Source organism: Pseudoxanthomonas sp. LjRoot125, assembly GCF_964252705.1.
Lineage (GTDB): Bacteria > Pseudomonadota > Gammaproteobacteria > Xanthomonadales > Xanthomonadaceae > Pseudoxanthomonas_A.
The window spans coordinates 57,672-114,672 of the sequence record NZ_CAXUOY020000003.1 but is presented as its reverse complement, the minus strand read 5'-3'; the positions used below and the strand labels follow the sequence as shown (position 1 = coordinate 114,672).

Genomic DNA, 57,001 nt, shown 5'->3' with positions numbered 1-57,001 from the left:
GCGCGTCATCGACGCCTCGGTGAAGGCGCGCATGAAGGACGTGCTGACCGACATCCAGAACGGCACCTTCACCCGCAACTGGCAGGCCGAGTACGACGCCGGGCTGCCGAACTACAAGAAGTTCCAGCAGGCCGACAAGGACCACCCGATCGAGAAGGTCGGCAAGGAACTGCGCGCGAAGATGGTGTGGCTGCAGGCCAACGCCGCGCAACCCGATACAGACGAGCAGGCCGCCGCATGAACGCCGCCGCGGCCACTGCCCCACGCAATGGCGCCCGCTGGCTGGCCCACGCCCTGGAAGCCGAGGGCGTGGACACGCTGTTCGGCTATCCCGGCGGCACCATCATGCCGTTCTACGACGCGCTGGTGGACTCCAACCTCAAGCACATCCTGGTGCGCCACGAGCAGGGCGCGGCGCTGGCCGCGAACGGGTACGCCCGCGCCAGCGGCAAGGTGGGCGTGTGCGTGGCCACCTCCGGCCCCGGCGCGTCCAACCTGGTGACCGGCATCGCCGATGCGATGCTGGACTCGGTGCCGATGGTCTGCCTGACCGGCCAGGTCGCCACCACGCTGATGGGCACCGACGCGTTCCAGGAGTTGGACGTGTTCGGCCTGACCCTGCCGATCGTGAAGCACAGCTTCGTCGCCCGGCGCGTGGACGACCTGCCGGAGATGGTGCGCGAAGCCTTCCGCATTGCGCGCGAGGGCCGCCCCGGCCCGGTGCTGATCGACCTGCCGAAAGACGTGCAGATGTCCGACGCCTCGCACCTGCCCGACCACGTCCCGGCCAGTGTCGATCCGATCCCGGCACCGGAAGACGCGAAGCTGGCCGATGCACTGGCCGCCATCGCCGGCGCCGAGAAGCCGGTGATCTACGGTGGCGGCGGCATCGGCATCGCCGACGCGGTGGACGCGTTCCGCCAGTTCGTCGATGCGACGAAGATCCCCACCGTGCTGACCCTGCGCGGCCTGGGCGCCCTGCCCGCCGGCCACCCGCACTACTTGGGCATGCTGGGCATGCACGGCACTCGCGCGGCCAACATGGCGGTGCAGGAATCGGACCTGCTGATCGTGGTCGGCGCACGCTTCGACGACCGCGCCACCGGCAAGCTGGCCGAGTTCGCGCCGTTCGCCCGCGTGCTGCACGTGGACGCTGACGCTTACGAGATCGGCAAGCTGCGCACGGCCGACATCGCCGTTCCCGGCGATGTGGGCGCCAGCCTGAAAGCGCTGACGGCGGCACGCAGCACCTGTGATGAATGGCGCAAGCGCTGCGCGGGCAATCGCGAGCGTTTCGGCTTCCGCTACGACGCGCCCGGTAGCGACATCTATGCACCCGGCCTGCTGAAGCGGCTGAGCGAAGTCGCGCCGGCCGATGCGATCATCGCGTGCGACGTGGGCCAGCACCAGATGTGGGTGGCCCAGCACTGCAAGTTCACCCACCCCCGCAACCACCTGACCAGCGGCGCGCTGGGCACGATGGGCTTCGGCCTGCCGGCGGCGATGGGCGCGCAGTTCGCCTGCCCGGACCGCACCGTGATCCTGGTCAACGGCGACGGCGGCTTCATGATGAACGTGCAGGAGCTGGCGACCATCGCCCGCTGCAAACTGCCGGTGAAGATCGTGCTGATCGACAACAGCGCGCTGGGCATGGTGCGGCAGTGGCAGGAACTGTTCTTCGCCGAGCGTTACAGCGAGATCGACCTGTCCGACAACCCGGATTTCGCCGCGCTGGCGCGCGTGTTCGGCATCCCGGCACGCCACATCGACCTGCGCGACGAGGTCGAGGACGCGTTGGCCGATCTGCTGGCCCAACCCGGACCCGCCCTGTTGCACGTCACCATCGACATCAAGGCGAACGTCTGGCCGCTGGTGCCGCCGAACCACGCCAACAGTTCGATGCTGGATGCCAATCCCGCGAAACCATCCGCCGAGCCTGCCGTCGCGGCCGACGGCACGGAGAAAAAGAATGCGTTACCGGCTTGAACTCAAGCTCAAACCCGCGGAGGGCGCCCTGCTGCGCGTGCTGGGCATGATCGAGCGCCGTGGTTTTCCGCCGCACGCGGTGCATGCCACCCACGACAGCGAAGGCTATTGGGCACTGGCGCTGGTGATCGACAGTACCCGCGCGCCGGAGACGCTGCGCCAGCAATTGCTGAAGATCTACGATGTCGAGGAACTGTCCTTCAGCGCCGTGCAGGAACTGAGCCGGGATCGTCGCCACCAGGACCGCGCCGCATGAAAGCCGCACCCGCCAACGCGGTCGTCGCGGTCCGGAGGCGTCTTCTTCGACATCAGCCGTTCGCGTGCCGCGATGCCTGATGCCGGCCGCGCCCCCGCCAGCAACGAACCGGACGTAGGCGACGTCGTCGTCACCGTGGCCGACGTACTGGCGGCGCAGGCGCGGCTGCGTCGTTACCTGCCGCCCACCCCGCTGCACCATGCGGAACGCTTCGGCGTGATGCTGAAGCTGGAGAACCTGCAGCGCACGGGTTCGTACAAAGTCCGCGGCGCGTTGAACGCGTTGCTGGCCGCCCGCGAGCGCGGCGACCGTCGCCCCGTGATCGCCGCGTCGGCCGGCAATCATGCGCAGGGCCTGGCCTGGGCCGCGTATCGGCTGGGCGTGCAGGCCATCACGGTGATGCCGCATGGCGCGCCGGAAACCAAGATCGCCGGTGTCGCGCACTGGGGCGCCACCGTGCGCCAGCACGGCGACAGCTACGACGAAGCCTTCGCCTTCGCGAAGGAACTGGCCGAGCAGAATGGCTACCGCTTCCTGTCCGCCTTCGACGATCCGGACGTGATCGCTGGCCAGGGCACGGTCGGCATCGAGATCGCACCGTACACCCCGGATGTCGTCATCGTGCCGATCGGCGGTGGCGGGCTGGCCTCGGGCGTGGCGCTGGCGCTGAAATCGCAAGGCGTGCGAGTGGTCGGCGCGCAGGTCGAAGGCGTGGATTCCATGATCCGCGCGATGAAGGGCGACACCGCACCGAAGGATCCCGTCGCCTCGCTGGCCGATGGCGTCCGGGTGAAGGTGCCCGGCTTCATCACCCGTCGCCTGTGCACGCAGTTGCTGGACGACGTGGTGACCGTGCGCGAAGCCGAACTGCGCGAAACGCTGGTGCGGTTGGCGCTGGAAGAAAACCTGATCGCCGAAGGCGCCGGCGCGCTGGCGCTGGCCGCGGGCCGGCGCGTGGCCGGCAAGCGCAAATGCGCCGTGGTGTCGGGCGGCAACATCGACGCCACCGTGCTGGCGCAGCTGCTGTCCGACGTGCGGCCGCGTCCGCCGCGCAAGCCGCGCCGCCGCAATGCCGAGGGCGAGCCCTCGCCTGCCAAGGGCCGCGCACCACGCGCGGCCACGACCCTTTCCCCTGCAAAGACCGGCGCGCGCCGATTCGAAGCGCCCATCACGGAAACAGAAGTACACGAGGAACCCATCTGGTGAACACGCCAACCCATCCTTCCCCGACGCAGATCCGCATCTTCGACACGACGTTGCGCGATGGCGAGCAATCCCCCGGCTGCAGCATGACGCCGCAACAGAAGCTGGTCATGGCGCGCGGCCTGGCCGACCTGGGTGTGGACGCGATCGAGACCGGCTTCCCGGCGAGCTCGCAGTCCGACCGCGAAGCGCATGCGCTGATCGCCCGCGAGCTGCGCGACACCACGCTGGTCGTGCTGTCGCGCTGCCTGGCCACCGACATCGAGACCTCGCTGCGCACGGTGACCGCCGCCGCGAGGCCGCGGCTGCACCTGTTCCTGTCCACCAGCCCGCTGCACCGCGAGCACAAGCTGCGGATGAGCCGCGAACAGGTGCTGGAATCCATCGACAAGCACGTGCGGATGGCACGCGGCCATATCGATAACATCGAGTTCTCCGCCGAAGACGCGACCCGCACCGAGGAGGACTTCCTGCACGAAGCGATCGCCGCCGCGATTTCCGCCGGCGCGACTACCATCAACCTGCCGGATACGGTGGGCTTCACCACGCCGGAAGAGATCCGCGGCATGTTCGAGCGCGCGATCGCCCGCGTGCCCGGTGCCGACAAGGTGGTGTTCAGCGCCCACTGCCACAACGACCTGGGGCTGGCGGTCGCAAACTCGCTGGCGGCCATCGAGGGCGGCGCGCGCCAGGTGGAAGGATCGATCAACGGCATCGGCGAACGCGCGGGCAACTGCGCCATCGAGGAGCTGGTGATGGCGCTGAAGGTCCGCAATGCCTTCTACAACCTGGATACGCGCATCGACACGCGCCGCATCGTGCCCACGTCGCAACTGCTGTCGCGCCTGGTCGGCATGCCGGTCCAGCGCAACAAGGCCATCGTCGGCGCCAATGCGTTCGCACACGAGTCCGGCATCCACCAGCACGGCATGCTGCGTCACCGCGGCACCTACGAGATCATGCAGCCACAGGACGTGGGCTGGCCGTCGTCGCAGATGGTGCTGGGCCGCCACAGCGGCCGCGCCGCGGTGGAACAGCGCTTGCGTGCGCTGGGCTACTGGCTGGAAGAGGACGAACTGAAGCTGGTGTTCGAGCAGTTCAAGACGCTGTGCGAAAAACAGCGCGTGGTCGGCGATGCCGACCTGCAGGCACTGATGCAGGATGCCGCCGTCAGCGACGGTTATCGCCTGGCCTCGATGACCATCAGTGACGTGGGAAGTCGCGCCAATGCGCTGGTCGAACTGTCAGACCCGGACGGCAACCGCGTTTCCGAGACTGCGCAGGGCAACGGACCGGTCGATGCGCTGTTCAGTGCATTGGCGGCCGCCACCGGCGTGCAGCTGCAGCTGGAGAGCTACCAGGTGCACAGCGTCGGCATCGGCGCGGATGCGCGTGGCGAAGCCAGCCTGTCGGTACGTTGCGACGGCGAGGAGTACGAAGGCACGGGCACCAGCAAGGACATCATCGAGGCCAGCGCGCTGGCCTGGCTGGATGTCGCCAACCGGCTGCTGCGCCAGCGCCGCGTCGAGAAGCAGGAAGCAGCGGCCGCCTGAGGCGCCACCCCGTTTTCCACCCCGTCCAACGCACCACCGGAATCCGCATGACCGCGCCACGCACCTTGTTCGACAAACTGTGGGAAGCCCACGTCGTCGTCCCCGAGACCGACGCCGCCCCCGCCGTGCTCTACATCGACCTGCACCTGATCCACGAGGTCACGTCGCCACAAGCCTTCACCGAGCTCAAGGCGCGTGGCCTGTCGCCGCGCCGCCCGGATCGCACGAAAGCGACGATGGACCATTCCACGCCCACCCTGCCGGCCGGCGCCGACGGCAAGCTGCCGTACTACACGAAGGCAGCGGAGACGCAAGTGGAAACGTTGGCGCGCAACTGCGCCGACTACGGCATCGAACTGTTCGACATGGCCTCGCCGAACCGCGGCATCGTCCATGTCATCGCGCCCGAACAGGGCTTCACCCTGCCGGGCATGACCATCGTCTGCGGCGACAGCCACACCAGCACGCATGGCGCGTTCGGCTCGCTGGCCTTCGGCATCGGCACCAGCGAAGTCGGCCACGTGCTGGCCACGCAATGCCTGCTGCAGCGCCGGCCGAGGACGATGAGCATCACCGTCGACGGCGCGCTCGCGCCCGGCGTCGGCGCGAAGGACATCGTGTTGCACGTGATCGGCATGATCGGCGTCAACGGCGGTACCGGCCACGTGCTTGAGTTCCGCGGCAGCGCGATCGAGGCGCTGGACATGGAGCAGCGCATGACCCTGTGCAACATGTCGATCGAAGCCGGCGCGCGTGCCGGCATGGTCGCGCCCGACCAGACCACGTTCGACTGGGTGGCGAAGACGCCACGCGGCCCGAAGGGCGACGCGCTCGATGCCGCCGTCGCCTACTGGAAAACGCTGCGCACCGACGACGGCGCGGTGTTCGACGCGGAAGTCCGCGTGGATGCCGCCGAGATCCGGCCCACCCTGACCTGGGGCACGCATCCCGGCACCGCGATCGCGGTGGACGCGCCGATTCCGGCACCCGCCGATGCAGCGGACCAGAAGGGCCTGGATTACATGCGCCTGACCGCCGGCCATGCGGTGGCGGGTACGCCGGTGGATGTCGTGTTCGTCGGCTCATGCACCAACGGCCGCCTGCGCGACATGCGCGAAGTCGCCCAGGTGTTGCGGGGCCGCAAGGTCGCGGCGGGCGTGCGGATGCTGGTCGTGCCGGGCTCGGAGATCGTCAAGCGCGAGGCCGAGGCCGAGGGCATCGACCGCGTCGTGCGCGAGGCTGGCGCCGAGTGGCGCGAGCCGGGCTGCTCGATGTGCATCGCGATGAACGGCGACCTGGTCGCGCCCGGCCAGCTGGCCGTGAGTACCAGCAACCGCAATTTCGAGGGCCGGCAAGGGCCTGGTGCGCGCACGCTGCTCGCATCGCCGTTGACGGCTGCGTGGGCCGCGGTGAACGGACACGTCAGCGATCCGCGCGAGCTGTTCGACGCACGCAAGGAGGTGGCGTGATGGCCGGCTTCCGCGAGTTGCGCTCGAAGAGCGTGGTGTTGGCGCAGTCCAACATCGACACCGACCAGATCATTCCCGCGCGTTTCCTCTCCACGACCGAGCGCGCCGGCCTGGGCAAGAACGCCTTCAACGATTGGCGCTGGCAGGCCGATGGGTCGCCGAACCCGGCGTTCCCGTTCAACCAACCGGAGAACAGCGGCCGCAGCATCCTGCTCGCCGGCCGCAACTTCGGCTGCGGTTCCTCGCGCGAGCACGCGCCGTGGGCGCTGACCGATCTCGGCCTGCGCGCCATCGTCAGCAGCGAGATCGCCGACATCTTCCGCAACAACAGCCTGAAGAACGGCCTGCTGCCCATCGTGCTGCCCGAGGAGATCGTGCAGTCGCTGATGGAACGACCGGACGACGAGCTGACCATTGATGTCGCGGCGCGCGAACTGCGCGCACCCGACGGTTCGGTCTTCAGCTTCCCGCTGGATGCCTTCGCGCAGACCTGCCTGCTGGAAGGCGTGGACGAACTGGGCTACCTGCTGGCCCGCCATACCGATATCGAAACCTACGAGGCCACCCGCCATGCACGCTGACATCGCCGTACTGCCCGGGGACGGCATCGGTCCCGAAGTGACCGCCGCCGCCGCCAACGTGCTGCGCACGCTGGCGCGCCGCCACGGACACAGCTTCGACTTCCACGAATACGACATCGGTGGCATCGCCATCGACCGCCACGGCGAACCGCTGCCGCAGGCGACGCTGCAGGGCTGCCAGCAGGCGAACGCCGTGCTGCTGGGCGCGGTCGGCGGACCGAAGTGGTCGGATCCGAACGCGAAGGTGCGCCCCGAGCAGGGCCTGCTGGCACTGCGCAAGGGCCTGGGCCTGTTCGCCAACCTGCGCCCGGTGCGTCCGCATCCGGCGGCACTGAACGCATCGCCGATCAAGCCGCACCTGCTCACCGGCGTGGACATCGTGGTCGTGCGCGAACTCACCGGCGGCATCTACTTCGGCGAGAAGACCCGCGATGCGCGTGGCGCCAGCGACCTGTGCAGCTATTCGGTCACCGAGATCGAGCGCGTCGTGCGCAGTGCGTTCAAGCTCGCGCGCCAGCGCCGCAGCTATCTGGTGTCGGTGGACAAGGCCAACGTGCTGGAAACGTCACGCCTGTGGCGCGATGTTGCTTCGCGGATCGGCCGCGAGGAATTCCCCGACGTGAAGTTGGAGCACCAGCTGGTCGACTCGATGGCGATGCACCTGCTGGCCAAGCCGCGCGAGTACGACGTGATCGTCACCGAGAACATGTTCGGCGACATCCTGACCGACGAAGCCTCGATGCTGGCTGGCTCGCTGGGCCTGCTGCCGTCCGCCTCGCTGGGCGACGGCAAGGTCGGGCTGTACGAACCCATCCACGGCTCCGCGCCAGACATCGCCGGCAAGGGGATCGCCAATCCCTACGCCACCATCCTGAGCTGCGCGCTGTTGCTGCGCCACTCGCTCGGCCTGCACGAAGAAGCCGACTGCATCGAACGCGCGGTGGACGCGGCATTGAATGCGCAGGTCTTCACCAACGACCTCGCCACCGGCGGCCGCGGCGTCTCCACGCAGGTCGCCGCCCAGGCCGTCATCGAGCAGATGCAGGCGCATTGCTACGTGGCGGACTTGCGCGACTGAGCGCATCTCCCTCTCCATGGGAGAGGGACCGGGTGCGCGTCCGTTCGAGCGCACCCCATCTGGCGCCTGCGGCCGCCCAAGCCGCATGACGCACGGTCGTTTTCCTACTCCGCTCGCTGCGGCTCGTTCGACATTGCCCGCGCCGACACGTCTTCGTGGTTCGGCTTCACCTTGAACCACGCCGCGTACAGGGCCGGCAGGAAGAACAGCGTCAGCACGGTCGCCACGGTCAGGCCGCCCATGATCGCCACCGCCATCGGGCCGAAGAACGCACTGCGCGAAAGCGGGATCATCGCCAGCACGGCCGCCAATGCCGTCAGCACGATGGGTCGGAAGCGGCGCACGGTCGCGTCGATGATCGCGTGCCAGCGGTCATGCCCCGCCTGGATGTCCTGGTCGATCTGGTCAACCAGGATCACCGAGTTGCGCATGATCATGCCGGCCAGCGCGATCGTGCCCAGCATCGCCACGAAGCCGAACGGCACGCGGAACACCAGCAACGCGAGGGTCACGCCGATCAGGCCGAGCGGCGCCGTCAGCAACACCAGCGACACCCGCGAGAAACTGCGCAGCTGCAGCATCAGCAGCGTGGTGACCACGAGCAGGAACAACGGCATGCCGGCGGCGATGGACTTCTGCCCGCGTCCGGAATCCTCGACGGTGCCGCCGGTTTCCAGCAGGTAGCCCTGCGGCAGTTGCGTGCGCACCTCGTCCAGGGTCGGCAGGATCTGCTGGACCACGGTGGGCGGGGTCACGTCGTCGCTGTTGAGGTCGGCGCGCACGGTGACGGTGGGCAGGCGGTCGCGGTGCCAGATGATGCCGTCCTCGAACGCGTACTCCAGGTTCGCGACCTGCGACAGCGGCACGCTGCCGCCGTTGCTGGTCGGCACCGCCAGGCTGCCGAGCAGGTCGAGCCGTGCGCGCTCGTCGTCGGGGCCACGCAGCAGGATCTCGACGAGTTCGTTGCCTTCGCGGTAGGTACTGACGCTCAGGCCGGACAGCGAACCCGACAGGAAGTGCGACACCTGCGACGTGCTGACGCCCAGCGCACGTGCGCGGTCCTGGTCGATTTCCAGGCGGACGATCTTGCTGGGCTCGCTCCAGTCCAGATTGACGTTGGTGACGTGCGGATTCGCACGCACCTTCTCGGCCACCTGGCGCGCCAGCGCCTGCACCCGGTCGATGTGCTCGCCGGACACGCGGAACTGCACCGGATAGCCGACCGGCGGACCGTTCTCCAACCGCGTCACGCGGAACTGCAGCTCGGGGAACTGCGGTGCGACCTCGTCGATCAGCCAGTGGCGCGTGGCTTCACGGGATTCGATGTCTTCGGTCAACACCACGAACTGGGAGAAGTTCGCCTGCGGCAGCTGCTGATCGAGCGGCAGGTAGAAGCGCGGCGAACCGGTGCCGATGTACGACACGTAGTTTTGCACGCCTTCGCGCGCGGCCAGCAGCTTCTCCAGCTTGCGCGCCTGCGCGTCCGTCGATTTCAGCGAGCTGCCTTCGGCCAGCTCCAGGTCCACCATCAGCTCGGGACGTACGGAATCCGGGAAGAACTGCTGCGGCACGAAACGGAACAGCGCGAGCGATGCCACGAATGCCGCCACGGTCACGCCAATCACCAGCCAGCGATGGCGCAGGCAGAACTCCAGCCATCCGCGGAAGCGCTGGTAGAACGGCGTGTGGTACGGGTTGTGGTCGTGCGCATCGTGCGCCTTCGGCGCGAGCACCATCGCGTACTGCGGCCAGCGATCGGCCAGGCGCGCGCGGAAGCCGTGCCAGCGCGCGGCGAGCGAACGGGGTTTCGGCGGCTGCGGATTGCCCAGGTCGGGCAGCATCTTGTCGCCCAGGTACGGGATGAACAGCACCGCGGCGATCCACGAGACGACCAGGGCGATCGTCACCACCTGGAACAGGGAGCGCGTGTACTCGCCGGTGCTCGATGCCGCGGTGGCGATCGGCAGGAAGCCGGCCGCCGTCACCAGCGTGCCGGTGAGCATCGGGAATGCGGTCGATTCATAGGCGAAGCTCGCTGCCTTCAAGCGGTCGAAGCCCTGCTCCATCTTGATGGCCATCATCTCGACCGCGATGATCGCGTCATCGACCAGCAGGCCCAGCGCCAGCACCAGCGCACCCAGCGAGATCTTGTGCAGGCCGATGCCGAAGTAGTGCATCACCGCGAACGTCATCGCCAGCACCAGCGGGATCGACACCGCCACCACCAGGCCGGTACGCAGGCCCAGCGAGAAGAAGCTGACCAGCAGCACGATGATGACGGCTTCGGCGAGCACGCGGACGAACTCGCCCACGGAGTCTTCGACGGCCGCCGGCTGGTCCGACACCTTGCGCAGTTCCATGCCCAGCGGCAGCGTCTTCTGCAGGCGCTGGAACTCGGCCTCGAGGGTCGCGCCGAGCTTGAGGATGTCGCCGCCGTCCTTCATCGCCACCGCGATGCCGATGCCGGGCTGGCCCATGAAACGCATGCGCGGCGCGGCGGGATCGGCGAAGCCGCGCTTGATCTCGGCGATGTCGCCAAGCTTGACCGTGCGGCCGCCGGCGCGGATCGGGAATTCGCGGATCTCGTCGACCGAGTCGAACTCGCCGCTGACGCGCAGCTGCACGCGGTCGCTGGCGGTTTCGAAGAAGCCGGCGGGCGTCATCGCGTTCTGCTCTTCCAGCGCCTGCTGCACCGCGCTCAGCGGGATGCCCAACGTGGCCAGCTTGGTGTTGGACAACTCGATCCAGATCTTCTCGTCCTGAAGGCCGACCAACTCGACCTTGCCGACATCGTCCACGCGCTGCAGTTCGAGCTGGATGCGGTCGGCGTAATCCTTCATCACCGCGTAGTCGAAGCCCTCGCCGGTCAACGCATAGATGTTGCCGAAGGTGTCGCCGAACTCATCGTTGAAGAACGGGCCGACCACCCCACTGGGTAGCGTGGCGCGGATGTCGCCGACCTTCTTGCGCACCTGGTACCAGAGGTCCGGGATCTCCTTGGACTTCATGGAGTCGCGTGCCATGAAGATCACCTGCGACTCGCCCGGCCGCGAGTACGAGCGGATGAACTCGTAGTTGCCGGTGGTCATCAACGCCTTCTCGACGCGTTCGGTGACCTGCTGCGAGACTTCTTCGGCGGTCGCGCCCGGCCATACCGTGCGCACGACCATCGCCTTGAAAGTGAAGGGCGGGTCTTCGGACTGGCCCAGATGCTTGTACGACCACGCACCGATGATGCCCAGCAGGATCATGCCGAACAGCACGAGGCTGCGGTTGGTCAGCGCCCACTCGGAGAGATTGAAGCGGCGCATGCCGTTACTCCGAGCGCGAGGCGATGTTGGCGGTGCCGCCACCGGCCGCGAGCTTCAGCGGCCGATTGTTGCGGTCCACCGGCGCGACGACCTGGCCCTCGCGCAGCAGGTGGCCACCTGCGGCCACGACCCAGTCGGTGGACTTGAGGCCACCGAGCACCGGCACTGAAGACTCACCGTAACGACCGAGCTGAACGACCTGCGCGCGGACCTTGCCGCTCGCCGGTTCGACGATCCAGACCGACGTCTTGCCGTCTTCGCCACGCTGCACGGCCGAGAGCGGGAGTTTCAATGCCGCCTTGGTGCCGTTCTCCTGCACATAGACACGCGCGCTCTGGCCCAACTCGACCTGCTGGACGGCGTCGCCGACCAGGCTCACGCGGGCGCCATACGTGCGCGTCTGCGCGTCCGCCGCCGGCGCGATCTCGCGGATGGCGCCGGGCAGGCGCTGGCCGGGGGCATTCCACAGTTCGATGACGACCGGCTGGCCCACACTGAATTCGCGAATGCGGTTTTCCGGAAGGCCGATCGCGACTTCGCGACCGCCATCGGCGGCCAGCGTGAACACCGTCTGGCCTGCGGCGACCACCTGGCCCGCTTCGGCCTGCCGGCTGGCGATCACGCCGTCGCGCGGTGCGCGCAGCTGCGAATAGCCTTCCTGGTTGCGCATCACATCCATCTGCGCGCGCGCTGCGCGCGCTTGGCCCTCGGCCGCCTTGTATGCCGCGACCTGCGCGTCGTACGCGGACTGACTGATCAGCTTGTCGCCCACCAGCTTCGCGTAGCGATCGCGATCGCCGCGCGCGCGGACCAGGTCGGCCTCGGCGGCGGCCAACTGCGCCTGCGCGGCCTGAGCCTGCAGTGCGAAATCGCCCGGGTCGAGCAGGGCCAGCACTTCACCCTTCTGCACGCGTGCGCCGGCATCGACATTGCGTCGGACAAGATTGCCGCCGACGCGGAACGACAGCGGGCTCTCCTCGCGCGCGCGCACCTCGCCGGCGTACGCCGACAAGGCGGCGTCCGCGCCGCCGCCTGGCTGCACGACCAACGCAGGGCGTGCCGTTTCCGCCGGCTTTTCCGCGCTGCAGGCCGCAAGGCCCAGCAGCAGCATCCCGAACACTCCGTTCCAGCGCATCTGGCGCATAAACCGCTCCGTGGGCATTTCAATTAGTGGACTTGCCGGTATAGTATAAATATCGAACCGAGTAGTCTAGTATTACATCATGGTCAGCCCGCCCCCCTCCGCCAGCCGTCGCAAGCCCACCGCCAAGCCCGCCGCCAGCGGGCCCGGCCGTCCGAAGGACCTGGGCAAGCGCGCCGCCATCCTGGAAGCCGCCAAGCAGCTGTTTGCGCGGGAAGGCTTCAATGGCGTGAGCATGGACCAGATCGCCGCCGAGGCCGGGGTGTCCAAGCTGACGGTCTACAGCCACTTCGGCGACAAGGACGCGCTGTTCGCGGCGGCCGTGCAGGCCAAGTGCGAGGAGATGCTGCCGGACGCCTTGTTCGAGATCGAACTCAAGGGCTCCCTGCGCGACCAGCTCAAGGCCATCGCGCAGGCGTTCTTCGCGCTGATCACCAGCGAGGAGGCCATCAGCACGCACCGCATGATGATGGTCCCCGGCAACATCGACGACAAGCTGAAGCAGACCTTCTGGGAAGCCGGCCCGCAGCGCACCCACGATGCCTTCGCGGCCCTGCTGCAGGCCCAGGTGGCCAAGGGCGAGCTGGATATTCCGGACGTGGCCACGGCCTCCGTGCAGTTCTTCACCCTGATCAAGGGCGAAGTCCATGCGCGCATGACCTGCGGCTTGTGCAGCCAGCCCCGCCCGGCCGATGTGGGTCGCCACATCGACGCCACCGTGGACATGTTCCTGAGGGCCTATGGCCGCCGCTGAAGCTGAAGCCCAGCCCCGCACGCAGGAGGTCGCGGTGACTTCCGGCACTGCGCCGGCCGCGATGGCTGCCCCGATCCTTGCCCAGCGCGGAGGCAGCCGGCCCGGTAAAATGCCCGACCCAGCCTCCCGCGTCGGATGACCACCCCCATGACGATCAACTACACCCAGGCCCGCGAAAACATGGTCGAGCAGCAGGTACGTCCCTGGGACGTGCTGGATGCGCGCGTGCTGGAGACGCTGGCGACGCTGCCGCGCGAGGCCTTCGTGGCCGAATCGCACCGCGCGCTCGCCTACGCGGACCTTGAACTGCCGCTGGGCCACGGCCAGTCGATGATGAAGCCCGTCGTCGAAGGCCGCACTCTGCAGGCGCTCAAGCCGCAGGCCGCCGAAGACGTGCTCGAGATCGGTACCGGCAGCGGCTATCTCACCGCCTGCCTGGGCAACCTAGCGCGCGAAGTGGTCAGCCTGGAAATCCAGCCGGAGCTGGCCGCCGCCGCGCGCGCTCGCCTGGATGCGACCGGCCTGGGCACCAACGTCCGTATCGAGAACGTGGATGCGCTCACCTGGGACACGGACCGTCGCTTCGACGTGGTCTGCGTGACCGCCGCCGTCGCCTCCGTGCCAGCGCACTTCCTGCAGTGGCTGCGTCCCGGTGGCCGTCTGTTCGTCGTGCGCGGTGCGTCGCCGGTGATGGAAGCCGTGCTGCACGTCAACGATGTCAACGGTCCGCGCATCGAATCGTTGTTCGAGACCGACCTCCCCTATCTTGTCGGCGCCGCGCCGGCGCCCCAGTTCGTCTTCTGAAGCATTACAAAAAGGAACCCGCATGAGCCGTCGCCCCCTCGCACTAGCGCTCGCCCTGGCCCTGCCGTCCGCGGCCAATGCCACCGACCTGATGCAGACCTATGAGCTGGCGCGCGCCGGCGACACCACGCTGTCCATCGCCGAATCCACCCGGCTGATCGACAAGGAAGGCGCCGTGCAGGCCCGCGCCGCGCTGCTGCCGCAGATCACCGGTAGCGCCGGCTATGACCTCACGCACAGCAGCCGCCCGGGCAGCCCGACCGGCGACGGCAAGAGCCGCAGCTACGGCGCCTCGCTGAACCAGACGATCTTCGACTGGAGCCGTATCGCCGACCTGCGTGGCCAGAAGGCCATCAGCCAGGCCGCCGACTACGACCTGGCCTCGGCGAACAACGACCTGATCACCCGCACCTCGGCCGCCTACTTCAACGTGCTGATCGGCATCGAGTCGCTGGCCGCCGCGGAAACCAACGAAGCGGCCTCCAAGAAGCAGTTCGACTACGCGCAGAAGCGCCTGGACGTGGGCCTGGCGCCGATCACCGACGTGCACGAAGCCCGTGCGCAGTACGACAGCGCCCGTGCCAACACGATCCTGGCCCGCAACGCGCTGGACGACAGCTACCGCGCGCTCGCCGAGATCACCGGTCAGCCGATCAGCGGCCTGAAGGGCCTGCCCGACGACTTCCGTCCGGAGCTGCCGGCCGAACAGAACGCGCAGGCATGGGTCGACCGCGCCGTCGAACAGAACCCGGACCTGAAGTCGGCGCAGTATCAGTTGGAGTCGGCGCAGCACGGCGTATCCAGCGCGCGTGCCGGCCACTACCCCACGCTGAACTTCCGCGGCAATTACTCCAACGGTACCGACTGGGACAGCGTGCCGGGCACCCTGTCGCAGGATGGCGAAGGCTACTCCTGGGGCGTGACCCTGACCGTGCCGATCTTCTCCGGCGGCGCCACCCAGTCCGGCGTGCGCCAGGCGCTCGCCCAGCGTGATCGTGCCTCCGATGGCCTGGAGCAGACCCGCCGCGCGCTGATCCGCAACACCAGCAATGCCTACCAGGCGTTGGTCGCCGGCGTCAGCGAAGTAGAGGCTCGCCGTCTGGCGGTGGTCTCCGCGCAGAGCGCGCTGGATGCCTCGCAGGTCGGCCTGGAAGTCGGTACCCGCACCGTGCTGGACGTACTGCAGAACCAGCGCACGCTGTTCCAGGCGCAGGTCGAGTACGCGCAGGCCCGCTACAACTTCCTGCAGAACCGTCTGCTGTTGGAACAAGCCGCCGGCACCCTCGACGGCGCCGACGTGCAGGACGTCAACCGCCTGCTGACCGCCGACGCCGAGGCGCGCCTGTCGTCGCAGCCGGTTTCGCAGTAACCCCCGCGCACGTCGCGCCAACGCAACGGCGGGCTTCGGCCCGCCGTTGTCGTTTTCGCATGAGAAGATCCTGTAGGAGCGACGTAAGTCGCGACCGGACGCTCACTGCTCGACGGCTAGCGGGCCTACGCTGAAGATTCCAGGTCGCGACTTACGTCGCTCCTGCAGAGGTCTTTCAGATCGCACCGCTTGCCCGCAGCGCCGCGATCTCGCTGTCGCTGAAGCCGGCTTCGCGCAACACGCCGTCGGTGTGCTGCCCCAGCAACGGTGGCGCGCGCGGCGGTTCGACCGGTGTCGCCGACAGCTTCAACGGACTGCCCACCAGCGGCACCGCGCTGGCTAGCGGATGAGGCGTCTCGACGACCATGCCGCGGGCCAGCACCTGCGGATCGGCGAAGACATCGTCGAGATCGTTCACCGGCCCGCAGGGGATGCCGGCTGCTTCCAGCGATGCCAGCCACGCGTTGCGCCCGCGCGCGCGGAACGCGTCCTGCAATACCGGAATCAACGCATCGCGATGGCGCACGCGCGCGGCATTGTTCGTAAAGCGCGCATCCTGTGCGAGCGATCCGAGGTCCAGCAGTTCGCACAAGCGGACGAACTGCCTGTCATTGCCGACCGCGACGATGACATGCCCATCGGCTACGGCGAACACCTGGTACGGCACGATGTTGGCGTGTGCATTGCCCTGCCGCGGCGGAGGTTCACCGCCGACCAGCGTGTGGCTGCCCAGGTTGGCGAGCATCGCGACCTGTGCGTCCAGCAGGGCCATGTCGATGACCTGCCCTTCGCCCGTGGCGTCGCGATGGCGGAGCGCAGCGAGGATGGCGACGGTGGCATACATGCCCGTGAAGAGATCCGACACCGCCACGCCCACCTTCTGCGGCTCGCCATCGGCTTCGCCCGTAAGACTCATCAGGCCGCCCAGCCCCTGCACTGCGAAGTCATAGCCTGCGCGCTGCGCATACGGCCCGTCCTGGCCGAAGCCGGTGATCGAGCAATAGACCAAGCGCGGGTTCAGCGCGCGCAACGCAGCGGCGTCCAGGCCATGGCGCGCCATGTCACCGACCTTGAAGTTCTCCACCAGCACATCGCTTTGCTGGGCGAGGCGACGGATGATGTCCTGCCCCTCCGGGGTCGACATGTCCACCGTCAGCGAACGTTTGTTGCGGTTGGCACACAGGAAATACGCCGACTCGCCTGTTTCGTCGCCGGACGCATCGCGCAGGAAGGGCGGGCCCCAACCGCGTGTGTCGTCGCCGGTGCCCGGACGCTCGACCTTGATGACGTCAGCGCCCAGGTCGGCGAGCACCTGCGTGCACCACGGGCCCGCGAGCACGCGCGTGAGATCGAGCACGCGCACGCCAGCCAGGGCACGCGGTGCGGGGGCGCTCACGCGACGGGCGCCGGCAGGTGGGGCGCGATCATCACCAGCGTGCGTGCAAGGGCGCCGCGGCCGTGTTCGACCAGCGCCCGCCCGTGTGCAGCCATCTCGTCGCGTCGCGTGTCGTCGGCGAGCAACGCTTCCACGGCGCGCGCTACGCCGGTCGTATCGGGCGCGATGACGAGCGCATCGGCTTCCTTGAGGCGACGGGATATCTCGCTGAAGTTGTGCAGGTGCGGACCGGTGACAGCGGGTGTGCCGACCGCCGCGGGCTCCAGGAGGTTGTGGCCGCCGATCGCCTGCAGGCTGCCACCGACGAAGGCGACGTCTGCGCAGGCATAGAACGCCATCAGTTCGCCGAGCGTGTCGAGCACGAAGACGTCATCGTCGCTGGCGGGCCACTGATCCGCACGACGCGTACCCACCTTCCAGCCCGCTTCGCGCGCAGCTTCCGCCACCCGCGGGAAACGTTCCGGATGCCGTGGCGCCCACAACAACAGCAGGTTCGGCCAGCGCTCGCGCAGGCGGGCGTGGATCTCGCGCACCGGCGATTCCTCGTCCTCGTGCGTGCTCGCCGCGATCCACACGGGGCGGCCCTGGTGGAGGTGCCCACGGAAACCCGCGACCACCTCCTGTACGTTGGCCGGCACCGGGATGTCGAACTTGAGGTTGCCGACATCGCGCACCTGTTCCGGCGCCGCGCCGAGCTGGACGAAGCGCGCGGCATCGCCCTCGGACTGCGCCGCCACGCGGCGCACCGTGCGCAGCGTGCGCGCGATCAGGGGGCGCAGCACGCTGTAGCCGCGCAACGAACGCGCAGACAACCGCGCATTGAGGATGTAGACCGGCACCTTGCGGTCGTGGCAGCCGAACAGCAGGCTCGGCCACAACTCGGTTTCCATGATCAGCGCGAGCCGCGGCGGAAAGTGGTCGAGGAAGCGTGCGACCGCGCCGGGCAGGTCGTAGGGCGAATAGACATGCAGCACGCGGTCGCCCCATAGCGCGCGCACGCGCTCCGAACCGGTCGGCGTGATCGTGGTGACCAGCAGCCTGAGCCCGCGGTGTCGTTTCAGCAGTGCGTCCACGACGGGCGCGGCGGCGTTGACCTCGCCCACCGACACGGCGTGCAGCCACACATCGACCGGACGCGGCGGGGCGTCGTAGCTGCCATAGCGCTCGTTCCAGCGCTGGAAGTATTCCGGATAGCGGAAGCCGCGCCAGATCAGGTGGTAGACGGTGACCGGCGTCAGCACGTACAGCACCGCCGAATACAGGGCACGCAGCAGGCGTTCGGCGGTTCGGTTCGGCATCGTCGACAAGGATACCCGGGGCCGCCGCTACAATGGGTCATGGCCGAATCCGAGAAGCGATCCCCCGGCGCGAACGAGCGCCCTCCCATGGGGCCGCGCCAATGGCTCTCCTGGGCCGGCGTCGGCCTGGCCTGGCTGGCCGCGCGCGTGCCGTGGGCCCTGCAGCGTCCGTTGGGGCGCGGCATCGGCGCCCTGCTGTTCGCGCTGATGCGCGATCGCCGGCACGTGGCCCGGCGCAACATCGCGCTCTGCTTTCCCGAGTTGGACGCCGCTCGCCAGGAAGCCCTCGCACGCGCGAGTTTCGGCGAGCTCGGCATCGGCCTGTTCGAGTTCGCGCGCGCCTGGTGGGGCAGCGTGGCGCCGATGCGTGGCAGCGTGCGCGTGGAGGGCCTGGAGCACCTGGCGGCCGCGCAGGCCGGCGGGCGCGGCGTCATCGTCGTCTCGGGGCACTTCACCACGCTGGAGATTTCCGCCCGCCTGATGTGCGACTACGCGCCGCTGGCCGGCATGTACCGCCCGCACGACCAAGGCGCGATGGAGTGGGCGGTGAAGCGCGGACGCCTGCGCTATGCCACCGCGATGTTCACCCGTGACGAGTTGCGGCCTGCGCTCAAGCACCTCAAGCAAGGCGGGCTGCTGTGGTTCGCGCCGGACCAGGACACACGGCGCGGCGAAAGCGTGTTCGTGCCGTTCTTCGGTCATCCGGCCTACAGCCTGACATCGACCCACCAGCTGGCGCGATTGTCGGGCGCCGCGGTCATGGCGTTCTCGCACGTACGGCGCGAAGACGGCGGCTACACGTTGCGACTGTCGCCCGCGTTCGAAGATTTCCCATCTTCCGACGCCACCGCCGACACCGCACGCGTGATCGCCGCCATCGAGGGGATGGTGCGCGAGGCACCCACCCAATACCTGTGGATCCATCGGCGCTTCAAGCGCCAGCCCGACGGCCGCGGGGCGCTTTACCGGTAGAGGCCGGGCTCGCCCGGTGGGCGTGTCTTGAAGCGCCGGTGCACCCAGAGATACTGCTCGGGATGCTGGCGCACGACGGCTTCGAGTTCCGCCATGTAGCGCGCCGCATCCTGCGCCGGATCGCCGCTGGGCCAGCCGTCCCACGTGGGCTCCACGCGCAGTTTGTAGCGCCCATCGGCATCGCGGTGGAACCAGAAGGGCAGCACCGCGGCGTTGCCGCGCCGGGCGAGATCCGGCGTCGCCACCAGGGTGGCCGCCTGGATGCCGAAGAAGGGCACGAAGGCGTTCTGGTAGTTGAAATCCTGGTCGGCCGAGTACGCCACGATGCCGCCGCGAGACAGCGCGCGCAGCAGGCCGCGCACATCCTTCTTGCCGATGACGTCGGCGAAGGCGCGGCGACGCGCGCCGTCGAGCCAGCGTTCGATGCAGGCATCATTGTTGTGGCGCGCGACGATCGTCACGCGTTCGCCGAGCGCTTCACCGAGCAGGCGCGCGCACAGTTCCGAATGCGGGAAGTGGCCGCCGAACAGCAAAACGCCCTGCCCACGCTCGCGCGCCGCGCGCACATGCTCGAGACCGTCCACGTCGGCGAGGCCGTGGAGCCTGCCAGGCGAAGCGAACCAACCACGTACCAGCTCGAGCACGCCTGTCACGGTCGCGCGCAAGTTGTCGCGCAGCAGGCGGGCCCGTGCCGCCTCATCCAGCTCCGGAAAACACAGAGCGATGTTGGTGGCCGCATAGCGACGCCGCTTCCCCAGTGCAGGCCAGAGCACCCACGTCGCTACCGAGCCGAACGTGAGCAGCACGCGCTGCGGCAGCGCCGCGATCGCGGTGGCGATCAGGTTTGCGGGTGCGATGAAGGCGCAGCGCCGCGCACGTGCGGCCTCATTCGTCATCGCGCGCCAGCAGGCTGCCGGCGTACAGCGCGGCCAGCATCAGCGTCAGCCCGCCCCAGAACGTCGAATAGAACGCGAGGTGCGTATTGAACGGGAAGACCGTCACGGCCAGTGCAAGCATTGCCGGGCGCGCGCGTTCCTTCGCCACTTGCGAGGCATATCGCCATGCTCGCCACGCGAGCGCAGCCCCCGCCAGCCACAACAGCAAACCGATGACGCCGGTCTCGCTGAGCACTTCCAGCACCAGTTGGTGCGCGTGGAACGCGGGTCCCTGGCCCCAGGCCGGCCGCGACGCGGGGCTGGCGTCGCAGTCCGGGTAGGCCTGGCGGAATCCGCGCGCGCCGACACCGTTGATCGGGTGCTTCGCGATCATGCAGGTGGCCGCGGACCAGATCTGCGCGCGGCCCGACAATGCGGTGTCCACGCCGGCTTCGTCGGCGGTCAGCGCATGCGTGGTCAGCAGGATCCGCTCGCGCACCTGCGTCGAGGCGACGGTGAGCACGCCCAACAGCAGGAAACCGAACCCGAACACGCCGAGCAGTCGCTTCCAGCCCAGCAGTTTCCAGCCCGAGAACACCAGCACCAGCGCGTAGGTGATCCACGCGGCGCGGGCGCCCGCGAGAAGCACCACCACGCCGATCGCCGCGGATGCGAGCAGCCAGCCCGCCACGCGCAGGCGCGCGGCGGCGGCGAACAGCAGAAACGGCGACAGACTGGCCATCACCACCCCGAGCTTGCGATTGCACGGACCGAGGAAGCCGCTCAACCGGTCGATACCGGCCATCTGCTCGACCGTGCACATCGGCCGCCCGCTGATCCACTGCTTCAGCTGGTCCAGGCCCCAGAACAAGGGACTCGTGCCGAACGCCACCTGCGCCAACGCATCCAGCGTCCAGATCCCCACGATCACTGCCAGACCGCTGAACGTGGTTCGGCGCGCGCGCGTATTCGCCACCGACGCCGCCACCAGCCACAGGAACGGCAGGTAACGCAGGTCCACCGCGGCTTCCCGCAATGCGCGCCCGACATCGACGGCGTCGATCGCCGAGATGGCCTGCGGCAACCAGTACGCGGCGAACAGCGCGCTTGTCAGTGCCCAGGCCGCACCGCTCAGCAGGCGCGTACCGCCGCGGAAGCGCCCCAGCAGCAAGCGCACGATCGCCGCCAGCGCGCCGAGCACCATCACCGCCTCGGCATAACCTGGCGCCGGCCACAGGGCGACGAACGTCAGCACCCACGCGGGCGCCCATCGCCAACCGTGTGCGCGGCGTGCAGGCGTGTCAGGAGTCGGGGGCAGGTCGGCGGTCATCGGCAAGATCGTGGTAGAGGGCCAGCGTCGCTTCCTGCATTGCGCGCAGGGTGTAGGCGTCCATCGTAGCCAATGGCGACGGCGGATGGGCGAGCATCGCCTTTACGACATCAAACAGGCGGTCTTCGTCGAACGCGGGCACCGCGCCTTGCGGCTGCAGCCCCGCCAGCAATTCACCCACGCCGCCGTGCGCCCAACCCACCACCGGGCGGCCGATAGACAGGCTTTCGATGACGGTACGACCGAAGGCTTCCGGCTTGCGCGACAGCTGCAACACCACGTCGCTGGCGGCGTAGGCGCGTGCGATCTCCGCCGTCGGCGCGGTGATGGCCAGCGCATCGGCGACGCCATCACGCCGCGCTTCTCCTTCCAGTTCGGCGACGTACGGCGCCCGGCCCGGCTCGCGCGCGCCCGGCATCCACAGGCGCGCGTCCACACCGGTCCCTCGCAATCGCCTGAGCAGCGACAGCGCGTCGCCATGCCCCTTCAATCGCGTGCCACGTCCGGGCAACAGGAGCAGCGGGCCATCGCCTGCCAACGCGGGATGCTGCGCGGCCGCCCACCCGCGCGCGTCGGGATCGGGGAAAGCGGCACGCGGGAACTGCGCGGGATCGATGCCGCGCGGGATGACGACGAGCTTCGCGGGATCGGTCCGCGGATAGTGCTGCAGCAGATAGCGACGCACGGTTTCCGACACGCAGATCACGCGTTCGCCCTGCGTCATCACCGCGCTGTAGCGGCTTGGCGAATTGAGGCCGTGCATGGTGGTGACGAAGCGGGATCGCGATGCGGCGGGCATGCCGCGCACCGCCCACAGGCCAAGCCATGCCGGCAAGCGCGAACGGGCGTGCACGATGTCGGCGCCGGCCTCGGCGAACAGCCGTCGCAACGCGCCGGCATGGCGCAATGTCAGCAGCGACTTGCGGCCGATGTCGAGGGTGATGTGTTCCGCGCCGGACGCCAGCAGCGTCGGCACGAGGCGGCCGCCGGCCGACACCACGATGGCGCGATGGCCGGCGCGCACCAGCGCATCGGCGATCTCAAGGGTGGAGCGTTCGACACCGCCGGATTCCAGCGCCGGCAGCAGCTGGACGACGGTCAGTCGGCGCATGGTCGGCGGGCCATGCGAGGGGCCGGCATCGTCCGGTCAGTCGGCCAGGACGAAATGCGAACCGCAATACGGGCACTGCACGTCGCCACCTGCGGCGTCCTCGATGGGCAGATACACACGCGGATGCGAGTTCCACAGCGCCATCGACGGCAACGGGCAGCTCAGCGGCAGGTCGGCGCGGCTCACGGTGTAGCGCTTCTCGGCGTTGGCGGGCACGGTGGCGGTCTGGCTCATGGCGGTGGACGATGGCGAAACAGGGGCGGCCAGTCTACCAGCCGCTCCCGGACGCCCCAAGGCACAGGGCCCGGAACGAAGAACGCCGCCCGGGACGGGGCGGCGTTCTGGAGCGCATCGGCCGGAAAACGGCCGAGGGACGCGGCTTACTTCTTGGCGTCGGCGGTCGCTTCGGTGGTGATCTTCAGCGTCACGTCGTCGCTGACCATCGGGGCGTACGCACCCACGCCGAAATCGCTGCGCTTGACGGTGGCGGTGGCGTCGAAGCCGATCGCCGGCACCTTCTTCATCGGGTGCTCACCGACCTTGTTCAGGGTCACGTCCAGCACGACCGGCTTGGTGATGCCCTTGATGGTCAGGTCGCCGGTGACCTTCAGCTTGCCCTCGCCCGCGGCTTCGACCTTGGTGCTCTTGAAGGTGGCGGTGGGGTATTTGGCGGCGTCGAACCACTTGTCGCTGGTCAGGTGGTCGTAGAACTGGTCGGCCAGCGCGCTCAGGCCGGTCAGCGGCAGGGTGACCTGCACGCTCGAGGCGGACACCTTGTCGGCGTCGTACACCAGGGTGCCGTCGGCCTGGCCGAAGTTGGCGCTCGGGTTCGAGTAGCCGAAGTGGTTCCAGCTGGCCAACACATTGGTGTGGCCGGGGTCGAGCTTGTAGGTCACCGGCGCGGCGAAGGCGGAACCGGCGAAGGCGAACAGGGCGGCAACGAGCAGGGTCTTGCGCATGGGGAATCTCCAGGGGGTGGGGTCAGAGGATGCGTGCGGCTTCGTCGAAGCCCAGGCGCGGGGAACGCGGGAAAATGCTGGTCGGGTCGCCCTGGCCCAGGTTGACCAGGATGTCGGACTTGATCGCCGTGCCGGCGAAGAAGGCCTCGTCGACCTTGGCCGCGTTGAAGCCGGTCATCGGGCCGGCGTCCAGGCCCAGCGCGCGCGCGGCGACGATCAGGTAGGCCGCCTGCAGGCTGGCGTTGCGCAGCGCAGGCTTGGTGCGGTTCTCGCGCGGACCGTCGAACCAGGCCTTGGCGTCGGTGTGCGGGAACAGGAACGGCAGCTTCTCGTGGAAGTCCTCGTCGCGACCGATGATCACGGTGACCGGCGCCGCCATCGTCTTGGCGTAGTTGCCTTCGTCCAGCGCCGGGCCCAGCTTGGCCTTGGCCTCGGCCGATTTCACGAACACGAAGCGCGCCGGGGTGGTGTTGGCCTGGGTGGGACCGAACTTCAGCAGGTCGTACAACTGCCGCAGCGTCTCGTCGCTGACCTCGCCACCGAAGGCGTTGTAGGTGCGGGCGGTGCGAAACAATTGGTCCAGCGATGCGGCGTCGAGAGCTTGGGGCATGGGAAACCTGCGGCAGGAAGAAGACGGAGCCCGACGTACCGGGCCAGCGAATGCGGGGGCAGTGTAGAGTGTCCTGACTATGGCAACATCCAGCCGCCCCGGAACGGATTGTTTTAACCAGTGGAACGAAAACGCCCCGTGACGGCCGATTCGCCCCGCACCTGCACCCTCACCGACGGCCATGCCGGCAACGTGCGCCAGGCGCTGGCGCTGGCGCGCGCACTGGGGCGGGTGGCAGACGAGATCGTGCTGCTGCCCCATGCGCCCTGGCGCTGGATGGCACCGCGGAGGTTGCCCGGCGCATCGCAGGCGTTCGGGTCCGGATTCCATGCTGCATGGAACACGCCCCCCGCATTGGCCATCGGCTGCGGCCGGCAGGCGGCCCTGGCGACGCGCCTGCTGCGTGACCGCGGCAGCCGCGCCGTCCAGATCCTCGACCCGCGCATCGACCCGTCGCACTGGGACCTGGTCATCGCGCCGGACCACGACGGACTTGCCGGACCCAACGTGCTGACCCTGCTCGGCAGCCTCAACCCGGTCGACGACGCCTGGCTATTGGATGCCCGCACGGCGTTTCCGTCCCTCGCCGCCCTGCCCTCGCCGCGCACCGCGCTGCTGATCGGCGGCGACAGCGCGCACTACGCTTTCGATGCCGATGCGTTCGCGCGGCTCGCCGCCATGCTCGACGACGCGATGGGAACGGAGAGCCTGATGATCACGGCATCGCGTCGCACGCCCGCCGACGTCGTGCAGGCGCTGCGCGCGCGTTACGCAACGCGTGCGGACACGGTGCTGTGGTGCGATCCGTCCGATGGCCCGAATCCTTATGCCGGCCTGCTGGCCTGGGCCGACCGGATCGTCTGCACGCCGGAGTCGGTCAACATGCTGTCGGAAGCGTGTGCGACCTCGGTGCCGGTGCATGTGTTCGAACCGGCACGTGTCGGCGGACGCCCCCGCCTGTTCCTGGAGGCGTTGCTCGCGCGCGGACGCATCCGCGCATTGACCGGCGCGATGTCGCCCTTCGACGTCCAGCCGCTACGCGAAACGGCTCGCGTCGCAGATGAGGTGCGTACGCGACTGTTGCGCTGAGCGATCAGGTCGTCGCGTCGAAATCCAGTCCGTGCGCGGACGTCGTCCGCATCACCAGGGCGCGCGCGGCAGCCAGCGCCGCGTTCTCCACCACCAGGCGCGGGCGCCGGTCCAGCGTGCAGGCGAGGCCTTCCGCCACGAAGGTCGCATGCACGGCATCCAGCGCAGCGGCCTGCTCCGGCGACAGCACACCCGCTTCCACCAGTGCGACCAGCAAGCCGGGCGTGTCGCGCGGCCGCTGCAGGCCCGGTCGCCGACCCGCATCGCGCAGCACCAGGTACTGCAGCAGGAACTCGAGGTCGACCAGGCCGCCCGCGCCCTGCTTGAGATCGAAGCGCGCGGCATCGCTGCGATCGAGCTCGGCGCGCATCCGCGCGCGCATCTTCACCACCTCGGCGCGCAACGTATCGGCATCGCGTGGATGGGCCAGCGTTTGGCGGCGGACCTCCTCGAAGGCGTCGCGCAGGGACAAGTCGCCGGCCATCGCACGGGCGCGGACCAGCGCCTGGTGTTCCCAGGTCCATGCGCGTTCGCGCTGGTATTCGGTGAAGCTCGCCAGCGACGACACCAGCAAGCCTTTCGCGCCGTCGGGGCGCAGGCGCACGTCGACGTCGTACAGCCGTCCCGCCGCCGTGACCGCGCCGAGCAGCGCCACGATCTTCTGCGCGAGGCGCGCGTACCAGCGCCCCGCTTCCAGCGGACGCGCGCCATCGGATTCCGCACCCGCCGGGGCGTCGAACAGGAACACCAGATCAAGGTCCGAACCGAAGCCGAGTTCCTCGCCGCCCAGGCTGCCGTAACCGACCACCGCGAAGCGTCCGTCGGGCACGCGGCCATGCGCGGCCAGCACGTCGCGTGTCGCCACCTGCACCACCACGCGGACCACCTCGTCGGCGAGCCAGGCCAGCTGGCGCACGCTGTCGCGCGCCGCCTGTCGTCCGTCCAGCGCGGCCAGCGCCACCCGGAAACTCAACGCCAGGCGTCGTTCGTTCAAGAGGCGCAGACAGGCTTCGGGATCGTCCTCGAGCAACGCTGCCTCGCATTCGGCGCGCAGCTCGGCGCGGTCCGGCATCGGCCCGGCCACGCGCGTGTCCAGCAACTCGTCCAGCAACAACGGGTACTGCGCGAGCCTTTCGGCCAGCAGCGCGCTGCGCGCCAGCACATCGACCAGGCGCGCCAGCGCGCTGGGCTGCTCGTCGAGCAGGGCAAGATAGCTGGCACGACGCAGGATCGCCTGCAACAAAGGCAATACGCGGCGCAGCGCGGCATCGGGCTGGCGCGAGCGCACGCAGGCGTCGAGCAGCGATGGCACGACGCGATCGAGGCGTGCGCGGGCAGCATCGGATAGCGCACGCACGCCGCTGGATTGCGCGAACTCACGCAGCGCATGGTCCGCGCTGCCCGGGTCGGTGAACCCCGATGCCGCGAGCGGTGATGCATCTCCTCCTTCCGGCAACGCACGCCAGTACAGCGCCAGCGCGCCCGGCTCGGCATCGCGCTGGCGCGGTGCGAGCAACTCTGCGAATTCCGCCGACACGCGTTCGCGCTGCACGTCCAGCGCGGCGCGCAGCGCGTCCCAATCCGGATAATCCAACCCGCGCGCGATGCGATGACGGTCCAGTGCCGCCTCCGGCAGCGCATGGGTCTGCGCATCGCGCAGCATCTGCAGGCGGTTCTCCAGGCGGCGCAGGAAACGATAGGCCTGCGCGAGCATCTCGCCTTCTTCCGGCGAGACCTGCCGGGTCGCCACCAGTGCGGGCAGGGCCACGCGCAGGCGTCGTTCGCGCAGCGCCGCTTCGCGCCCGCCACGGATGAGCTGCAACGCCTGCACGAGGAATTCGATCTCGCGGATGCCGCCCGGGCCACGCTTGATGTCGTCGGCCAGTTCGCGGCGCGCGACTTCGGCGGCGATGGCGGCCTTCATCTCGCGCAGGCCATCGAGCGCGGTGTAGTCCAGGTAGCGCCGGTAGACGAACGGACGCAACGACTCCAGCCACTGTTCGCCCGCCTCGATGTCGCCGGCCACGGCGCGCGCCTTCAGCCAGGCGTAGCGCTCCCAGTCGCGTCCTTCGCGCTGGAAATACTGGTCCATGCCCGCGAACGACAGCGCCACGCGCCCCGCGTTGCCGAACGGACGAAGGCGCAGGTCGACGCGGTGGCAGAAGCCGTCGGCCGTAGGTTCATCGAGCAGTTTCGCCAGTCGCTGGCCCAGCCGCATGAAATAGTCCTCGGCCGCGAGCGAACGCGCGCCGTCGGAGTCGCCGCCCTGCGGATAGGCGTAGACCAGGTCGATGTCGGAGGAGAAATTCAGCTCGCCGCCGCCCAGCTTGCCCAGGCCGAACACCACCAATCGCTGCGCACTGCCATCGGCGGCACGCACCACGCCGTGGCGTTGCGCGAATTCGACTTCCAGCGCGTCGAGCGCGGTCTGCAGGCAGACCTCGGCCAGGCGCGTGGTGCCGGCCAGCGTGTCGTCCACGGTGTCCAGGCCGTGAATGTCGCGCCACACCAAACGCGTGGATTCGGCCGTGCGGTAGCGGCGCAGCAGTTCGGGCCATTGCGCCGTGTTGTCCGCGAGCAACGCGGGTACCGGCCATGGCGCCGCCCCGTCATCGTGGAGCAGAGTCGCGAGCAGGTCGGGCTGCCGGCGCAATGTTTCCAGCGCGAAATCGCTGGTGGCGATCACGCGCGATACGCGTTCGACATTGCCAGGATCGGCCAGCAGCGCATCCGATGACGTCGACGCGGCGCGCAAGCGCGCCAGGCCGCGCTCGGTCAGTGCATCGCGTTCGGCATCGAGGGACAGGGTCGCATCGTTCATGGCGACCGATTGTGGCACGCGGCCATGGCCGTCGTTATGCGGCCTGCGACAGATCCGGCAGGGCGGTGTCGTGGCGAAGCGCAAGGCCGAACTGGTCCGCCATGTGCTTCAACAGCACGGGCTTCACCTGGTCCATGCCGGTGGGGCCGCCGAGATCGGCCAGCGAAACCACCTGCAGACCCTGGTAACCGCAGGGATTGATGCGGTGGAACGGTTCCAGGTCCATCGCGATGTTGAACGCCAGGCCGTGGAAGGTGCAGCCGCGTCGCACGCGGATGCCCAGCGCGCCGATCTTCGCGCCGGCGACATAGACACCGGGCGCGCCGTCCTTGCGGGCGGCTTCGATGTTCCATTCGGCCAGCGTATCGATCATCGCCTGCTCGATCTTGCAGACGTAATCGCGCACGCCCACCTTCAAACGCTTCAGGTCGAACAGCGGATACGCCACGATCTGGCCGGGGCCGTGGTAAGTCACCTGGCCGCCACGATCGACATGCACCACCGGGATGTCGCCCGGCGCGAGCACGTGCTCGTCCTTGCCGGCCTGGCCCAGGGTGAAGACGGGATCGTGCTCGACCAGCCACAGCTCGTCGACGGTCGCATCGGTGCGCGCGTCGGTGAAACGCTGCATGGCGCGCCACACCGGTTCGTACGGCTGGCGACCGAGCTCACGGACGATGCAGGGGGCGCTCACAGCGTCCACTTCACTTCCGGATGCTCGCGCAGCGCGTTGTGCGCGGCGTCGTACTGGGCGCGATCGTCGGCACGGAAGCGGATGCGCACGGACACGTACTTGCCGTTGCTCGAGTGCTTCCAGCTGATGTCCTCGTGCAGGACCTCGACGCCGGCCGATTCCAGCAGGCGCGGCAGTTCGCTTTCCAGGCCGGTCCCGGCGGTGCCCATCGCGCTGAGCTCGAAGGTGCCGGGGAACTGGAAGCCGTGTTCGGGGTTGTCGGATTTGATTTCCATGCGGGAATTATTGGGACGCAGGGCGTGAAAGCCAAGCCGCGGGCCCGGAAACGCGAAGGGCCGCCCTGTGGCGGCCCTCCGGCGGACAGCGGTCGCGGTTCAGCGCGCCAACTGCACCAGGCTGGACGAGACCCAGCCCTTGTTGCCCAGTTCGTCCTCGACTTCCCACATGACGCCCTCCTTGTTGCCGGTGGGGTACAGCATCATGCCCGGGTCGAGGTCGCGCACCGCCTTGCCGGTGCCCTTGGGGTTGGCGAACAGCCGACCCGGCTTGGTCATTTCCACCGCCTGCTGGGCGTTGGAGGCCGAGGCGTTGCCGGACACGCCGCCCAGCTGGGCGACCAGGTCGGTATAGGCCTGCAGGTAGGCCAGCGTGATGACCTGGCCGATCTCGGTGTTGGCGTAGCCGCTGGCGCCGCCGCCGCCCCAATGGCTGCCGGTGAACAGGCTGCCGCCCGCGCCCCAACCGATGTCGGTCTTCTTGGCGCTGCCTTCGGCCATGGCGACCTGCTCGGACGAACGCACGTCGGTCACGGTCAGGACGACGTCGGCGGTCTTCTTCTTGAAGTCCAGCCCACCGACCACGCGGCCGACGTTGCCGCCCACCAGGCCACCCAGCAGGCCGCTGATGGCATTGCCGCCGGCGTTGCTGTTCTGCGAGATCAGGTCCGGCACCAGCACGTAATCCGCTGCGCGGATCTGGCCCTTGCCGATGTTGGAACGGTTGCGCAGCTCACCGCTGGAGGCCAGCGCGCGCTCGCCCATCGCCGCATCAAGGCCCGCGCCACGGTCGACGAGGGTGAAGCAGCGCGACTTGTTGACGAACACCTTGATCAGCTTCGACGGTGCCGGCAATTGCTGGCCGCTCCACCAGTTCACGCCGTCCTCGGGCTCGATCACCGAGATCGTGCCCAGCGGTTTGGCACAGGTCGGGATTTCCGCCATCTGCTGCTTGCGCTGGTCCTGCGCGCTGGCGCGCTGGGCGAACGCGGGCGTCGCGGCTGCCGCCATCAGCATGCAGGCCGTCGCCAATACCGTGTTTCGTGTTCCCCTGTTCACTCGTGCATCTCCTTGAAAAGTGGTGATCCGCGTGGCGCGGGTTATTCCGTGGGCCGGGCGGACGACGCGGGCCGCGTCGCACCTCCCGGACCCGATGATAGGCGATGGTGGCCGTCCTTCCCGATAGGCACGCGAAGAGCGGGGTACGACGGCCATGCGGGACGCTGCCGCACGGGCCCGCGTTCAGGCGCGATAATCCGGCGCTCCTTCTCCGAGTCGCGCCATGCTCTACCTGCTCATCAGCGTCGCCTGCAGCGTGCTGGTTTCCGTGCTGCTCAAGCTGATGCAACGACGCGGGATCGATACCGCGCAAGGCATCACCTGGAATTACCTGGCCGCCTCGCTGCTGTGCTTCGGCCTGCTGGATCCGCCGCTGGCGACCCTCCGTCACGCGGGCACGCCGTGGACCGAGCTGGTATTGCTGGCACTGCTGCTGCCCGGCATCTTCCTGGCGCTGTCGGCGTCCGTGCGCGCCGCGGGCATCGTACGCACCGACATCGCCCAGCGGATGTCGCTGGTGCTGTCGCTGCTGGCGGCGTTCCTGTGGTTCGGCGAGCAGGCCAATGCGCTGCGGATCGCCGGCCTCGTGCTGGGCGTGGTGGCGATCGCGTGCCTGGTGGCACGCCCGGAACGCGGCACGCGCGGCGACGGATGGCAGGCCTGGGCGCTGCCGCTGCTGGTGCTGGTCGGCTACGCGAGCGTGGACGTGCTGCTCAAACGCCTGGCTGCGGCCGGCACACCGTTCGCCGCGTCGCTGCAGGTGGCCTTCATCGCGGCGTTCGCGGTGATGCTGCTCGTGCAGGGACTGCGCCTGTGGCGTTCGCGGATCGCGCCGACGCGCGCCGCGCTGGGTACGGGCCTGCTGCTGGGCACGCTGAACTTCGCCAACATCCTGTTCTACGTGAAGGCCCACCGCGCGCTGCCGGATCATCCGGCGGTGGTGTTCTCGATGATGAACATCGGCGTGGTGGTGCTGGGCACTCTGGCGGGCGTGTTCGGTTTCGGCGAGCGGCTCAACCGGCTGAACCTGCTGGCGATCCCGCTGGCCATCATCGCCATCGGGCTGATCGCTGCCGGCATCCGCTGAGGCCGGAAACGAAGAAGCCGGCGTGCGCCGGCTTCTTCAACATCATGGGACGAGGCGGATCACTCCGACTCCCACCACATCCAGAACGCGTCCCACAGGCGCTTGAAGAAGCCTGCCTCTTCGATGGGAGAGATCGCCACCAGCGGCGACTGCGCGACCACCTTGCCGTCCAGCGTGACCTTCACCGTGCCGATGGCCTGGCCCTGCGTGATCGGCGCGACCAGCGTCTTGGGCACGTCCATCGTCGGCTTCAGGTCGCCGTAGCGACCGCGCGGCACGCTCACCAGCATCGGCTGCGCGACGCCGAGTTGCACTTCCTTGGTCTGGCCCTTCCACACGCGCTGGCTGGCGATGACCTTGCCGGGCTCGTACAAGCGATGCGTCTCGTAGAAGCGGAAGCCCCAGTTGAGCAGCGCCAGGCTGTCCTCTGCGCGCTGCTTCTCGGAGGTGGAACCCATCACCACCGCGACGAGGCGCTGGTCGCCACGCTTGGCCGAGCTCATCAGGCAATAGCCGGCGGCCGAGTGGTGGCCGGTCTTGATGCCGTCGACGCTGGCATCGCGCCACAGCAGCAGGTTGCGGTTCGGCTGGGTGATCGTGCCGACCGTGAATTCCTTGATCTTGTTGAAGGCGTACTGCTCGGGATAGTCACGGATGAAGGAGCGGCCCAGCAGCGCGAGGTCGTACGCGGTCGAGTAGTGCTCCGGTGCGGACAGGCCGTGCGCGTTGACGAAGTGCGAGCCTTTCATGCCGATCTGCGCGGCGTAGTTGTTCATCAGCGACGCGAACGCTTCCTGGCTGCCGGCGGCGTGCTCGGCCAGCGCGATGGCGGCGTCGTTGCCCGACTGCACGGCCATGCCCTTTTCCATGTCCAGCAGCGGCGCGGTCTTGTTGACGGCAAAACCGCTGTAGCTGCCATCCGTGCCAGCACCGCCCTCGCGCCAGGCGCGCTCGCTCATCATCACCTGGTCGTCGGGCTTGATCTTGCCGTTCTTCTGCTCGGCCGCCAGCACATACGAGGTCATGACCTTGGTGATGCTGGCCGGCTCGACGCGCTCGTTGTAGTTCTCGCCCGCCAGTACCTGGCCGGTGATGTAGTCGACCAGCACCCATGCGGTGGCGGTGGGCTTGGGCGGCGGCGGGATCTCGACAGGCGCAGCGGGAGCGGCAGCGGCGGGCGCCGGGGTCGGCGCGGGGGTCTGGGCAATGGCCAGGCCCATGGCGGTGGTCGCGAGCGCGGCAAGGGCGAAACGGAACTTCATCGGCGGAAAACTCCTGGCAAGGCCGTGGGCCTGACGATTCAAGGCCGATATTGTAGGGACGCCGGCCCGCCCGTGGGTTGGAAGAACGTAAAAAACCCGCGGTTTCCCGCGACTATTCGCGCACCAGTTGCGGACGGCCGAAGCCGAGGCCCGCGATGCGGCCCGCCAGGGCCTCCGCCGTCGCCGCATCCGGTGCACCGACGCGCAACCGCCACAGCGTGCCCCCGTTGCCGGGCACATCGGTCAGCCGTGCATCGGCGATACCGGCCGCCGCAAGGCGGGCCAGCGCGCGGTCGGCGTTGTCCCGACTGGAGAAGCTGGCCACCTGCAATTGCAGGGGCGACGTTGCGGCGGGCGCCGAGGCCGGCAGCACGGACGCGGCCGCGGGTGCCGTCACCACTGGCGCCGCCGCGCCGCCGGGCTTGCCGGTCGCCACGCGCACGCCGTTGGCCTGCATCCATTGTTCGAACCCCTGCGCGGTCGTGGCCGTGCCCTGGGGCAAGCGGTCGACCAGCGCATCCATCGCCGACGGCGTCGCCGGGGGCGTGGTGGCCCTCGGTGCGGATACCGCGGGCGCTTCGGCCAGCGCGCGTCCATCCGGGGCCAGGCCACGCACTTCGACGCGCCCGGTGCCGCGCTGGGTGATGCCCAGCTTCACCGCGGCGGCGTAGCTCAGGTCGATCACGCGCCCTTCGTGGAACGGGCCACGATCGTTCACCCGGACGACGACCGACGTGCCGTTGTCCAGGTTGGTGACGCGCGCGAAGCTCGGCAGCGGCAACGACTTGTGCGCCGCGCTGTAGGCGTACATGTCGTACACCTCCTGGTTCGACGTGCGCCGGCCATGGAACTTGTTGCCGTAGTACGACGCGGTGCCCTGCTCCACGTAGTCGTCCACGCGATCGAGCACGCGGTACTGCTTGCCCAGCACCGTGTACGGCGATTTGTTGCCCACGCGCGAGCGCGCTTCGGCAGTGACGACGGGCTCGCGGATGCAGTCCAGGTCGGGCACGTGGTCGGGGGTGGTATCGGCCACGCCCGGCTTGTACAAGCCGCCGGCCTTGTAATCACCGCGCGTGGACAGGTCTTCCTGCGCGGGTGCATAGCGCGAACAATCCTTGCCCGCCGTCGGGCGCGAGGGCGACGAAGGCGATGTGGTCGCGCCGCCGGACAACGGCGGTGGCGGGGACTTCTTCGGTGCCGTGCTGCACGCGGCCAGGGCGACGACGACCATCGGCAGCGCGAGCCACCTCATGCCGGCGGAATCTCGCGGCCGGCGATGGCCTGCGACAGCTGGTACACCGCCATCGCGTACATCTTGGAGTTGTTGTAGCGGGTGATTGCGTAATAGTTCTGGAAGCCCAGCCAGTACTGCTTGCCGTCGGCGCCGTCCAGCTGCACCAGCGTGGCGGTCGCGTCGGGTGCGACGGCGTCGAGCGGGCGATAGCCCTTTTCGGCCAGTTGCGCGAGCGTGTAATCGGGCGTCCAGGTCTCCGGGTTGAACTCCGGATAGCCGTCCTGCAATTGCGCACGCGCCACCACCGCGCCACCCGGCACCCAACCGCCGCGCTCGCCACCCTTCTTGCGGAAGTAGTTGGCGATCGACGCGAAGATGTCCGGATACGTGGTGAACAGATCACGTCGGCCGTCGCCGTCGCCGTCCACCGCGAACTCGCGGTAACTCGACGGCATGAACTGGCCCAGGCCCATCGCCCCGGCGTAACTGCCGGTCAGGGTGGCGATATCGAGCTTCTCTTCACGGCCCAGCGCGAACAGCTGCGCCAGTTCGTCGCGGAAGAACTGTTCGCGGCGATATTCGTAGGCGATGCGCTCGGGGTTGCCGCTGCGCGGGTAGCGGAAGGCCAGCGTGTACAGGGCGTCCAGCACCTTGTGCCGGCCGGTGAAGCCGCCGTAGTTGGTCTCCACGCCGATGATCGACACGATCACTTCGGGCGGCACGCCATACTGCTGCTCGACGCGTGCGAGTTCGTCGCGATGCTGCGCCATGAACGCGCGGCCGCCGTCGATGCGCGTCTGCGTGAGGAAGCCCACGCGGTACTCGCTCCAGGGCTTCACGCGCTCGGCGGGGCGCGACATCGCCGCCACCACGCTGTCGAGGAACTGCGCCTTGCCCAGCGTCGCCTCGATGTCGGCCGGGGCGATGCCGTATTTCGCCGCGGTATCGCGCACGAATTGCGCACGCGCCGTGGGGAAGTCGACCGGCGCGAGCGCCTCGGGCGGCACGTCGGCGACGCGTTCCACCGAGGTTTCGGCGGGCGTCGTTGTCGCAGCAGGAGAAGTCGCCGAGGAACCCGGCGGTGGCGGTTGCGGTGTGGCGCAGGACGCAAGGGCCAGCACCAGAAGACAGGGAAGTACGCGTCGCATCATCGGCGCGAGGGTAGCACGCGATTTTCCGTGCAGGGTGAACAGAGCACTGCGCAGCGTGGCCTCAATACCCGTGCACCGGCCGGTGCGCGCGCACCGCCATCACCAGGCCCAGGCCGGCGAGCAACGACACGGCCGACGTGCCGCCATAACTCAACAACGGCATCGGCACGCCCACCACCGGCAGCAGGCCGGACACCATGCCGCCGTTGACGATCACGTAGACGAACAAGGCCATGCCCAGCGTGCCGGCGATGAGACGCGAGTACGTATCGCGTGCATCCATCGCGATCCACAGGCAGCGACCGACGACGAACAGGTACAGCAGCAGCACCACGGCCACACCCACCCAGCCGAACTCTTCCGACAACACGGAGAAGATGAAATCGGTGGTGTGCTCGGGCAGGTAATCCAGGTGCGATTGCGAGCCTTGGCCCCAGCCCTTGCCGGTCCAGCCGCCGCCGCCGATGGCGATCTTCGATTGCAGGATGTTCCAGCCGGCGCCCAGCGGATCGTTCTCCGGATCGCGGAAGGTCAGGATGCGGTTCTGCTGGTATTCGCGCAGGAACGAGAACCACGAGATCGGCGCGAACATCACCAGGCCCACCGCCGTGCCACCGAGCACGCCGGCGGTGATGAACCACCACCACGACAGGCCGGCGAGGTACAGGCCGAACACGCCGCTGGCCGCCACCAGCATCGCGGTACCGAAATCCGGCTGCAGCAGGATCAGGCCGGTCGGCAGACCGATCAACAGCGCCGACACGATCGTGGTGCGCCAACCCGGCGGCAGCGGCTCGCGATGCAGGTACCAGGCCAGCATCATCGGCAACGCGATCTTCAGCAGTTCCGAGGGCTGCAGGTAAAAGAACTTCAGGTCGATCCAGTGCGCGCCGTGCTTGCCGGTGCCGATGAACAGCACCAGCACCAGCGGCACGAGCGCAACCGCAAACACGCCGGGCGTCCATGCACGCAGCCGCACCGGCGTCACCCGCGACAGCGCCCACATCGCCGCCAGGCCCACGCCGAAGCGCACGCCCTGCGCGAGCACGAGGCGCGAACCGAGCGCTTCGCCCCCCGCGCTGTACAGCACGGCCAGGCCGACCGCCATCAGCGCCAACAATGCGCCCAGCAGTGGCCAGTCCAGGGTACGCAGCAGGTAGCGCAGTGCATCCAGCGCCCAGCGCAGCAGGTCGCTCATCGCCGCTCTCCCTGCGGTGCCGGGGGTGGCGTCGCCGACGGCGGCGCGGCGGCGGGCACCGCGGCGGGTGCGGACGGCGGCGCGACGGTCGCGTCGGGTGTCATGGGCACGCCTTCCGGGTCCACCTTCTCGGGCATCTGGCCGAGCAGGTAGGCGTCGAAGATCTTGCGCGCCATGGGTCCTGCCGTGCTGCCGCCGTAACCGCCGCCTTCCACCGCGATCGCGATCGCGATCGTCGGGTTGTCCGCCGGTGCGAAGCCGACGAACAGCGAACGGTGGCGCAAGTGCATCGGCAGGCTGCGCGGATCGACCGCCGCGGTGCCGCGACGGCTGATCACCTGCGCGGTGCCGGTCTTGCCCGCCATCAGGTAGGACGCACCCTGGGCCACGCGCCAGCCGGTACCGCCGGGCTGCATGGTGTCCTGCATGCCCAGGCGCACGACGGCGACGTTGGCCGGATTCGGGCTGATCGGAACCGCTGCCGGCTGCGGCATCGATTCCCACGGACGATCGAACCCGACCCGCGATTGCGCCACCAGGTGCGGTCGGCGCAACTCGCCGCTGGCGATGCCGGCCGTCGCGCGCACGAGTTGCAGCGGGGTGACCTTCCAGTCGCCCTGGCCGATGGCCACGTTGACGGTATCGCCGGGGTACCAGCGCTCCTTGCGCGCCTTCAACTTCGCCTGCGGCGAGGGCAGGATGCCGCCGATCTCGCCGCGCAGGTCGATGCCCGTGGGCGCGCCGAAGCCGTAGTACGCCATGTATTCGTCGAACTGCTGGATGCCCAGGTCCAGCGCGAGCCGGTAGTAGTAGGTGTTGACCGATTGCGAGATCGACTTGCGCAGGTTGGTCACGCCGTGGCCGCGTCGGCTGGCATCGCCCCAGCCGCGACTCGTACCCGGCAGATAGAACATGCCGGTCGACACCACGGTGTCCTCCGGCTTGCGCTTGCCGCTGTCCAGTCCTGCCAGCGCGATCAACGGCTTCAGTGTCGAACCCGGCGCCACACCGCCCAGCACGAGGCGGTTGAACTGCGGCCGCGACGGATTGTCGTTGAGCAGCTTGAAGTCCTTGCTGGAGATGCCGTTGACGAACAGGTTCGGGTCGTAGCTCGGCAGGCTCACCATCGCCAGCACTTCGCCGGTGCGCGGATCGACCGCGATCGCCGAACCTTCCAGTTCGCCGAACGAATCCACGATGGCCTGCTGCAGCTTCGCGTCCACGCTCAGGCGCAGGTCGGTGCCCGCCTGCGCGGGAACGCGGCCGACCACGCGCAGCGCGCGGCCCTCCACGTTGGTCTCGACCTTTTCGTAGCCGATGCGCCCGCGCAGCTGTTCGTCGTAGTAGCGCTCGAGCCCGGTCTTGCCGATGTGGGTCAACGCGCTGTTGATCTCGCCGAGTTGCTCGAGGTCCTTCTCATCGACGCGACCGACATAACCGACGATGTGCGCGAACAGTTCGCCGTAGGGATAGCGCCGCGTCAGGTAAGGCACCAGCTCCACGCCGGGGTAACGCCAGCGGTCCACGGCGAAGCGCGCCATCTCCTCCTCGGAGACGCGCAGCTTCAGCGTGATCGGCCGGAAACCGCGCGACGCCTTGCGGGTGGCTTCGAACCGTTCGATGTCCTCGGGCGAGAGTTCGATGATCCTGCCGAGTTCGGCCACGAGCTTGGCCGGCTCCTTGACCTTGTCCGGCGTGACATCCAGGCGGAACGCGGGGACGTTCTCCGCCAGCAACAGGCCATTGCGGTCGTAGATCGTGCCGCGCCCCGGCACGACCGGGCGCGGTCGGATGCGGTTGGCTTCCGAGCGCGTGGCGTATTCGTCGTGGTCCAGCACCTGCAGCTTGAAGTACCAGGCCGCGAGCGCGACGAGGCAGGCGCCGACTACGGCAAAGCCGATCACCGCACGGCGGCGGAACTGGTCGGCCTCCGCGTGCGGATTCTTGCTGCGCCGGCGCAGGCCCGCCATCGCTCAGCCCCGCTTGCGGCGGCCGAGCCGCAGCGCATCCATCAGCACGAACAGCGGCGGCCAGAACAGCATGCCCAGCACCGGCGCCCACCAGTACGGCCACGACAGCGTGGGCTCCCCGAGCGCCAGATGCACCACGGTGGTCACGATGCGGTCGTTGAGCAGCAGGCCGCCGATGGCCAGCGCCTGCTGCGAGACCGGGAAGAAACGCAGCCGCGCACGGAAGCGTTGCAGGATGAAGGCCATGATCAGCAGGCGTAGCGCCTGTTCGCCCAACAGCGTGCCGAACATCAGGTCGGCGATGAGCCCGATGATGACGGCGAACCCCAGGCCCGCGCTGTCCGGCGCCTCGATGACCCAGTAGGCGAGCACCAGCGCGAGCCAGTAAGGACGCAGCGGCTGCAGCAGGTCCGGCAGCGGCAGCAGGCCCAGCAGCAGGGCGACGATGATGCTGAGCGGCATCAGCCAGCCGGTACGTGCGCGGCTCATCGCTGCGGCTCCTGCGGCGGCATGGTCGCGGGCGGCGTGCCGCCGGGCCCGGACTGCGCACCCTGCGTAGGGGCGGAAGGTGAAGCGGTTGGCGCATTCGCAGGCGCGGGAGCCTGCGATTGCGCAGGCGTGGTCGACGACGCCGCAGGCACCTCGGCTTCCGCGCCCTGCGTCGCGGGGGCGGCCTCGGGCAGGAACCTCGTCGGATCGGCCGGCGGAAGCGGCTGCGGTGGCGCCGATTTCAGCAGCAGGACGTCGCGACCGCGGTCCAGGCGCGCGGCCGGAGTCACGTCGCCCACAAGGAAGGCGTGGCTGTCGTCTGGCCGCAGCGCGGCGACGGTACCGACCGGGAAGCCGGCAGGAAACCGCCCGCCGAGGCCCGACGTCACCAGCACATCTCCGACTTCCACGCCGCTGTTCAGCGGCACATCGGCCAGTTCCAGCAGGTCGCTGCGGCCGCGTCCATAGACGATCAGGCGCACGCCGTTGCGCGCGACCACCACCGGCACCGCATGGTCCGGATCGGTCAGCAGCAGCACGGTGGCGTGCGCCGGCGTGGTGTCGATGATCTGGCCCATCAGGCCGCCGGCATCGATCACCGCCTGGCCCAGGGTCGCGCCGTCTCGGCTGCCCGCATCCAGCACCAGGCGTTGCCGACCGGGGGCAAGGTCGATGTCCAGCACGGGCGCGAGCTGGACATCCAGGCCGCGCGAGGTCTTCACGCCGAGCAGCGCGCGCAGTTGCGCGTTGTCCGCGGCCGCGGTCTGCAGGCGGGCCAGGCGTGCATTGGCTACCAGCATGTCGTTGCGCAGGCGCCGGTTTTCTTCGATCAGGCCGGTGCGAGTCGCGGCATCGTCCTGCACTCGGGTCGTGACGCGGCCCGGCAGGCCGGCCAGCCACCACAACGGCTGGGTGACCACGTTGGCCTGCGCGCGCACCTGCGCCAGCCAGCCGCCACGATGGTCGAGGACGACCAGGGCGATCGTCAGTGCGAGATACGCGAGCAGCCGCAGCGTGCTGGCGACTTCACCGGGGCGTGATGCGACGGGAGGACCGGCGTAGGAAGGCACTGGGGGGCCGTCAGGAGGAAGGTCGGCGGCAACGCCGCCCGCAAGGAACAAGGGTAACGCGCAGATCGTAAGGAAGGCGCTGGCCGGCCGGTTCCGCTCCGCCTGCGACGCGCATCCGCGTCCCCTTCCCCTGTACCGCCCGCGGTGCGGGCGGTGTTACCGCTGCGCCGTTCACTCCGGCGCGAAGAACTCGTTGCCGTGCATGTCGACCAGCTCCAGCGCGCGGCCGCCGCCACGGGCCACGCAGGTCAGCGGATCGTCGGCGACCTGCACGTGCAGGCCGGTCTCCTCGCTGATCAGCCGGTCCAGGTCGCGTAGCAGCGCGCCGCCGCCGGTCAGCACGATGCCACGCTCGGCCACGTCGGCGCACAGCTCGGGCGGGGTCTGCTCCAGCGCCAGCTTGACCGCGCTGACGATGCCGGACAGCGGCTCGTGCAGGGCTTCCAGCACTTCGTTGGAGTTGATCTTGATCATCTTCGGCACGCCCTCGGCGAGGTTGCGGCCGGAGATCTCCATCTCCTGCACTTCGGCCTGCGGGTAAGCGCAGCCGATTTCCAGCTTGATGCGCTCGGCCGTGGCTTCGCCGATCAGCATGCCGTGGTTGCGGCGCACGTAGTTGGTGATGAACTCGTCGAAGCGGTCGCCGCCGATGCGGACCGACTGCGAGTAGACGATGCCGTTCAGCGAGATGACGGCCACCTCGGTGGTGCCGCCGCCGATGTCGATCACCATCGAGCCGCGCGCCTCGGTAACCGGCATGCCGGCGCCGATCGCGGCCGCCATCGGTTCCTCGATCAGGTAGACGTCGCGCGCACCGGCCTCTTCGGCCGATTCCTTGATGGCGCGGCGCTCCACCTGGGTGGAGCCGGCCGGCACGCAGACCAGCACGCGCGGGCTCGGACGCAGGAAGCGCGACTTGTGCACCTTCTTGATGAAGTACTTCAGCATCGCCTCGGTGTAGGTGAAATCGGCGATCACGCCGTCCTTCATCGGGCGGATGGTGGTGATGTGGCCTGGGGTACGGCCCAGCATCTGCTTGGCCTCGGCGCCCACGGCCGCGACCGAGCGCGAGCCGCCGATGGCGCGGTCCTGGCGCACCGCCACGACCGAGGGTTCGTTGAGGACGATGCCCTGCCCGCGCACGTAGATCAGGGTGTTGGCCGTGCCCAGGTCGATGGACAGGTCATTGGAGAACATGCCGCGGAGCTTCTTGAACATCGGGGGACGGGTTCCTGCTGGAGGCTGGAAAATCGCGCAAGGCTGGCGATTTTTTGGGCAAAAACGAAGTCGGCTAGCCTAACAATCCGGCATGGAGCGGGCAAGGAAAAATCTCGTGAATCCGCGGGGAAAACACGATGCGCCGGCATTGCACCGAGGCTCCCCCGGCGTCGGCGGCACGCGTGGCGCCCCGCGCGAAGACTGGTCGCCGCCGGTCCCAGCCGGTAACCTTCGCACCGGCGCGCCGGGAATGGGGCGCACGTCCCGCTTTTTCCGGGCGGCCCGGGACGGCCGCACCCTCTCCAGCCGAGTTCGCCGATGTCCGCATTGATCTGTGGTTCCCTTGCCTACGACACCATCATGGTGTTCCCGGACCAGTTCAAGAACCACATCCTGCCGGACAAGGTGCACATCCTGAACGTGTCGTTCCTGGTGCCGCGCATGCGCCGGGAATTCGGCGGCTGCGCCGGCAACATCGCCTACAACCTGAAGCTGCTGGGCGGCGACCCGATCCCGATGGCCACGGTGGGCCAGGACTTCGGCCCCTATCGCGAGCATTTCGTCGAGCAGGGCATCAACCTGTCCCAGGTGAAGGTGATCGATGAGCTGTTCACCCCGCAGGCCTTCATCACCACCGACCACGACAACAACCAGATCACCGCGTTCCACCCGGGCGCGATGATGCGCAGCTACGAGAACCACGTGAAGAACGTGCCCGGCGTGACCTTCGGCATCGTCAGCCCCGACGGGCGCGAGGGCATGCTGCAGAACGCGGCCGAGTTCGCCGACGCGGGCATCCCCTTCATCTTCGATCCCGGCCAGGCCATGCCGCTGTTCAACGGCGAGGAACTGCGCCAGTTCATCGAGCTGACCGACTACGTGACGGTCAACGACTACGAATCCAACCTGCTGCAGGAACGTACCGGCTGGAGCGAGGCCGACATCGTCAAGCGCGTGAAGGCCTACATCACCACGCGCGGCCCGCACGGCTCGCTGATCCATACGCCGGACAAGACCTACGACATCCCGCCGGCGCACGAGCGCCGCGTGACCGACCCCACCGGCTGCGGCGACGCTTTCCGCGCCGGCCTGATCTACGGCATCGAGAAGGGGTACGACTGGCTGACCATCGGCCGCATGGGCAACCTGATGGGCGCCCTCAAGGTCGAACACCCGGGCACGCAGAACCAGCGCTTCGACTTCGACGAGTTCAACGAGCAGTTCAAGCAGCAGTTCGGCTACGCGCTGTAGTACCGGCCGTCCGGGCACTTGCCCGAGCGTGATGACCATGGCGTAAGGTAGTCCCGGGGGAGCCGGGGATGGTCGCACCCCGCGCAGTCGGTCATCGGGCAGGGGCAACATGGTCGGGCAGGTTCGGCACTCCACTCCACGGGACCCTGCGGTCCACGAATCGCCGTTCGCGACATTCCGCCGGCTGGCCCTGCAGGCCCTGCTGGTGGCCTGCGTGGTCTTCGCCGCGAGCGGCCTGGGCATCCTGACCCGCCCGGAACACCAGTTGGCCTCGTTCTGGCCCACCAACGCGCTGCTGCTGGGCCTGTTCGCCCGCCAACCCCGGCTGGCTTCGCCCGCTGGCTGGGCCGCCGCTGCCCTGGGCTACGTCGCGGTAGACCTGCTGACCGGCACCTCGCTGCCGACCACCCTGCGGTTGACGATGGCGAACCTGGCCGGCGTGCTGGCCGGCTACCTGCTCTTCCGCCATGTGCGACACGAAGACCGGCGCCTGCAGCACCCGCTGTCGATGCTGTGGGTGCTGGCGGTCTCGGCTGTGGCGGCGCTCGGGGCCGCACTGGCCGGCAGCCTGAGTTCGCACGCGATGATGCGGATGGGCTTCCTCACGGCGAGCGGCTTCTGGTTCTCCGCCGAGCTGGTCAGCTACGTGGCCATCCTGCCGGTCGTGCTGCTGGCACCGACCCCCATCGGCTTCGTACGAACGCTGCGCGGGCAAGCGGGCCGTGTGCGGCAGCGGCCTGCGCTGGTGCTGCCGGTGATGGCGTTGGCGCTGGCGATCCTGCTGGGCGTGGCCATCGGCGGCCCCGGTGCCATCGCCTTCCCGGTTCCGGCGCTGCTGTGGTGTGCGCTGGCCTATCGGCTGTTCACCACCGCCCTGATCACCATGCTGCTGTGCATGTGGACGCTGATCGCCATCGCCACCGGCATCATCGACCTGCAACTCCTGGAGAGCAGCGTGCAACCGGTGATTTCCCTGCGAATGGGCATGGCCCTGCTCGCGGTGGCTCCGCTGACGGTCGCCAGCGTTAACGCCGCCCGCAACCATCTGCTCGCCACGCTGAACCATGCCGCGGACCACGACGCACTGACGGGCGTGCTCAACCGCAGTGCCTTCCTCCGTCGTGGCCGGCGGCAGCTCGACCAGTCCCGCGAGGACGAGGTGCCCGTTGCCGCGATGATGCTCGACCTGGATCACTTCAAGTCCGTCAACGACCGCCACGGCCATGCCGCCGGCGATGCGGTGCTGGCGGCGTTCGCGCAGCGCGTTCGCACGCACCTGCGCGAGGACGGCCTGTTCGGGCGCTTCGGCGGCGAGGAATTCGCGGTGCTGCTGCCGGGCGTGCAGGCCGATGCCGCGCTCGCCGTCGGCGAACGCCTGCGCCACATCGCCAGCGAGCCCGTGATCCTCGACGACGGACGCACGCTGGACGTGACCGTCAGCGTCGGCATCGCGACGTCGGCGGGCACCCGCCTGGAACGCCTCGAGGATCTGTTGCACCAGGCCGACAACGCGCTTTATCGCGCGAAGGCGATGGGACGGAACCGGGTCATCGCCTCGCCGTGAGGCGCTGCGCGGCGTTGCTCAATCCCACCCGGGCATCTGGCTGCCATCAAGCCCGCCCACTTCAAACACGGCCTTGTGCAGGCTGCCGTCCTTAACCGGGAACTCGATCTCCAGCACTTTCGTCTTGCGCGCCAGGCGCCACAGCGCCTTGTTGTCGTCGATGAACATCGCCGTGGCTTCGTCGGTGTCGGGCCGGTTGGCCGAGATCTTCCGCGCCGCTGCGCCGTCGGCGACCACGCTGACGCTGCAGCGGCTGTAGCACGCCTTGGCGAAATCACTGGCCTGCAACACCAGGTAGCTGCTGCGCTTCCACTTCGGATGGTCGCGGAACACCAGCTGCACCGGCTTGGCGCCGCTGCCATCGACGTCGACCGGCTCCTTGCTGAGGAGGGCCGCCGAACGCTGCGTGCCGCCTTCCGCGGACACCTGCGAGTAGTCCCACAGCGATTCCATCCGCCGCTGCTCGCGTGCGCCCTCGGCCTTGGCCTTGACCTCCTCCAGGCCGGGCGCGATGCGCTTGGCCGCCGCGCTGTCCGGGTACTGGTCGAGCAACGCCACGCCATGGATGCGCGCCATGTCCCAATCGCGCGAAGCCAGTGCGCTGTCGTACTTCTTCGCCACTTCGTCGGCCTGCTGTTCCTGCGCCGCCGCCTGCGCCGCGGCGGCCGCGGCGGCCGCGGCGCGCTCGGCCTCGCGGTCGCCGCAAGCCGCCATCGCGACGGTGCACGCGACCAGCAGCAGACCCTTCCACACATGCTTGTTCATCTTGCCGTTCCTCGTTGGATCAACAGGGCGATGGAGGCCGCCACGTCATCGGGTCTTTCCATGATGGACATATGGCCGCAACCATTGAGTGAAACCTGCATGGCCTGCGGCATCTTCGCGGCATACAGCGCCATCGCGCTGATGTCGATCACCTTGTCCTGCCGGCACCAGAGCAGCAGCGCCGGCTGCCGGATCGCACTCGCCGCCTCGCCGGGCAGGAAGCGCTCACTGCTGCGCCCGATGCGATTCAGCACCTGCTGCTCGAACGGCGCTTGCGCGATGCGCCAGTCGATCACCGCGCGCGAGACCGGCCATGGCAGCGGGGGCTGCGAAGCGCGATCGTTGAATACCGTGTCCAGGTAGCGCTGCAGGGAGGCTTCGTCACTCACGGCGAACGGGTTGCCGCCGGCCAGCACCTCTTCGCCGAAGCGGTTGTCGCGAAAGCGCACGCCGGCGGCGTCGATCAACGCGACGCGCGCGACGAGGTCGGGATGGTCCGCCGCCACCAGCGCGACGATGCCGCCGCCCATCGAATGCCCCACCAGCACGATGGGGCTGCCGTCGCGCTGGATGCCCTTCAGGAACTGCGCCAATCGATCGGCTTGCGCCAGGAACCCGTAGTCGGCCCCTGCGATGCGCTGGCTTTCGCCCCAGCCGGGAAGGTCCGGAATCACCAGGCGGTAGTGCCCACCCAGGCGCTCCGCCAGCGGATACCAGTTCTCCTTGCTGCCGGTAAAGCCATGCACCAGCACGACGGTGGGGGCGCCCGGCTCCGCTGCCTCGCGCGTGTCGTAGGCCCAACGGTGGTCGCCCACGCGCACGCGTGCTTCCGACAGGCCGATCCACCACCCTTGCAACGCCATCGCGGCGCGCAACGGCGCCATCGGGTCGCGCCAAATCCAGACCGCGGCGCCGCAAACGAGAACGGCCGCCACGAGGGCGACCGTCCTTGCACGGGTCGAACGGACCGGCATGCCTTACTTGCCTGCCGAGGCCTTCGCCAGCACGGCCTCGACCGAACCGGTCGTGATCGGGTGGTAGCCCGGCTTGGCGCGTGCGAAGGTGTCCTGCGCGAAGGCCAGGCCATCGGGCGTCTTCACCAGTTCCTCGTAGATCGGCATGATCAGCTTGCGGCGACCGACGCGCTCGATGAACTTCGCGATCTCCGGACGCGCGTCCACGTAGCCGCTGCGGATCGTCAGCGGGTACCAGCGCATGGCGATCTCACCGTTGGCGGTGCCGGTGAAGTGGTAGGCATCATCCAGCTGCTTGACCTGTTCGACGGTCAGCTTGTCGCCCATGCCTTCGATGAAATGCACCCACTGCTGGGTGATCCAGGTGTTGGTGATCTGCGGGTTCGGCAACTGGCCGCTGCCCTGCCAGGCGATGCGCGCGGTGTCGGTGTTGGAGAAGCCGCGCGATTGCACCTGCGGCGCACCGGCCGGGATGCCCGGTGCGTAGATCCATTCCTGGATCTCCGCATCGCTGACCAAATTGGGGTGCTTGTCGAACAGGTTCTTCTTTGCGTACGCCAGGAACTGTTCGGTGGTGATGCTCTGGAAGGCGAAGTGATCGAAGTAGCCGCGCAGGAAGGCGTCGAACTCCTGGCGACCAAAGCGTTCCTCCAGCATCTGCAGGAACCACGCGCCCTTGTCGTAGGACACGGCACTCAACGCGTCGTCGGCATCCAGCTTCGTGCCGGGTTTCACCGCCAGCGCCTGGGTGGCCTCCGGCATGGTGACGATTTCCTTCTTCAGGCCATTGCGCGCGATCGCATACTCCATGCTCGACTGTTCTTTGCCGTACAGGGATTCGACGATGCGGTTCTCGACGTAGCTGGTGAAGCCTTCGTTGAGCCAGCCATGCTTGGCGCTGGAGAACGTCACCAGGTTGCCCGACCAGCTATGCGCCAGCTCATGCGCGATCAGCGAGACCAGCGTCTTGTCGCCGACGATCACGGTGGGCGTGATGAAGCTCAGGCGCGGGTTCTCCATGCCGCCGTACGGGAACGACGGCGGCAGCACCAGCATGTCGTAGCGGTCCCAGCGGTAGGGGCCGTACAGCTGCTCGGTGGTGGCGATCATCTTCTCGGTGTCTTCGAATTCCTTCGTGGCCTTGTCGACCATCGCCGGTTCGGCCCAGACGCCGCTGCGTGCGGAGATCGGCTTGAAGACCAGGTCGCCCGCGGCGATCGCCATCAGGTACGACGGGATCTTCTGCGGCATCTTGAAGGTGTAGTCGCCATCGCGCGCGGCAGCCGGATCGTTGTCGGCGCTCATCAGCACCATCACGTCCGGGCGCGAGGTCACGTGCGCGCTATAGGTGTAGCGAACCTGCGGCGTGTCCTGCAGGGGCACCCAGCTGCGCGCATGGATCTGCTGCGACTGGCTGAACATGAAGGGCAGCTGCTTGCCTTCGGTCATCTCGGGCGTGAGCCACTGCAGGCCCGAGGCCTCCGGGGAGCTCGTATAGGTGACCTTGACCTTGGCGTTGCGCGCGGGGGTCTCGATGGTCAGCTTGCTGCCCAACACCGGGTCCTTGGCGGCCAGCGCGTACTGCAACGGGGCCCAGGCATTGTTCGCTTCGCCCTCGACCTTCGCGATGGTCAGGTCGCGCGTATCCAGCACCAGCTGGGTGGCGGTCTTGTCTTTCCAGTCCAGCGTGTAAGTGGCCGTGCCACCGATGGTCTTGGCGTCGAAATCGACCGCGATGTCCAGTGCCAGGTCGGCGATGGCGACCTTCTGCGGCTCGGCGTACGAATGCTCGTCGTGGTCGGCGGCCTGGGCGACGGCGGGTTTCTTGGGCGTGGCCACGGGGGTGGACTCGGGTTCCTTGGAGCACCCGGCCGCCAGCACGGCGGCGCAGGACAACAGCAAAGCCAGTGAACGCATCAGGGGACTTCCAGCGATCGGGGGAAGCCCCAAGTTTACCGCGCCGCGCGGCGGCCGGCCCCTACGACCCCTGACCGGTACGCCGTCAGACCTTGTAGCCGGTATGGATGGCCACGATGCCGGCGGACAGGTTGCGGAAGCTGGTCCGGGCGAACCCGGCGCCGTCCATCATCCCCTGCAACTCCGCCTGGGGCGGGTGCTGGCGGATGCTCTCGGCCAAGTACTGATAGCTGCCGGCATCCTGTGCGAACAGCTGCCCCAGCTTCGGCAGCACCTTGAACGAATGGAAGTCGTACACGGGCTTGAACCAGTCGACGGTCACTTCCGAGAACTCCAGCACGCGCGCCTGGCCGCCCACCTTGAGCACGCGGTGCATCTCGCGCAGCGCGGCGTCCTTGTCGGTGACGTTGCGCAGGCCGAACGCGATGGTGACCAGGTCGAAGCTGGCGTCCGGGAACGGCAGCGCCTCGGCGTTGCACTGCACGTACTCCAGACCCTGCACCAAGCCGCGATCGGTCATGCGGTCACGGCCCACCGAGAGCATGCCGGCGTTGATGTCGCCCAGCACGATCTGTCCGGCGTCGCCCACGCGATCCTTCAGCAAGGCGGCGATGTCACCGGTGCCACCCGCGAGGTCGAGCACGCGATCCCCGCGCTTGACCTGGCAAGTGCCGACGAAATAGCGCTTCCAGACCCGATGGATGCCGAGGCTCATCAGGTCGTTCATCAGGTCGTACTTGCCGGCGACCGAGGTGAACACCTCGCCGACCAGCTTCTGCTTGTCTCGGGCGGCGACGTCACGGAAGCCGAAGTGGGTGGTGCCGCGCTCGTAGGGGGATTCGCTCATGCCCCGATTATCGCACTACGGCCGGGCCGCGTGGCCCCGCCCACTCAGCGCTCCAGCAATGCGCATAGCATGGGGTGCCGCAGCAGCGCAGGCAGTGCGTCGCAGCGCCCGCGGGCGGTCGAGGTACGCACCGTTGCGACCGGCGGCGACGGCGTTCCCGTGCTCACGGGCGGCCGCGAGGAAGCGGTCTGCGTGGCGGGCTTCACCAGCGCCGGGGCCGGCGAGCTCATCGACCTCGGCCGCGGGCCGACGCGAATCCGGAAACCGTCCGCCGTGACCGCCACGACCTCGATCCAATGCCGCTCGTCCGGGGTGTTCCAGCGCTCGCCGACCTTCAACATGGAGCCTTCGTTGTTGGATACGTCGGCCGCGGGGGTGTCGGTATCGATGCTGTAGGCGATGCCGTAATCCTCCAGCTTGTGGATGATCACCGCGTCACCCGCCAGCCGGGACTCGTACGTGCCCGTGCGGCGACGCGCCTCCAGCGTGTAGATCACCGTCTTGTACGGATCCGGTTGCGCCGGCGTCGCCAGGACGACCAACTGCGTGTTGGTCGAACCTTGCAGACTGGCGGCATCCAGCACGAACTCCTGCGTCTCATCGTTGTCGGGCGCGATGACGCGCTTGCGCGCGGCGGGCAGCCAGCCCAGTCGTTCGCGCTGGTACATGTTGACGTGCTTGGGCAGCGTGCCGAACGTGGCGTCGCTGGTGGCGTTGCGCCAGGCATCGCTCATCAGATCCCACGGATTGTCGTAGGTATCGGCGTCGCCATCTGAGTTGTTGGAGTGCGGCAGGCCGTAGCCATGGCCCATCTCATGGGCGAGCGGCGCGAGGTTGGCGAACGACCAGGGCGGGCTCCACGTCACGCGTGTGCAGGTATAGGCCCCGTCGAGCGTTGCGCAGGCACCACCGCCCCAGGCGTTGCCATCCAGTTCGCCGTTGAACATCAGGTTGACGCCCTGCACGCCGCGGAAATCGACGTCGGCGTCCGCCGCTGCGGCGCAGTCGGCGAAGAGTTGCGACAGTTGCGCCTTCTGCTTGCCGTTGACCAGCCCCAGGTAGGCCTCGCGCGGTTGCGGCAGCGTGTACCAGCCGTGCGCGGAACTGCCGGCCAGATCGATCTGCCCGTACGACACTTCCGACCAGTAATGACCGAGTTGGCCCGGCGCATCGCCGTACTGGGACTGGAAGAACTCGCGCGGCTTCTGCTCGGCGGCGATGTCGGCGAACTTGCACATCAACGTCACCCAGCGGGTGCTACCCAGCACCGGGGCCGACGCCATCACGCGCCCCTCCGTGCCCGCGGCCGTCGCGCGCGCGGCCACGCGACCGGTGGGCACGATCGCGCCGATCGACGGCGATGGAGACCCCGCACGGACCGCCTTGGATAACGGAAACTCGTACGAAACCGCGACATGGCGATTGGCCAGCGCATACAGGTCGCCTGCCGCACGACGCGCCTGCGCGGCATTCAGCGCGACACGCTGTCCTGGCGCGGTCTCGAGCCAGACATCCAGGTGCGGCGCCGCCTGCGCGCGGCCGGGCAGCGCGCGCGGGGGATCCGCCCACTGCAACTGCAGGATGCCTTGCACGACGGTGTCCGCGTGCGACGGCGGAACCACGAACATGCACGCCAGTGCCAACGCGAATCCGACAGCCCACGCATGCGCGCACGACCGCCGCGCGTCGGCGGATCGTTGATGGACCACGCGCGACTCCACTCACGGCTGGCGCGACCGGAATGGCAGCACCATGCTGGGGTGTCGGCCGCTTCGTGGGCGTCTTGAGCGGTCCTTGCCGCGGATGTGCCGAACTGCGATGCGCGTCCGGAAACGCGATGGCGCCGCGCAGGCGCGGCGTCGGGAATTCCCTTACATGTCAGCGCTCGCGAATCGCGCAACCCTCGCGCGCGACGCCAGACGTCGGACAACGCCCGGCCGCGGGCGTGCGCGTACGGCCCACCTCGACCTGCGTGCCGGTTGTCGACGGCGTGGACGATGCAGACGTACCGCCGGGCTTGAGAAGCGGCGGATTCGGGCTGCTCATCACCCGAGGCGGGCCGACGGTCAGCAGGAACCCCGTGGGGGTCTGCGCGGTGACGGTAACCGCGTGCGTCCCTTCCGGCGTCAGCCAGCGTTCGCCGACCTTGAACATCGAACCTTCGTTGTTGGACGTATTTGCCGGCGGCACGTCGGCGTCCACGCTGTACGCCGTACCCGACGCCTGGATCTTGTGGATGATGACCGCATCGCCCGCCAGCGACCCCTCGTAGGCGCCCTCACGCTTGCGTGCCTCGAGCGTGTACACCACCGTGGCATACGGATCGGCCTGCGGCGACAGCGACAGTACGAGCATCTGCACGTTGCTGGATCCAGCCAGATGCGCGTAATCGAGCGCGATCTGGCGTGTCGCGATGTCGCCGAGCGTAAGCACCTGCTGCCGCGCAGCATCCACCCAGCTCAGGCGATGGCGCTGGAAGATGTTGATGTGCTTGGGCCGCGCACCGTAGGTGGCATCGCGCACCACGTTGCTCCAACCGTCGCTCATGACGTCCCAGGGGTTGTCGTAGGTGTCGTCGTCGCCGTCGGAGTTGTCCGAATGCGGGAGGCCGTAGCCGTGCCCCATCTCGTGGGCGAGCGGTGCGAGATTGCTGAAGGACCACGGCGGATTCCAGGTCACGCGCGTGCACAAGCTCGCGCGACCTTCCAGCGGCGCGCAACTGCCGCCACCCCAGGCGTACCCGTCGAGATCGCCGTTGAACATCATGTTCACGCCCTGCACGCTGGCGAAATCGACGGTGGGATCGGCCGCCGCACCGCAGTCGGCGAACAGCTTGCGCAAGTCCGCCTTGTCCTTGCCGTTTTCCTGGGTGATGTAGTAACTGCGCGGCTGCGACAGATCGAACCACCCGTAGGCGCTGCTGCCGGTGAGGTTGATCTTGTTGTAGGACACTTCGCGCCAGTAGTGGCCAAGCTGGCCGACGCCCTCGCCGTATTGCGACTGGAAGAACGGCAAGGCCATCTGTTCCGTCGCGATGTCGCTGAACTTGCACATCACCGTGACCCAGCGGGTGACGCCATTGATCGGCGCGGCAGCGGCCACGCGCGCGGTGACCGCGCTGGCCTGCGCGGACTGGGCAGTGCGGTCCGCCGGTACGATGGCTTCGATCGAAGGCGCGGCCGACATCGCTTTACCCGTGGCTCCGAACGCGACCGCCACGCGCCGGTTGGCGAGTACGTACAGATCGCCCGCGGCGCGGCGCGCCTGCACGGGATCGAGCGCGATGCGGCTGCCGTCGTCCTTCACCAGATGCGCGTTGAAACGGGATTTCGCCCGCGCCTGTCCCGGCGGCGCCGGGGCTGGATCGCCCCACTCCAGTTGCAGCAGCCCCTGCTCGATGGTCTGGGCCTGCGCGGAGGCGACGCCGGCGGTGGCGAGCACGAGCGTGGCGACGATTGCCCATGCGCGACCTGTCGTGGCGCTTGTCTTCATGTCCATGGTCCCCTGGCTCCCTGGCGTGGCGATGCAGTCCACGGCCCCTGGATGCCAGAGGGTCCCTGTCCGTGCTGCGAGTAGCGTCACAGTAGGCGATATGTGAAGCTGGATTCCTAGAGCCTCGTCACGCTCCCCCGCCCGAGAACCCCATGATCGACTACCGCGCTTTGCTCGAAACCGCCATCGCCGAAGCCCGCCAAGGCCTGGCCGAAGGCGGCATCCCGATCGGCGCGGCGCTCTACCACAACGACGGGCGCTTGCTCGGCTGCGGCCACAACCGTCGCGTGCAGGAAGGCGACCCCTCCGTGCACGGCGAAACCGATGCCTTCCGCAAGGCCGGTCGCCAGCGCCGGTATCGCGACACCATCATGGTCACCACGCTGGCGCCGTGCTGGTACTGCAGCGGGCTCGTGCGCCAGTTCAACATCGGCACGGTGGTCGTCGGCGAATCGGTCACCTTCCAGGGCGGCATCGACTGGCTGCGCGAGTCGGGCGTCAACGTCATCGACCTGCAGAGCGAGGAATGCATCACCATGCTCGGCGACTACATCCGCGCCAATCCCGAGGTGTGGAACGAGGACATCGGCGAGGACTGAGGTTCGCCTCAGGCCTTGCGCACGAACTCCGACTTGAGCTTCATCGCGCCGATGCCATCGATCTTGCAGTCGATATCGTGGTCGCCGTCGACCAGGCGGATGTTCTTGACCTTGGTGCCGACCTTCACCACCAACGACGAACCTTTCACCTTCAGGTCCTTGATGACGGTGACGGTGTCGCCGTCCTGCAGCAGGTTGCCGTTCGCGTCCTTGATGACGCGCGCTTCATCGCCGGCGGCGGCGGCATCGGCAGACCATTCGTGGCCGCACTCCGGGCACACCAGCTGCACGCCGTCCTCGTACGTATAGGCGGAAGCGCATTGCGGGCAGGGAGGCAGCGTACTCATCGGAAAGGAGAAGGGGTGCGGGGATGCATCGATTGTAACCGACGCCTCCATGCACCCCGGAAACGAAGAACCCGCCTCGCGGCGGGTTCGGGACTCAGAGGATGTAGCGGCTGAGGTCGGGGTCCTGCACCAGCTCACCCAGGTGCGCATCGACGTAGGCGCGGTCGATGACCACGCTCTGGCCATCGCGGTCGGGCGCCTCGTAGCTCAGCGTGTCCAGCAGGCGCTCCAGCACCGTATGCAGGCGGCGCGCGCCGATGTTTTCCTGGCGCTCGTTGACCAGCGCGGCGATCTCGGCGAGGCGGTCGATCGCATCATCGCTGAAACGCAACGCGACGCCTTCGGTCTTCATCAGCTCCACATATTGCTTGCTGAGCGCCGCCTTCGGCTCGGTGAGGATGCGGATGAAGTCGTCCTTGCTCAGCGCCGACAGCTCGACGCGGATCGGGAAACGCCCTTGAAGCTCCGGGATCAGGTCGCTGGGCTTGGCCAGGTGGAATGCGCCGGAAGCGATGAACAGGATGTGGTCCGTCTTCACCGTGCCGTACTTGGTCGATACGTTGCTGCCCTCCACCAGCGGCAGCAGGTCGCGCTGCACGCCCTCGCGGCTGACATCGGCGCCGCCGACGTTGCCGCTGCGCTTGGCGACCTTGTCGATTTCGTCGATGAAGACGATGCCGTGCTGCTCGCAGGCCTCGATCGCGGCCGCACGGATGTCGTCCTCGTTGACCAGCTTGCCGGCTTCCTCTTCGACCAGCTGCGGACGCGCCGCCTTGATCGTCACGGTGCGCTTGTGGGTCTTGCTGCCGCCCAGGTTGGAGAACATCTGGCGCAGTTGCTGGCCCATCTCCTCCATGCCCGGCGGGGTCATGATGTCGACGCCGACGTTGGCGGAGAGCTCGAGTTCGATCTCGCGCTCGTCCAGGTCGCCATTGCGCAACTGGCGGCGCAGCTTCTGCCGGGTCTCGGATTCCTTCGACGACGGTTCCGCGCCGATGTCGACGGTAGTGGTGGCGGTGTTCGCGCCGAAGCCGAATCCGCCGCCAGCGCCCTCGCGACGCGGCAGCAGCGCGTCGAGGATACGGTCTTCCGCACGCTCTTCGGCCTGTGTGCGCATGCGCGCCTTGGCCTGCTCGCGGTACATCTTCACCGCGGTATCGGCCAGGTCGCGGACGATTTGCTCGACGTCCTTGCCCACGTAACCGACTTCGGTGAAGCGCGTGGCTTCGACTTTCACGAACGGCGCATTGGCCAGCGTCGCCAGGCGGCGCGCGATCTCGGTCTTGCCGACGCCGGTGGGGCCGATCAGCAGGATGTTCTTCGGCATGACTTCGTTGCGCAGGCTGATGTCCAGCTGCATGCGGCGCCAGCGGTTGCGCAGCGCGATGGCCACTGCGCGCTTGGCCGCGTGCTGGCCGACGATATGGCGGTCGAGTTCCTGCACGATCTCGCGCGGGGTCATCGTGGATGAAGTGTTTTCTGTCATGGGGATGTAGTCGTTGGGATGCGAGCGGGCGTCGGAGCTCAGAGCTCTTCGACCACCACGTTGCGGTTGGTGTAGATGCAGATGTCGCCGGCGATGTTCAGCGACTCGACGGCAATGGACTTCGCATCGAGCTCGGTGTGGGCGAGCAGCGCGCGCGCGGCGGACAACGCGTAGGAGCCGCCCGAGCCGATGGCGATGATGCCGTCCTCCGGCTCGATGACATCGCCGGTGCCGCTGATGATCAGCGAGGTTTCCTTGTCGGCGACGGCGAGCAGCGCTTCGAGCTTGCCCAGGCGGCGTTCGGTGCGCCAATCCTTCGCCAACTCCACGGCCGCGCGCGTCAGCTGGCCGTGTTTCTCCAGCTTGGCCTCGAACAGTTCGAACAGCGTGAACGCATCCGCCGCGGCACCGGCGAAACCCGCCAGCACCTGGCCGTCGCGACCGAGCCGGCGCACCTTGCGCGCATTGCCTTTCATGACCGTATGGCCCAGCGTCACCTGGCCATCGCCCGCGACGGCGACATGGCCGTTGCGGCGCACGGACAGGATGGTGGTGGCGTGGAAGACGTTCGGGTTCTGGCTGGGGTCCATGGAGGCCTCCGGGGTGTTCCCACAGAGGTGGGGACGCCGTTCCCCGGTTCAAGCATGACCTTTGGGAGGACGCCCCGAACACCGGCCGTAGGCTGGGATGCAGCGCAGCGCAATCCCAGCAACCCCGCGATATCGACCGCCACGCGCTGGGATTGCGCGTTGCTTCATCCCAGCCTACGGCTCCCCTATTTCTTTCGCTTCGCTCTGGGATGCGCGGCGTCGTAGACCTTGGCCAGGTGCTGGAAGTCCAGGTGCGTGTAGATCTGCGTGGTCGCGATGTCGGCGTGGCCCAGCAGCTCCTGCACGCCACGCAGGTCGCCGGAGGATTCGAGGATGTGGCTGGCGAAACTGTGCCGCAGCATGTGCGGGTGTACATGCTTGAACAGGCCCTGGCGCTGCGCCAGGTGCTTGATGCGGATCTGCACGGCGCGTTGCGAGAGCGGTCCGTCGCCACGGCCGGGGAATACGAACGCTTCGTTGCCAGCGGGACGCTCCTGGCGCCACTCGTCCAGCGCACGGCGCGCGTGCGAACCCACCGGCACGCGTCGTTCCTTGTTGCCCTTGCCCAGTACGTTGACCATGCCACCGGCCATGTCCAGGTCGCGCCAGCGCAGCAGGCACAGCTCGCTCAGGCGCAGGCCGGAGGAATAGAACAGTTCCAGCAACGCGCGATCGCGCAGGCCGAGCGGCGCATCGGTGGGCACTTCCACCAGCCTCACCGCTTCGTCCGCGTCCAGCACTTGCGGCAACTTGCGCGGCGCCTTGGGCGCGCGCAGCGCGGCAGCCGGACTGGCGGCGATGCGGCCATGCTTCAACAACCATTGATAGAAGCTGCGGCACGCCGAGAGCCGCCGCTGCAGGCTCTTGGGCGACAGGCCGCGGCGATGCTCGGCGGCGACGAAGCTGCGCAGCTGTTCGGCCTGGATATCGGCGACGTCGGCGATCTCCTGCGCCTGCGCCCACTCCGTCAGCGCGGCGAGATCGCGCCGGTAGGCATCCAGCGTGTGCGCGGAAACGCGACGCTCGACTTCGAGATAGGCGAGGAAGTCGGCGACGGTCATGCGCGCAGGTCCGCGCGATGCGCCTGGGTCAGGCGAACCGCTTCAGCGCCGTCGCCAGCGTCTCGCCCATCATGCGCAGGAACAGCGTGCCCATGCCGGGATAGAAACGATTGCTGTCGCGACTGCCGACGGCGACCAGGCCGATGCCGGGCAACGGAAGCAATGCGGACGAGGCGACTTCTTCCGCACGCGAGCCGTACAGCAGCACGTGCTTCTCGGGCTGCAGGCGCCCGCAGATCGGCTCGCCATCGCGCAGGCAGTCGCGGAACGGCGCCATGTGCGGATTATCGGCCGGCACGACCTGCAGCCATTCGCTCTCTTCCAGGCCGGCGACGGGCTCGAGCAGGACGATACTGACGCGGTCGCCGTTGAAATCCTCGGCCAGCGACGCCGCCATCGCACGCACGGTATCGGCGGCGCTGCCCTGCTTCATCAGCGTGAGCGCCAGCTGGTGCGTACGCACGGCCAGGCGCTCGTTCTCCTGCGCGTTGCCGAACAGGTCGTTGAGGCGCTTGGACAGTTCGCGATTCTTGTCGCGCAGTACCTCGAGCTGGTAGCTGGCGAGCGACGCGGTGGGGCCGTCGTCGCGCGGTACCACCAGGCTCAGGGCCAGATCGGGGAACTGCTTCAGGAACGTCGGGTGTCGCCGCAGCCATGCCGCGACTTCGTGGGCGCCCAGCTTTTCGAGTGTCTCGCTCATGCTTTCCATTCCCCTTCGAATACGAATGCCGCCGGCCCGGACATGATGACCGGCGCGTCGTCGGACGGCCAGCGGATGCGGAGCTCACCGCCCGGCAATGCGATGGCCACGTCGCGGTCCACCCGGCCGCGGCGGATCAGCACGGCCGCCGCCGCGCAGGCGCCGCTGCCGCAGGCGAGCGTTTCACCCACGCCGCGCTCGTAGACGCGCAGGCGCACGCGGTCGCGCGCGACCACTTCGGCGAAGCCGACGTTGACCGATTCCGGGAAGTGCGCCGAGCGCTGCAGCAGCGGACCGTAATGGTGCACCGGCGCATCGTCCACGGACCGCACTTCGATCACCGCATGCGGATTGCCCATCGAAACCGCGCCGAAGCGCAGCTTCACGCCCTCGTCCACGCTCGCGTCGTACTCGCCGCGCGGCTCGCCGAACCCATGCAGCGGGATGCGGGCCGGCGCGAACTCGGGCACGCCCATGGCGATGGCGTAGCGGTCTTCGCCGAGGCGCTCGACCACGTGCGTGGCCAGCGGACTGTCGACGACGAAGCGGTCGCCGCGCGCCACACCGTCGCGCACCAGCCAGGCCGCCACGCAGCGCGCGCCATTGCCGCATTGCTGGGAGGGCGAGCCGTCGGCGTTCCAGATGCCGTACGCGGCAATGGCCTCGGCCGAGCGCGGGGGTTCGATGGTGAGGATCTGGTCGCAACCCACGCCACGATGGCGGTCAGCCAGG

Annotated in this window: 50 protein-coding genes and 1 pseudogene (2 of these 51 only partly in view); 17 read left to right on the top strand and 34 right to left on the bottom strand. The window is 68.4% G+C overall.

Annotated elements, in window-relative coordinates:
* From ilvC to leuB, 8 genes are all read left to right on the top strand, one after another.
* Positions 1-241, top strand: the final stretch of a protein-coding gene (ilvC, locus tag ACSION_RS17565; protein WP_093488129.1) for a ketol-acid reductoisomerase. It extends 767 nt beyond the left edge of the window; only the last 241 of its 1,008 coding nucleotides appear in the window; the start codon falls outside the window, past its left edge; it ends in the stop codon at positions 239-241.
* Positions 238-1,986, top strand: coding sequence for an acetolactate synthase 2 catalytic subunit (ilvG, locus tag ACSION_RS17560; protein WP_435307070.1), 1,749 nt, complete (start codon positions 238-240; stop codon positions 1,984-1,986). Before ilvC ends, ilvG begins: the two co-directional genes overlap by 4 nt.
* Positions 1,970-2,242, top strand: coding sequence for an ACT domain-containing protein (locus ACSION_RS17555; RefSeq protein ID WP_142123274.1), 273 nt, complete (start codon positions 1,970-1,972; stop codon positions 2,240-2,242). Before ilvG ends, ACSION_RS17555 begins: the two co-directional genes overlap by 17 nt.
* Positions 2,243-2,314: 72 nt before the next feature.
* Positions 2,315-3,448: a threonine dehydratase gene (locus ACSION_RS17550; protein ID WP_093488135.1), complete on the top strand. Its 1,134-nt coding sequence runs from the start codon at positions 2,315-2,317 to the stop codon at positions 3,446-3,448.
* Entirely contained in the window at positions 3,445-4,998 is a 1,554-nt protein-coding gene (locus tag ACSION_RS17545) for a 2-isopropylmalate synthase (RefSeq protein WP_435307069.1), read from the top strand. Before ACSION_RS17550 ends, ACSION_RS17545 begins: the two co-directional genes overlap by 4 nt.
* A gap of 47 nt (positions 4,999-5,045) precedes the next feature.
* A complete protein-coding gene (leuC, locus tag ACSION_RS17540) occupies positions 5,046-6,467 on the top strand; it encodes a 3-isopropylmalate dehydratase large subunit (RefSeq protein WP_435307068.1) in 1,422 nt (473 codons plus the stop codon).
* Positions 6,467-7,048: a 3-isopropylmalate dehydratase small subunit gene (gene leuD, locus ACSION_RS17535; RefSeq protein WP_435307067.1), complete on the top strand. Its 582-nt coding sequence runs from the start codon at positions 6,467-6,469 to the stop codon at positions 7,046-7,048. The genes leuC and leuD overlap by 1 nt, the downstream gene beginning before the upstream one ends.
* Positions 7,038-8,126 carry a 3-isopropylmalate dehydrogenase gene (gene leuB, locus ACSION_RS17530; protein WP_435307066.1) on the top strand — a complete coding sequence of 363 codons (1,089 nt, stop codon included), beginning with the start codon at positions 7,038-7,040 and terminating at the stop codon, positions 8,124-8,126. Before leuD ends, leuB begins: the two co-directional genes overlap by 11 nt.
* Before the next feature lie 104 nt (positions 8,127-8,230).
* Here leuB and ACSION_RS17525 read toward each other — a convergent pair whose 3' ends face one another.
* Both ACSION_RS17525 and ACSION_RS17520 read right to left on the bottom strand, forming a co-directional pair.
* On the bottom strand, positions 8,231-11,437 hold the full coding sequence (locus ACSION_RS17525) for an efflux RND transporter permease subunit (RefSeq protein ID WP_435307065.1): 3,207 nt from the start codon (positions 11,435-11,437) through the stop codon (positions 8,231-8,233).
* A 4-nt stretch (positions 11,438-11,441) separates the two neighbouring features.
* Positions 11,442-12,581 (bottom strand): efflux RND transporter periplasmic adaptor subunit, encoded by a 1,140-nt coding sequence (locus ACSION_RS17520; RefSeq protein ID WP_435307064.1) that lies wholly within the window; start codon positions 12,579-12,581, stop codon positions 11,442-11,444.
* Between the two features lie 79 nt (positions 12,582-12,660).
* On the opposite strand from ACSION_RS17520, the gene ACSION_RS17515 reads away from it, so the two are divergent.
* From ACSION_RS17515 to ACSION_RS17505, 3 genes are all read left to right on the top strand, one after another.
* Entirely contained in the window at positions 12,661-13,332 is a 672-nt protein-coding gene (locus tag ACSION_RS17515) for a TetR/AcrR family transcriptional regulator (protein WP_435307063.1), read from the top strand.
* A gap of 147 nt (positions 13,333-13,479) precedes the next feature.
* Entirely contained in the window at positions 13,480-14,136 is a 657-nt protein-coding gene (locus tag ACSION_RS17510; RefSeq protein WP_435307062.1) for a protein-L-isoaspartate O-methyltransferase family protein, read from the top strand.
* A gap of 22 nt (positions 14,137-14,158) precedes the next feature.
* On the top strand, positions 14,159-15,505 hold the full coding sequence (locus ACSION_RS17505) for a TolC family outer membrane protein (protein ID WP_435307061.1): 1,347 nt from the start codon (positions 14,159-14,161) through the stop codon (positions 15,503-15,505).
* A gap of 175 nt (positions 15,506-15,680) precedes the next feature.
* Here the strand turns inward: ACSION_RS17505 and ACSION_RS17500 are convergent, their stop codons facing one another.
* Entirely contained in the window at positions 15,681-16,901 is a 1,221-nt protein-coding gene (locus tag ACSION_RS17500; protein ID WP_435307060.1) for a CaiB/BaiF CoA transferase family protein, read from the bottom strand.
* Positions 16,898-18,199 (bottom strand): lipid IV(A) 3-deoxy-D-manno-octulosonic acid transferase, encoded by a 1,302-nt coding sequence (gene waaA / locus ACSION_RS17495; RefSeq protein ID WP_435307059.1) that lies wholly within the window; start codon positions 18,197-18,199, stop codon positions 16,898-16,900. Before waaA ends, ACSION_RS17500 begins: the two co-directional genes overlap by 4 nt.
* Positions 18,200-18,286: 87 nt before the next feature.
* Here waaA and lpxL point away from each other — a divergent pair, with 87 nt between their 5' ends.
* Positions 18,287-19,171, top strand: a complete 885-nt coding sequence (gene lpxL / locus ACSION_RS17490) for an LpxL/LpxP family Kdo(2)-lipid IV(A) lauroyl/palmitoleoyl acyltransferase (RefSeq protein ID WP_435307058.1) — start codon at positions 18,287-18,289, stop codon at positions 19,169-19,171.
* Here the strand turns inward: lpxL and ACSION_RS17485 are convergent.
* The 6 genes from ACSION_RS17485 to ACSION_RS17460 all read right to left on the bottom strand — a co-directional run bounded on the left by ACSION_RS17485 (position 19,162) and on the right by ACSION_RS17460 (position 24,056).
* A complete protein-coding gene (locus tag ACSION_RS17485) occupies positions 19,162-20,067 on the bottom strand; it encodes a lysophospholipid acyltransferase family protein (protein ID WP_435307057.1) in 906 nt (301 codons plus the stop codon). The two genes, lpxL and ACSION_RS17485, sit on opposite strands and share 10 nt — an antisense overlap.
* Positions 20,057-21,376 carry an O-antigen ligase family protein gene (locus ACSION_RS17480; protein ID WP_435307056.1) on the bottom strand — a complete coding sequence of 440 codons (1,320 nt, stop codon included), beginning with the start codon at positions 21,374-21,376 and terminating at the stop codon, positions 20,057-20,059. The genes ACSION_RS17485 and ACSION_RS17480 overlap by 11 nt, the downstream gene beginning before the upstream one ends.
* The gene (locus ACSION_RS17475) at positions 21,348-22,487 is read right to left on the bottom strand and encodes a glycosyltransferase family 4 protein (protein ID WP_435307055.1); all 1,140 of its coding nucleotides are present in this window, start codon (positions 22,485-22,487) and stop codon (positions 21,348-21,350) included. The genes ACSION_RS17480 and ACSION_RS17475 overlap by 29 nt, the downstream gene beginning before the upstream one ends.
* Before the next feature lie 36 nt (positions 22,488-22,523).
* Positions 22,524-22,721: a zinc-finger domain-containing protein gene (locus ACSION_RS17470; RefSeq protein ID WP_435307054.1), complete on the bottom strand. Its 198-nt coding sequence runs from the start codon at positions 22,719-22,721 to the stop codon at positions 22,524-22,526.
* Between the two features lie 146 nt (positions 22,722-22,867).
* Positions 22,868-23,446, bottom strand: a complete 579-nt coding sequence (locus ACSION_RS17465) for a YceI family protein (protein WP_093488171.1) — start codon at positions 23,444-23,446, stop codon at positions 22,868-22,870.
* Between the two features lie 22 nt (positions 23,447-23,468).
* On the bottom strand, positions 23,469-24,056 hold the full coding sequence (locus ACSION_RS17460; protein ID WP_435307053.1) for a malonic semialdehyde reductase: 588 nt from the start codon (positions 24,054-24,056) through the stop codon (positions 23,469-23,471).
* 138 nt (positions 24,057-24,194) lie between these two features.
* Here ACSION_RS17460 and ACSION_RS17455 point away from each other — a divergent pair, with 138 nt between their 5' ends.
* Positions 24,195-25,145 (top strand): mitochondrial fission ELM1 family protein, encoded by a 951-nt coding sequence (locus ACSION_RS17455; RefSeq protein ID WP_435307052.1) that lies wholly within the window; start codon positions 24,195-24,197, stop codon positions 25,143-25,145.
* Between the two features lie 4 nt (positions 25,146-25,149).
* On the opposite strand, the gene glnE is transcribed toward ACSION_RS17455, so the two are convergent.
* From glnE to ACSION_RS17435, 4 genes are all read right to left on the bottom strand, one after another.
* Positions 25,150-27,966: a bifunctional [glutamate--ammonia ligase]-adenylyl-L-tyrosine phosphorylase/[glutamate--ammonia-ligase] adenylyltransferase gene (gene glnE, locus ACSION_RS17450; protein WP_435307051.1), complete on the bottom strand. Its 2,817-nt coding sequence runs from the start codon at positions 27,964-27,966 to the stop codon at positions 25,150-25,152.
* Between the two features lie 34 nt (positions 27,967-28,000).
* Entirely contained in the window at positions 28,001-28,660 is a 660-nt protein-coding gene (lipB, locus tag ACSION_RS17445; RefSeq protein WP_435307050.1) for a lipoyl(octanoyl) transferase LipB, read from the bottom strand.
* Positions 28,657-28,935, bottom strand: coding sequence for a DUF493 family protein (locus tag ACSION_RS17440; protein WP_093488181.1), 279 nt, complete (start codon positions 28,933-28,935; stop codon positions 28,657-28,659). Before ACSION_RS17440 ends, lipB begins: the two co-directional genes overlap by 4 nt.
* Before the next feature lie 99 nt (positions 28,936-29,034).
* Complete coding sequence (locus tag ACSION_RS17435) at positions 29,035-29,952, bottom strand: CsgG/HfaB family protein (RefSeq protein ID WP_435307178.1); 918 nt, start codon at positions 29,950-29,952, stop codon at positions 29,035-29,037.
* 265 nt (positions 29,953-30,217) lie between these two features.
* Between ACSION_RS17435 and ACSION_RS17430 the strand changes: the two genes are divergently transcribed.
* Positions 30,218-31,081, top strand: coding sequence for an EamA family transporter (locus ACSION_RS17430; RefSeq protein ID WP_435307049.1), 864 nt, complete (start codon positions 30,218-30,220; stop codon positions 31,079-31,081).
* 59 nt (positions 31,082-31,140) lie between these two features.
* On the opposite strand, the gene ACSION_RS17425 is transcribed toward ACSION_RS17430, so the two are convergent.
* From ACSION_RS17425 to ACSION_RS17390, 8 genes and pseudogenes are all read right to left on the bottom strand, one after another.
* Positions 31,141-32,343, bottom strand: coding sequence for a D-alanyl-D-alanine carboxypeptidase family protein (locus ACSION_RS17425; RefSeq protein ID WP_435307048.1), 1,203 nt, complete (start codon positions 32,341-32,343; stop codon positions 31,141-31,143).
* A gap of 112 nt (positions 32,344-32,455) precedes the next feature.
* Entirely contained in the window at positions 32,456-33,598 is a 1,143-nt protein-coding gene (locus tag ACSION_RS17420; RefSeq protein ID WP_435307047.1) for a septal ring lytic transglycosylase RlpA family protein, read from the bottom strand.
* Positions 33,595-34,731: a lytic murein transglycosylase B gene (gene mltB, locus ACSION_RS17415; protein WP_435307046.1), complete on the bottom strand. Its 1,137-nt coding sequence runs from the start codon at positions 34,729-34,731 to the stop codon at positions 33,595-33,597. Before mltB ends, ACSION_RS17420 begins: the two co-directional genes overlap by 4 nt.
* 61 nt (positions 34,732-34,792) lie before the next feature.
* Positions 34,793-35,929, bottom strand: coding sequence for a rod shape-determining protein RodA (gene rodA / locus ACSION_RS17410; protein ID WP_435307045.1), 1,137 nt, complete (start codon positions 35,927-35,929; stop codon positions 34,793-34,795).
* Positions 35,930-36,045: 116 nt separating this feature from the next.
* Positions 36,046-37,899, bottom strand: a pseudogene (gene mrdA, locus ACSION_RS17405) (penicillin-binding protein 2); the annotation flags it as partial.
* 3 nt (positions 37,900-37,902) lie between these two features.
* Complete coding sequence (mreD, locus tag ACSION_RS17400) at positions 37,903-38,388, bottom strand: rod shape-determining protein MreD (RefSeq protein ID WP_435307044.1); 486 nt, start codon at positions 38,386-38,388, stop codon at positions 37,903-37,905.
* Complete coding sequence (gene mreC / locus ACSION_RS17395) at positions 38,385-39,458, bottom strand: rod shape-determining protein MreC (protein WP_435307043.1); 1,074 nt, start codon at positions 39,456-39,458, stop codon at positions 38,385-38,387. Before mreC ends, mreD begins: the two co-directional genes overlap by 4 nt.
* Before the next feature lie 171 nt (positions 39,459-39,629).
* Positions 39,630-40,676: a rod shape-determining protein gene (locus ACSION_RS17390; RefSeq protein ID WP_055937350.1), complete on the bottom strand. Its 1,047-nt coding sequence runs from the start codon at positions 40,674-40,676 to the stop codon at positions 39,630-39,632.
* A 318-nt stretch (positions 40,677-40,994) separates the two neighbouring features.
* Here ACSION_RS17390 and ACSION_RS17385 point away from each other — a divergent pair, with 318 nt between their 5' ends.
* A complete protein-coding gene (locus tag ACSION_RS17385) occupies positions 40,995-41,927 on the top strand; it encodes a carbohydrate kinase family protein (RefSeq protein WP_435307042.1) in 933 nt (310 codons plus the stop codon).
* Between the two features lie 109 nt (positions 41,928-42,036).
* On the top strand, positions 42,037-43,491 hold the full coding sequence (locus tag ACSION_RS17380) for a diguanylate cyclase (protein ID WP_435307041.1): 1,455 nt from the start codon (positions 42,037-42,039) through the stop codon (positions 43,489-43,491).
* Positions 43,492-43,509: 18 nt separating this feature from the next.
* Here ACSION_RS17380 and ACSION_RS17375 read toward each other — a convergent pair whose 3' ends face one another.
* The 6 genes from ACSION_RS17375 to ACSION_RS17350 form a co-directional block, all read right to left on the bottom strand.
* Entirely contained in the window at positions 43,510-44,256 is a 747-nt protein-coding gene (locus tag ACSION_RS17375) for a hypothetical protein (protein WP_435307040.1), read from the bottom strand.
* Positions 44,253-45,140 (bottom strand): alpha/beta fold hydrolase, encoded by an 888-nt coding sequence (locus ACSION_RS17370; RefSeq protein ID WP_435307039.1) that lies wholly within the window; start codon positions 45,138-45,140, stop codon positions 44,253-44,255. Before ACSION_RS17370 ends, ACSION_RS17375 begins: the two co-directional genes overlap by 4 nt.
* A gap of 93 nt (positions 45,141-45,233) precedes the next feature.
* A complete protein-coding gene (locus tag ACSION_RS17365) occupies positions 45,234-47,147 on the bottom strand; it encodes a M1 family metallopeptidase (protein ID WP_435307038.1) in 1,914 nt (637 codons plus the stop codon).
* Between the two features lie 85 nt (positions 47,148-47,232).
* The gene (gene ubiE / locus ACSION_RS17360; RefSeq protein ID WP_435307037.1) at positions 47,233-47,994 is read right to left on the bottom strand and encodes a bifunctional demethylmenaquinone methyltransferase/2-methoxy-6-polyprenyl-1,4-benzoquinol methylase UbiE; all 762 of its coding nucleotides are present in this window, start codon (positions 47,992-47,994) and stop codon (positions 47,233-47,235) included.
* Positions 47,995-48,038: 44 nt separating this feature from the next.
* Complete coding sequence (locus ACSION_RS17355) at positions 48,039-49,622, bottom strand: hypothetical protein (RefSeq protein ID WP_435307036.1); 1,584 nt, start codon at positions 49,620-49,622, stop codon at positions 48,039-48,041.
* Between the two features lie 250 nt (positions 49,623-49,872).
* Positions 49,873-51,492: a hypothetical protein gene (locus ACSION_RS17350; RefSeq protein ID WP_435307035.1), complete on the bottom strand. Its 1,620-nt coding sequence runs from the start codon at positions 51,490-51,492 to the stop codon at positions 49,873-49,875.
* Positions 51,493-51,638: 146 nt separating this feature from the next.
* On the opposite strand from ACSION_RS17350, the gene ACSION_RS17345 reads away from it, so the two are divergent.
* Positions 51,639-52,085, top strand: a complete 447-nt coding sequence (locus ACSION_RS17345; protein WP_435307034.1) for a nucleoside deaminase — start codon at positions 51,639-51,641, stop codon at positions 52,083-52,085.
* Positions 52,086-52,093: 8 nt separating this feature from the next.
* Here the strand turns inward: ACSION_RS17345 and ACSION_RS17340 are convergent, their stop codons facing one another.
* From ACSION_RS17340 to dapF, 6 genes are all read right to left on the bottom strand, one after another.
* Positions 52,094-52,432 (bottom strand): zinc ribbon domain-containing protein YjdM, encoded by a 339-nt coding sequence (locus ACSION_RS17340; protein ID WP_435307033.1) that lies wholly within the window; start codon positions 52,430-52,432, stop codon positions 52,094-52,096.
* A 94-nt stretch (positions 52,433-52,526) separates the two neighbouring features.
* Positions 52,527-53,918: an ATP-dependent protease ATPase subunit HslU gene (hslU, locus tag ACSION_RS17335; protein ID WP_435307032.1), complete on the bottom strand. Its 1,392-nt coding sequence runs from the start codon at positions 53,916-53,918 to the stop codon at positions 52,527-52,529.
* A 38-nt stretch (positions 53,919-53,956) separates the two neighbouring features.
* Complete coding sequence (hslV, locus tag ACSION_RS17330) at positions 53,957-54,508, bottom strand: ATP-dependent protease subunit HslV (protein WP_056879246.1); 552 nt, start codon at positions 54,506-54,508, stop codon at positions 53,957-53,959.
* A 185-nt stretch (positions 54,509-54,693) separates the two neighbouring features.
* Positions 54,694-55,569, bottom strand: coding sequence for a tyrosine recombinase XerC (gene xerC, locus ACSION_RS17325; RefSeq protein WP_435307031.1), 876 nt, complete (start codon positions 55,567-55,569; stop codon positions 54,694-54,696).
* 28 nt (positions 55,570-55,597) lie between these two features.
* Positions 55,598-56,269 (bottom strand): DUF484 family protein, encoded by a 672-nt coding sequence (locus ACSION_RS17320; protein WP_056879244.1) that lies wholly within the window; start codon positions 56,267-56,269, stop codon positions 55,598-55,600.
* A protein-coding gene (gene dapF, locus ACSION_RS17315) for a diaminopimelate epimerase (RefSeq protein ID WP_435307030.1) crosses the window boundary here: on the bottom strand, positions 56,266-57,001 show its 3' portion. 128 nt of this gene lie beyond the right edge of the window; only the last 736 of its 864 coding nucleotides appear in the window; its start codon lies off the right edge, out of view — the gene reads right to left on this strand; it ends in the stop codon at positions 56,266-56,268. The genes ACSION_RS17320 and dapF overlap by 4 nt, the downstream gene beginning before the upstream one ends.

What these genes read in the sequence shown, in the direction of transcription:
- lpxL (WP_435307058.1), top strand. Translation starts at nt 18,287, where the DNA reads ATGGGGCCGCGCCAATGGCTCTCCTGGGCCGGCGTCGGCCTGGCCTGG.
- ACSION_RS17485 (WP_435307057.1), bottom strand. Translation starts at nt 20,067, where the DNA reads ATGACGAATGAGGCCGCACGTGCGCGGCGCTGCGCCTTCATCGCACCC.
- ACSION_RS17390 (WP_055937350.1), bottom strand. Translation starts at nt 40,676, where the DNA reads ATGTTCAAGAAGCTCCGCGGCATGTTCTCCAATGACCTGTCCATCGAC.
- ilvG (WP_435307070.1), top strand. Translation starts at nt 238, where the DNA reads ATGAACGCCGCCGCGGCCACTGCCCCACGCAATGGCGCCCGCTGGCTG.
- ACSION_RS17470 (WP_435307054.1), bottom strand. Translation starts at nt 22,721, where the DNA reads ATGAGCCAGACCGCCACCGTGCCCGCCAACGCCGAGAAGCGCTACACC.
- xerC (WP_435307031.1), bottom strand. Translation starts at nt 55,569, where the DNA reads ATGACCGTCGCCGACTTCCTCGCCTATCTCGAAGTCGAGCGTCGCGTT.
- ACSION_RS17375 (WP_435307040.1), bottom strand. Translation starts at nt 44,256, where the DNA reads ATGAACAAGCATGTGTGGAAGGGTCTGCTGCTGGTCGCGTGCACCGTC.
- ACSION_RS17340 (WP_435307033.1), bottom strand. Translation starts at nt 52,432, where the DNA reads ATGAGTACGCTGCCTCCCTGCCCGCAATGCGCTTCCGCCTATACGTAC.
- ACSION_RS17480 (WP_435307056.1), bottom strand. Translation starts at nt 21,376, where the DNA reads ATGACCGCCGACCTGCCCCCGACTCCTGACACGCCTGCACGCCGCGCA.
- rodA (WP_435307045.1), bottom strand. Translation starts at nt 35,929, where the DNA reads ATGAGCGACCTGCTGCGCTGGGCGCTGGATGCACTGCGCTACCTGCTG.
- mreD (WP_435307044.1), bottom strand. Translation starts at nt 38,388, where the DNA reads ATGAGCCGCGCACGTACCGGCTGGCTGATGCCGCTCAGCATCATCGTC.
- ACSION_RS17385 (WP_435307042.1), top strand. Translation starts at nt 40,995, where the DNA reads ATGTCCGCATTGATCTGTGGTTCCCTTGCCTACGACACCATCATGGTG.
- ACSION_RS17460 (WP_435307053.1), bottom strand. Translation starts at nt 24,056, where the DNA reads ATGCCCCAAGCTCTCGACGCCGCATCGCTGGACCAATTGTTTCGCACC.
- ACSION_RS17505 (WP_435307061.1), top strand. Translation starts at nt 14,159, where the DNA reads ATGAGCCGTCGCCCCCTCGCACTAGCGCTCGCCCTGGCCCTGCCGTCC.
- ACSION_RS17525 (WP_435307065.1), bottom strand. Translation starts at nt 11,437, where the DNA reads ATGCGCCGCTTCAATCTCTCCGAGTGGGCGCTGACCAACCGCAGCCTC.
- ACSION_RS17440 (WP_093488181.1), bottom strand. Translation starts at nt 28,935, where the DNA reads ATGGAAATCAAATCCGACAACCCCGAACACGGCTTCCAGTTCCCCGGC.
- ACSION_RS17555 (WP_142123274.1), top strand. Translation starts at nt 1,970, where the DNA reads ATGCGTTACCGGCTTGAACTCAAGCTCAAACCCGCGGAGGGCGCCCTG.
- ACSION_RS17515 (WP_435307063.1), top strand. Translation starts at nt 12,661, where the DNA reads ATGGTCAGCCCGCCCCCCTCCGCCAGCCGTCGCAAGCCCACCGCCAAG.
- ACSION_RS17380 (WP_435307041.1), top strand. Translation starts at nt 42,037, where the DNA reads ATGGTCGGGCAGGTTCGGCACTCCACTCCACGGGACCCTGCGGTCCAC.
- hslV (WP_056879246.1), bottom strand. Translation starts at nt 54,508, where the DNA reads ATGGACCCCAGCCAGAACCCGAACGTCTTCCACGCCACCACCATCCTG.
- ACSION_RS17370 (WP_435307039.1), bottom strand. Translation starts at nt 45,140, where the DNA reads ATGGCGCCGTTGCGCGCCGCGATGGCGTTGCAAGGGTGGTGGATCGGC.
- leuD (WP_435307067.1), top strand. Translation starts at nt 6,467, where the DNA reads ATGGCCGGCTTCCGCGAGTTGCGCTCGAAGAGCGTGGTGTTGGCGCAG.
- ACSION_RS17475 (WP_435307055.1), bottom strand. Translation starts at nt 22,487, where the DNA reads ATGCGCCGACTGACCGTCGTCCAGCTGCTGCCGGCGCTGGAATCCGGC.
- ACSION_RS17355 (WP_435307036.1), bottom strand. Translation starts at nt 49,622, where the DNA reads ATGTTCGTGGTTCCGCCGTCGCACGCGGACACCGTCGTGCAAGGCATC.
- ACSION_RS17425 (WP_435307048.1), bottom strand. Translation starts at nt 32,343, where the DNA reads ATGAAGTTCCGTTTCGCCCTTGCCGCGCTCGCGACCACCGCCATGGGC.
- ACSION_RS17420 (WP_435307047.1), bottom strand. Translation starts at nt 33,598, where the DNA reads ATGAGGTGGCTCGCGCTGCCGATGGTCGTCGTCGCCCTGGCCGCGTGC.
- ubiE (WP_435307037.1), bottom strand. Translation starts at nt 47,994, where the DNA reads ATGAGCGAATCCCCCTACGAGCGCGGCACCACCCACTTCGGCTTCCGT.
- ACSION_RS17365 (WP_435307038.1), bottom strand. Translation starts at nt 47,147, where the DNA reads ATGCGTTCACTGGCTTTGCTGTTGTCCTGCGCCGCCGTGCTGGCGGCC.
- ACSION_RS17430 (WP_435307049.1), top strand. Translation starts at nt 30,218, where the DNA reads ATGCTCTACCTGCTCATCAGCGTCGCCTGCAGCGTGCTGGTTTCCGTG.
- waaA (WP_435307059.1), bottom strand. Translation starts at nt 18,199, where the DNA reads ATGCCGAACCGAACCGCCGAACGCCTGCTGCGTGCCCTGTATTCGGCG.
- leuB (WP_435307066.1), top strand. Translation starts at nt 7,038, where the DNA reads ATGCACGCTGACATCGCCGTACTGCCCGGGGACGGCATCGGTCCCGAA.
- ACSION_RS17350 (WP_435307035.1), bottom strand. Translation starts at nt 51,492, where the DNA reads ATGGACATGAAGACAAGCGCCACGACAGGTCGCGCATGGGCAATCGTC.
- ACSION_RS17345 (WP_435307034.1), top strand. Translation starts at nt 51,639, where the DNA reads ATGATCGACTACCGCGCTTTGCTCGAAACCGCCATCGCCGAAGCCCGC.
- leuC (WP_435307068.1), top strand. Translation starts at nt 5,046, where the DNA reads ATGACCGCGCCACGCACCTTGTTCGACAAACTGTGGGAAGCCCACGTC.
- ACSION_RS17510 (WP_435307062.1), top strand. Translation starts at nt 13,480, where the DNA reads ATGACGATCAACTACACCCAGGCCCGCGAAAACATGGTCGAGCAGCAG.
- mltB (WP_435307046.1), bottom strand. Translation starts at nt 34,731, where the DNA reads ATGATGCGACGCGTACTTCCCTGTCTTCTGGTGCTGGCCCTTGCGTCC.
- ACSION_RS17435 (WP_435307178.1), bottom strand. Translation starts at nt 29,952, where the DNA reads ATGCTGATGGCGGCAGCCGCGACGCCCGCGTTCGCCCAGCGCGCCAGC.
- ACSION_RS17520 (WP_435307064.1), bottom strand. Translation starts at nt 12,581, where the DNA reads ATGCGCCAGATGCGCTGGAACGGAGTGTTCGGGATGCTGCTGCTGGGC.
- ACSION_RS17550 (WP_093488135.1), top strand. Translation starts at nt 2,315, where the DNA reads ATGCCTGATGCCGGCCGCGCCCCCGCCAGCAACGAACCGGACGTAGGC.
- hslU (WP_435307032.1), bottom strand. Translation starts at nt 53,918, where the DNA reads ATGACAGAAAACACTTCATCCACGATGACCCCGCGCGAGATCGTGCAG.
- ACSION_RS17320 (WP_056879244.1), bottom strand. Translation starts at nt 56,269, where the DNA reads ATGAGCGAGACACTCGAAAAGCTGGGCGCCCACGAAGTCGCGGCATGG.
- glnE (WP_435307051.1), bottom strand. Translation starts at nt 27,966, where the DNA reads ATGAACGATGCGACCCTGTCCCTCGATGCCGAACGCGATGCACTGACC.
- ACSION_RS17465 (WP_093488171.1), bottom strand. Translation starts at nt 23,446, where the DNA reads ATGCGCAAGACCCTGCTCGTTGCCGCCCTGTTCGCCTTCGCCGGTTCC.